The 57,671-nt window shown below is 45.7% G+C and carries 40 protein-coding genes (2 of these 40 only partly in view); 17 read left to right on the top strand and 23 right to left on the bottom strand.

Annotated features, from left to right (window positions below):
* Nucleotides 1–271, bottom strand: partial view of a T9SS type A sorting domain-containing protein gene (locus tag LZZ85_RS28685; RefSeq protein ID WP_237875057.1) — the 5' end (the start) only. Its footprint begins 380 nt before the window's first position; only the first 271 of its 651 coding nucleotides appear in the window; its start codon is at nucleotides 269–271; its stop codon lies beyond the left edge, outside the window.
* Nucleotides 272–804: 533 nt separating this feature from the next.
* Nucleotides 805–3,657 carry an excinuclease ABC subunit UvrA gene (uvrA, locus tag LZZ85_RS19625; RefSeq protein ID WP_237875056.1) on the bottom strand — a complete coding sequence of 951 codons (2,853 nt, stop codon included), beginning with the start codon at nucleotides 3,655–3,657 and terminating at the stop codon, nucleotides 805–807.
* A 292-nt stretch (nucleotides 3,658–3,949) separates the two neighbouring features.
* On the opposite strand from uvrA, the gene LZZ85_RS19620 reads away from it, so the two are divergent.
* The gene (locus LZZ85_RS19620) at nucleotides 3,950–4,531 is read left to right on the top strand and encodes an RNA polymerase sigma factor (protein ID WP_237875055.1); all 582 of its coding nucleotides are present in this window, start codon (nucleotides 3,950–3,952) and stop codon (nucleotides 4,529–4,531) included.
* A gap of 747 nt (nucleotides 4,532–5,278) precedes the next feature.
* On the opposite strand, the gene LZZ85_RS19615 is transcribed toward LZZ85_RS19620, so the two are convergent.
* The 5 genes from LZZ85_RS19615 to LZZ85_RS19595 all read right to left on the bottom strand — a co-directional run bounded on the left by LZZ85_RS19615 (nucleotide 5,279) and on the right by LZZ85_RS19595 (nucleotide 11,584).
* A complete protein-coding gene (locus tag LZZ85_RS19615; RefSeq protein ID WP_237875054.1) occupies nucleotides 5,279–7,222 on the bottom strand; it encodes a protein-disulfide reductase DsbD family protein in 1,944 nt (647 codons plus the stop codon).
* A 67-nt stretch (nucleotides 7,223–7,289) separates the two neighbouring features.
* A complete protein-coding gene (locus LZZ85_RS19610; protein ID WP_237875053.1) occupies nucleotides 7,290–7,742 on the bottom strand; it encodes a protein-disulfide reductase DsbD domain-containing protein in 453 nt (150 codons plus the stop codon).
* Nucleotides 7,743–7,844: 102 nt separating this feature from the next.
* Nucleotides 7,845–8,519 (bottom strand): phosphoribosylformylglycinamidine synthase subunit PurQ, encoded by a 675-nt coding sequence (gene purQ, locus LZZ85_RS19605; protein WP_237875052.1) that lies wholly within the window; start codon nucleotides 8,517–8,519, stop codon nucleotides 7,845–7,847.
* Between the two features lie 352 nt (nucleotides 8,520–8,871).
* Entirely contained in the window at nucleotides 8,872–9,864 is a 993-nt protein-coding gene (locus tag LZZ85_RS19600) for a hypothetical protein (RefSeq protein ID WP_237875051.1), read from the bottom strand.
* A 199-nt stretch (nucleotides 9,865–10,063) separates the two neighbouring features.
* Nucleotides 10,064–11,584, bottom strand: coding sequence for a hypothetical protein (locus LZZ85_RS19595; RefSeq protein ID WP_237875050.1), 1,521 nt, complete (start codon nucleotides 11,582–11,584; stop codon nucleotides 10,064–10,066).
* Between the two features lie 366 nt (nucleotides 11,585–11,950).
* Between LZZ85_RS19595 and LZZ85_RS19590 the strand changes: the two genes are divergently transcribed.
* From LZZ85_RS19590 to LZZ85_RS19570, 5 genes are all read left to right on the top strand, one after another.
* Nucleotides 11,951–13,924 carry a KUP/HAK/KT family potassium transporter gene (locus tag LZZ85_RS19590; protein WP_237875049.1) on the top strand — a complete coding sequence of 658 codons (1,974 nt, stop codon included), beginning with the start codon at nucleotides 11,951–11,953 and terminating at the stop codon, nucleotides 13,922–13,924.
* A 113-nt stretch (nucleotides 13,925–14,037) separates the two neighbouring features.
* Nucleotides 14,038–14,826, top strand: a complete 789-nt coding sequence (locus tag LZZ85_RS19585) for an alpha/beta hydrolase (RefSeq protein ID WP_237875048.1) — start codon at nucleotides 14,038–14,040, stop codon at nucleotides 14,824–14,826.
* A 183-nt stretch (nucleotides 14,827–15,009) separates the two neighbouring features.
* Nucleotides 15,010–16,149, top strand: coding sequence for a hypothetical protein (locus LZZ85_RS19580; protein ID WP_237875047.1), 1,140 nt, complete (start codon nucleotides 15,010–15,012; stop codon nucleotides 16,147–16,149).
* Nucleotides 16,150–17,041: 892 nt separating this feature from the next.
* A complete protein-coding gene (locus LZZ85_RS19575; RefSeq protein WP_237875046.1) occupies nucleotides 17,042–17,446 on the top strand; it encodes a Dabb family protein in 405 nt (134 codons plus the stop codon).
* Nucleotides 17,447–17,453: 7 nt separating this feature from the next.
* Nucleotides 17,454–18,269, top strand: a complete 816-nt coding sequence (locus tag LZZ85_RS19570) for an alpha/beta hydrolase (RefSeq protein WP_237875045.1) — start codon at nucleotides 17,454–17,456, stop codon at nucleotides 18,267–18,269.
* A gap of 107 nt (nucleotides 18,270–18,376) precedes the next feature.
* On the opposite strand, the gene LZZ85_RS19565 is transcribed toward LZZ85_RS19570, so the two are convergent.
* The 3 genes from LZZ85_RS19565 to LZZ85_RS19555 form a co-directional block, all read right to left on the bottom strand.
* Nucleotides 18,377–19,315, bottom strand: coding sequence for a hydrogen peroxide-inducible genes activator (locus LZZ85_RS19565; RefSeq protein WP_237875044.1), 939 nt, complete (start codon nucleotides 19,313–19,315; stop codon nucleotides 18,377–18,379).
* A gap of 146 nt (nucleotides 19,316–19,461) precedes the next feature.
* A complete protein-coding gene (locus LZZ85_RS19560; RefSeq protein WP_237875043.1) occupies nucleotides 19,462–20,373 on the bottom strand; it encodes a S66 peptidase family protein in 912 nt (303 codons plus the stop codon).
* Nucleotides 20,370–21,389: a S66 peptidase family protein gene (locus tag LZZ85_RS19555; RefSeq protein ID WP_237875042.1), complete on the bottom strand. Its 1,020-nt coding sequence runs from the start codon at nucleotides 21,387–21,389 to the stop codon at nucleotides 20,370–20,372. The genes LZZ85_RS19560 and LZZ85_RS19555 overlap by 4 nt, the downstream gene beginning before the upstream one ends.
* 301 nt (nucleotides 21,390–21,690) lie before the next feature.
* On the opposite strand from LZZ85_RS19555, the gene metG reads away from it, so the two are divergent.
* From metG to LZZ85_RS19520, 7 genes are all read left to right on the top strand, one after another.
* Nucleotides 21,691–23,796, top strand: a complete 2,106-nt coding sequence (gene metG, locus LZZ85_RS19550) for a methionine--tRNA ligase (protein WP_237875041.1) — start codon at nucleotides 21,691–21,693, stop codon at nucleotides 23,794–23,796.
* A gap of 152 nt (nucleotides 23,797–23,948) precedes the next feature.
* Nucleotides 23,949–24,392 (top strand): YbjN domain-containing protein, encoded by a 444-nt coding sequence (locus LZZ85_RS19545; RefSeq protein WP_237875040.1) that lies wholly within the window; start codon nucleotides 23,949–23,951, stop codon nucleotides 24,390–24,392.
* Between the two features lie 195 nt (nucleotides 24,393–24,587).
* The gene (locus LZZ85_RS19540) at nucleotides 24,588–28,364 is read left to right on the top strand and encodes a hypothetical protein (RefSeq protein WP_237875039.1); all 3,777 of its coding nucleotides are present in this window, start codon (nucleotides 24,588–24,590) and stop codon (nucleotides 28,362–28,364) included.
* Between the two features lie 112 nt (nucleotides 28,365–28,476).
* A complete protein-coding gene (locus LZZ85_RS19535) occupies nucleotides 28,477–30,855 on the top strand; it encodes a 3-hydroxyacyl-CoA dehydrogenase/enoyl-CoA hydratase family protein (RefSeq protein WP_237875038.1) in 2,379 nt (792 codons plus the stop codon).
* A 133-nt stretch (nucleotides 30,856–30,988) separates the two neighbouring features.
* A complete protein-coding gene (locus LZZ85_RS19530; protein ID WP_237875037.1) occupies nucleotides 30,989–31,645 on the top strand; it encodes a peptidase M10 in 657 nt (218 codons plus the stop codon).
* A 142-nt stretch (nucleotides 31,646–31,787) separates the two neighbouring features.
* Nucleotides 31,788–33,149, top strand: a complete 1,362-nt coding sequence (locus LZZ85_RS19525) for a M16 family metallopeptidase (protein ID WP_237875036.1) — start codon at nucleotides 31,788–31,790, stop codon at nucleotides 33,147–33,149.
* A gap of 33 nt (nucleotides 33,150–33,182) precedes the next feature.
* Entirely contained in the window at nucleotides 33,183–34,523 is a 1,341-nt protein-coding gene (locus LZZ85_RS19520) for a M16 family metallopeptidase (RefSeq protein WP_237875035.1), read from the top strand.
* A gap of 135 nt (nucleotides 34,524–34,658) precedes the next feature.
* On the opposite strand, the gene LZZ85_RS19515 is transcribed toward LZZ85_RS19520, so the two are convergent.
* Nucleotides 34,659–35,582, bottom strand: coding sequence for a TIGR01777 family oxidoreductase (locus LZZ85_RS19515; RefSeq protein ID WP_237875034.1), 924 nt, complete (start codon nucleotides 35,580–35,582; stop codon nucleotides 34,659–34,661).
* Nucleotides 35,583–35,738: 156 nt separating this feature from the next.
* On the opposite strand from LZZ85_RS19515, the gene LZZ85_RS19510 reads away from it, so the two are divergent.
* The 4 genes from LZZ85_RS19510 to LZZ85_RS19495 all read left to right on the top strand — a co-directional run bounded on the left by LZZ85_RS19510 (nucleotide 35,739) and on the right by LZZ85_RS19495 (nucleotide 39,650).
* On the top strand, nucleotides 35,739–36,743 hold the full coding sequence (locus LZZ85_RS19510; RefSeq protein WP_237875033.1) for a glycoside hydrolase family 43 protein: 1,005 nt from the start codon (nucleotides 35,739–35,741) through the stop codon (nucleotides 36,741–36,743).
* A gap of 199 nt (nucleotides 36,744–36,942) precedes the next feature.
* A complete protein-coding gene (locus LZZ85_RS19505; protein WP_237875032.1) occupies nucleotides 36,943–37,773 on the top strand; it encodes a DUF6159 family protein in 831 nt (276 codons plus the stop codon).
* 151 nt (nucleotides 37,774–37,924) lie between these two features.
* A complete protein-coding gene (locus tag LZZ85_RS19500) occupies nucleotides 37,925–38,842 on the top strand; it encodes an ABC transporter ATP-binding protein (protein ID WP_237875031.1) in 918 nt (305 codons plus the stop codon).
* A gap of 22 nt (nucleotides 38,843–38,864) precedes the next feature.
* On the top strand, nucleotides 38,865–39,650 hold the full coding sequence (locus LZZ85_RS19495; protein ID WP_237875030.1) for an ABC transporter permease: 786 nt from the start codon (nucleotides 38,865–38,867) through the stop codon (nucleotides 39,648–39,650).
* Between the two features lie 1,074 nt (nucleotides 39,651–40,724).
* Here the strand turns inward: LZZ85_RS19495 and ftsZ are convergent.
* From ftsZ to rsmH, 12 genes are all read right to left on the bottom strand, one after another.
* Entirely contained in the window at nucleotides 40,725–42,662 is a 1,938-nt protein-coding gene (gene ftsZ, locus LZZ85_RS19490) for a cell division protein FtsZ (RefSeq protein ID WP_237875029.1), read from the bottom strand.
* A gap of 114 nt (nucleotides 42,663–42,776) precedes the next feature.
* The gene (ftsA, locus tag LZZ85_RS19485) at nucleotides 42,777–44,162 is read right to left on the bottom strand and encodes a cell division protein FtsA (RefSeq protein ID WP_237875028.1); all 1,386 of its coding nucleotides are present in this window, start codon (nucleotides 44,160–44,162) and stop codon (nucleotides 42,777–42,779) included.
* Between the two features lie 92 nt (nucleotides 44,163–44,254).
* Nucleotides 44,255–45,334, bottom strand: coding sequence for a cell division protein FtsQ/DivIB (locus LZZ85_RS19480; protein WP_237875027.1), 1,080 nt, complete (start codon nucleotides 45,332–45,334; stop codon nucleotides 44,255–44,257).
* Between the two features lie 31 nt (nucleotides 45,335–45,365).
* Entirely contained in the window at nucleotides 45,366–46,772 is a 1,407-nt protein-coding gene (gene murC, locus LZZ85_RS19475; protein WP_237875026.1) for a UDP-N-acetylmuramate--L-alanine ligase, read from the bottom strand.
* A 23-nt stretch (nucleotides 46,773–46,795) separates the two neighbouring features.
* Complete coding sequence (gene murG / locus LZZ85_RS19470; protein ID WP_237875025.1) at nucleotides 46,796–47,893, bottom strand: undecaprenyldiphospho-muramoylpentapeptide beta-N-acetylglucosaminyltransferase; 1,098 nt, start codon at nucleotides 47,891–47,893, stop codon at nucleotides 46,796–46,798.
* 162 nt (nucleotides 47,894–48,055) lie between these two features.
* Nucleotides 48,056–49,342 carry an FtsW/RodA/SpoVE family cell cycle protein gene (locus tag LZZ85_RS19465; RefSeq protein WP_237875024.1) on the bottom strand — a complete coding sequence of 429 codons (1,287 nt, stop codon included), beginning with the start codon at nucleotides 49,340–49,342 and terminating at the stop codon, nucleotides 48,056–48,058.
* A gap of 141 nt (nucleotides 49,343–49,483) precedes the next feature.
* On the bottom strand, nucleotides 49,484–50,824 hold the full coding sequence (gene murD / locus LZZ85_RS19460; RefSeq protein ID WP_237875023.1) for a UDP-N-acetylmuramoyl-L-alanine--D-glutamate ligase: 1,341 nt from the start codon (nucleotides 50,822–50,824) through the stop codon (nucleotides 49,484–49,486).
* 316 nt (nucleotides 50,825–51,140) lie between these two features.
* Nucleotides 51,141–52,412, bottom strand: a complete 1,272-nt coding sequence (gene mraY / locus LZZ85_RS19455; protein ID WP_237875022.1) for a phospho-N-acetylmuramoyl-pentapeptide-transferase — start codon at nucleotides 52,410–52,412, stop codon at nucleotides 51,141–51,143.
* 232 nt (nucleotides 52,413–52,644) lie between these two features.
* The gene (locus LZZ85_RS19450; RefSeq protein ID WP_237875021.1) at nucleotides 52,645–54,105 is read right to left on the bottom strand and encodes a UDP-N-acetylmuramoyl-L-alanyl-D-glutamate--2,6-diaminopimelate ligase; all 1,461 of its coding nucleotides are present in this window, start codon (nucleotides 54,103–54,105) and stop codon (nucleotides 52,645–52,647) included.
* Nucleotides 54,106–54,190: 85 nt separating this feature from the next.
* Nucleotides 54,191–56,320, bottom strand: coding sequence for a penicillin-binding protein (locus LZZ85_RS19445; protein ID WP_237875020.1), 2,130 nt, complete (start codon nucleotides 56,318–56,320; stop codon nucleotides 54,191–54,193).
* 24 nt (nucleotides 56,321–56,344) lie between these two features.
* Nucleotides 56,345–56,752 (bottom strand): FtsL-like putative cell division protein, encoded by a 408-nt coding sequence (locus LZZ85_RS19440; protein ID WP_237875019.1) that lies wholly within the window; start codon nucleotides 56,750–56,752, stop codon nucleotides 56,345–56,347.
* 108 nt (nucleotides 56,753–56,860) lie between these two features.
* Nucleotides 56,861–57,671, bottom strand: partial view of a 16S rRNA (cytosine(1402)-N(4))-methyltransferase RsmH gene (gene rsmH, locus LZZ85_RS19435; protein WP_237875018.1) — the 3' portion only. 107 nt of this gene lie beyond the right edge of the window; only the last 811 of its 918 coding nucleotides appear in the window; its start codon lies beyond the right edge, outside the window; it ends in the stop codon at nucleotides 56,861–56,863.

Below are 57,671 nucleotides of genomic sequence, written 5' to 3'. Positions count from 1 at the left end.
CTTTAGCATTCAGATTATGTGCCGGCTCAAACCTGTATACAGGTTTGAAATCCTTTCCATCCGGTGACCGCTCTACCTGGTAATAACTTACATCCCGTTCTGTAAGATTGCACCAGGCGATCTGCACCTGGTCATTCTTCACCACCGCCCTCACGCTGTCAAACATCACAGGAAGGGTTCCGAGATCAGACGTCGCATTCGTTTGATTCTGCGCGGTCGCAGACAATAGAAATACACAGGAAAACAAATACAGGAAAATTATTCTTGCCACAGGCTTTATCTCATTTACGTGAAAAATGAAAACTTCTTGATCTTTTAATGACACCGGAATTGCCTGCGATCATCGTATTACTCCCTGCTTCAGGAATAGATCACTAAGGGGATATTACGGTACGGATTTCAGAAGAACTGGACAGGACTCGACTTAAGAAAACAACGGAAACAAACATATACAGCAAAGGGAAAAATTGCAAGCATTCCCCGAAAATGTTTTCAGGAATAGGGCTTTTACGATGCAGGGGAGATCCGCAAAAGGTTAAATAACGAATGGGTTAAGAGTTTCTTTGTAGTGCTAAGAAGAGAGGGAAGAGAAAGGGGAAACAAGGCTCCGGACTACCCGGGCGTCAACCACGATCGGATTCAATGAGAACCAGGGCCGGGCCTGATCCCATAGTCGTGAAGCTAATTCAGTATCGGCCAGTAGTATCGCAATGAGCGCAAAGTAGCCGCAAAGAACGCAGGTAAATACTTAGCGGGCTTTGCGGCTACTTTGCGCTCATTGCAATACTACTACGCCAGACCTGTTTACAGGAAAGTTCCTGTATGACTTGCTTTTACTTTCTTCGCTCCTTCTGGTTTTCCTGCATATACTAATGACCCGCCTTCATCACCGGCTTCAGGACCAAGATCGATGAGCCAGTCGGCGCTTTTGATCACGTCTGTATTATGTTCAATTACCAGAATAGAATGCCCCTGCTCGATCAATGCATTGAATGAAGCAAGAAGCTTTTGTATATCGTGAAAGTGAAGACCCGTTGTCGGTTCATCAAAGATGAAAAGGATCTTTGAGCTGGCTCTCCCTTTTCCCAGGAACGAAGCCAGTTTCACACGTTGTGCTTCACCGCCCGACAGCGTATCGGATGATTGTCCCAGCTTCACATAACCGAGTCCGACATCACTCAATGGTTGCAATGCTTTTGCCAGGTTCTTTTCATCACTGAAAAACTGGATCGCATCATCCACGCCCATTTCGAGTATATCATAAATGCTGCAGTCATGATATTTCACTTCCAGCACTTCTTCTTTGAATCGCTTACCACCGCAGGCTTCGCAGGTAAGATGTACGTCTGCGAGGAACTGCATCTCTACCACCTGTTCGCCTTCTCCCTTGCAGGTATCACAACGGCCGCCGTCAACGTTAAAGGAAAAATGCTTTGGCTGGAAGCCACGCATCTTGCTTAACGGCTGACGGGCAAACAGATCCCTGATCTCATCATATGCTTTGATATAAGTGACAGGATTGCTGCGCGATGATTTACCAATGGGATTCTGATCCACCATTTCGATCTGCCCGATACTGTCGATATCACCGGTGATCGCCTTATGAAAACCAACCTTATCGCCAAACTCTCCTTTGATCTTTCTCAGGCCGGGATAAAGGATCTGTTTGACCAGTGTTGTTTTGCCGCTCCCGCTTACCCCGCTTACCACACAAAGAACATTCAACGGAAATTCGACGGTAATGTCTTTCAGGTTATTTTGCCTTGCACCTTCAACTGTAATAGAACGATTCCACTTGCGTAGATTCTTTGGCACTTCGATCTTCAGTTTACCACTGAGGTATTTGCCGGTAAGACTATTGGGATTTGTTATGATCGAATCATAGTTTCCTTCAGCGATCACCTGGCCTCCGAGATGTGACGCCAGCGGTCCCATGTCAATGATATGATCCGCTTCCCGCATCATCAGTTCATCGTGCTCAACTACAACAACCGTATTACCCAGGTCACGCAGCTCTTTCAAGACACGGATCAGGTTGGTTGTGTCCCGTGAATGCAAACCGATAGATGGTTCATCAAGTATGTATAAAGAGTCGGTGAGGTTACTCCCCAAACTTCTTGTCAGTTGTATACGCTGGCTTTCTCCACCGCTTAACGAATTCGCAAGTCTGTTTACCGTCAGGTAACCAAGCCCGACATCCAGTAATGTTTTCAGCCGGTGGTGGATCTCCAGCAGAACACGCTTTGCAACCTGTTTATCATGATCGCTCATTTTCTTTTCCAGCTGGTCAAACCACACTTTGAGATCCCTGACAGGAAGTTCACTCAGCTCGCCAATATGCTTATCGCCCACTTTCACATACAATGCCTCCTGTCTCAACCTGTATCCTTTACAATCGGGACAGGTCGTACGGCCACGATAGCGGCTCAGGAGCACCCTGTATTGAACTTTATAGAGGTTTTGCTCCACCTCCTTGAAGAAAGCGTTGATGCCCAGGGCATGTTCGTTACCAGCCCAAAGGGTTTCGTACTGGCTGGCAGTGAGATCCGCGATCGGTTTATGTACAGGGAAATTGAACTTCTTGGCGCCTTTAATGAACTGTTCTCTCCACCAGCCCAGCTTTTCGCCTTTCCAGGGGGCAACAGCACCATCGTATACGCTCAGGCGCTTATCGGGGATCACCAGCTCGTTATCGATCCCGAGGACCTGGCTGAATCCTTCACAGGTCGGGCAGGCTCCAAAAGGATTATTGAAGGAGAACAGGTTGGGCACAGGTTCTTCGAACACAATGCCATCCAGCTCGAAACGGTTATTATAATGCAGGAACTGGTTCTTATCACCCTGTACTTCTATATATACGTCGCCCTCACCCTCATAAAAGGCGGTTCCAACGGAGTCGGAGATCCGGTGGAGATCGTCTTCTTCGAAATCTTTTACCACGATCCGGTCGATCAGGATATACAATTCTTTGCTTTTTCCCGTTAGGGTCGATTTCAGCTCTTTATCGGATACCTCAATCAGGTCATCTATACGAAGTGTTTCTCCGCTTTTGGAGGTAGTATCTTTAAGGTAGACCCGTGAAAATCCTTTTTGAACGAGGATGTTCAGCTCTTCTTTCAGGTCCCGGTTCTTATGCTGTTTGAACAGGGACAGTATAAAAACGCGATCGCCTTCCTTCAGGGAGGAGATGGAGCGGACCACATCTGTCACATCATCCTTTTTCACCTGTTTCCCGGATATGGGAGAGAGGGTCTTGCCGGTCCTTGCATATAAAAGTCGCAGATAATCATATAGTTCTGTCATACTCCCCACGGTACTGCGCGGTGTGCGGGTAATAACTTTCTGTTCGATGGCGATAGCCGGGCAGAGCCCTTTTATATAATCGACATCGGGTTTATTCATTCTGTTCAGGAACTGGCGGGCATAGGCGCTCAGGCTTTCGGCGTAGCGTCGCTGGCCCTCCGCGTAAAGCGTATCAATGGTCAGCGAAGATTTACCCGATCCGGATACCCCGGTTACGACAACCAGCGAATTCCGGGGAATTTCTACCGTAATGTTCCGGAGGTTATGAACTCTTGCCCCTTTTATCAGGATGTTTTCTGCGGAATTTACGGTCTTCTTTGTAACGGGATTTTTCCCTTTTATTGTCTTTTCCATTATTGTCCCGTTGATTGTAAAGTGTTCACTGTCGCAAACTTCGTGCAATATCCTTAACATTTTTTTTGTAGTCGAAATTATTGTTTGCGGGATCTTTTGTTGGCTGAATTATAAAAAAGCTCTATTTTTAGTTTACCAATATCTTAAAACAATGATCAACCTAAAAAACCACCCCGCCTATCGTATAATACTTCTACACATTTAGCTTAACAGCTGTTTTTACCGTTTGTTCCCATTAGTCCAATCATTATTTAACCAATATCCATTAACTACCACCTAAACCTGTAGGAGTATGAAAGCTTTAGTCAAAAAAACCGACCATGAACTCATCCAACTCTTTACGGATGGGAATCTGGAAGCCCTGGAGGCCCTTGTTGTCCGTCACAAAGACAAATTGTACACATCTATTTTGTTCCTGGTAAAGGACAAGTACCTGGCTGAAGATATTTTCCAGGATGTGTTTATCCGCATTATAGACACTATGCGTAGTGGCCGTTACACGGAAGAAGGTAAATTCCTTCCATGGGCTATGCGTATCGCGCACAACCTCTGTGTGGATCATTTCCGCAAAGTCAAAAGAACTCCTACTATCCGCAATAGCGAAGACAAAGATATTTTCGAGGTGCTGAATTTTACAGATGACAGCGCTGAGACTGCCATGATGAAAAGACAGAGTCATAGCCGCGTACGGGAAATGCTGGAAAGGCTTCCTGAAGACCAGCGCGAGGTGATCATTCTGCGCCACTATGCTGACATGAGCTTTAAAGAGATCGCTGCCGCAACAGACTGCAGCATCAATACCGCTCTTGGCCGCATGCGCTACGGATTAATTAATCTGAGAAAATTGATGGTACAAAAACAAATTGCACTCTAAGTTGTTGTATCAGTATATTTGCGCGCAATAACGCAGGAACTTATTGTCATTCTGTTTCTCCCGTTGCACCCGAAACGTTCTTTCCGAACCTTTCTTCTTGCTTGCCTGGCAACAGGTTGTTACAGAATGACACCAAATTGACCCCGTTTTAGCTTCGGTTGGAACGGGGTTTTTCTTTGTCCGCTGCAGCTTGAGCGAAAAGGCGGCTTTTCGTTGACCGTTCACCGGACAACAGCCAACGAAAATCTCCTGATCCACCAACTGATGAACATGGTTGACAGATCGCGGATCATGTTGAAAAGTTGGGGATGGTCTGCAAAATGGCTTGGGTTGAAATGTTCCGGATGAGCATCGCTCGCATAAACTTCTGCCGGCCCTTCCATCGTAGCGAAGCGGAGGAGGGAACCTGGGCCAGTCGCTCAAAAGATTTATCGCCCTCAGTGTGTCAGCTTGTCACCATTTTTCACTGCCTAAAATCCCGTCAAACTTTGGACGACCTAAGGACGACCAAGAGACGGACTAACGACGACTAAGAAGCATTTTAAAAACATGCGAAGTTTGACCCTAAATGATTATCATCAGTCAACACATCAGCTGGCTTCGCATGCCAGAATGTCGTATCTAAGGAGCATATATCACTTCAAGGCCTGCTCACGTTTTTTGTGCCCGATCAGACAGCTATCGCTTAAAAACTTGTAAATGAAAAAGCCGCTCTGAATGAGCGGCCTGAAAAAATATGAAATGTGATTATGGTTGTTTCTTTTTGAATGCTTCCAACCCGCACTCTAGCCACTTCGCAAACTCTTCGGCGTTGGGCGTATAGAATTTCGTTTTGGTAAGCGCCACCTGATCCGGTGTGATGATGGCATATTGCGGCTGAGAGGTGGCATTGAAGTTCTCCGTCTGAAAGGTGGCCCATTTATCTCCTACGGTCACGATCGACTTCTCTGTTCCATTTGCCAGCGTCACTACGGTTTGTTCTGGTAACGGAAGCTTGTTCTTCTCATCCACATATAATGATACGACTACAAACTCCTTACGCATCAGGCTATCTACCAGGGGATCGGGCCACACATTCTCTTCCATACGCCGGCAGTTAACACAGGCCCATCCGGTAAAATCAATCAGTACCGGCTTGTTCTCTTTTTTCGCGATCGCCAGTGCTTCCGCATAATTATTATGCATCGGCTCGAACATCGCATTGTCCCGCGGATACAATGAATACGTTCGCGGAGGAGGAAATCCACTGATCAGGCTCATTCGCGCATTTTTCGGATTACCCAGTCCCGGTATTATATAGATCGTAAATGAAGCAAACAACACGATAAATGCAATCCTGACGAAAGAGAATTTTTTCACCGGTGAGCTATGCCCTATTCTTAGTTTACCCAACAGGTAAAGCGTTACCAGCACACCGATGATGATCCACAATCCTATAAACACTTCACGTTTCAGTAATCCCCATTGTTTTACCAGGTCTGCATTGGAAAGGAATTTAACGGCCAGCGCCAATTCGACAAATCCAAGTACCACTTTCACGTCAGTCATCCAGCCGCCGGATTTCGGCAGTGATTGCAGCCAGTTAGGGAACATGGCAAACAGCGCAAACGGAAGACCGAGCGCCAGACCAAATCCCGCAGCACCTGCCGTCAACGGCCAGGCGCCCTGGTCAACTACTCCCACCAGCAATGTTCCCAGGATGGGACCAGTACAGGAGAAGGACACGATGGCCAGTGTTCCGGCCATGAAGAAGATCCCCCCTATATTACCCAGGCTTGATTTTGAATCGGCTTTATTAGCCAAACCCGCAGGTAAAGTGATCTCGAACAATCCGAAAAAGGATAAAGCGAAGAACACAAACACCGCGAAGAACAAGAGGTTCAGCCAAACATTGGTGGAGATATTATTCAGGATCTCCGGATTGATATTCGCAACATGGAAAGGAACGGTAACCAGGATATAGATCAGGAAGATAAAAAAGCCATAGGTGATGGCATTACGGACACCGGTTTTACGATCCTGCGCTTTTTTTGTAAAGAACGTCACAGTAACCGGGATCATGGGGAACACGCAGGGCGTCAATAACGCTACCAATCCGCCGGCGAACCCAAGCAGGAAAATACTCAGCATGCTTTTATTGACAGTGCCGTCATCACCACAATCACTTATCGGTTTATTAATATCGATCGACGCGACCTTGATCTTTGCCGATGCATCCACTCCCCCTTCCAGCTCCACTGTAAACGGCAGCGGCGTCGATGGATAGAATTCATTCTCTTTTCCGTAAGTATACAGTAAAGTGCCCTGCAGTTTGGAAGGGACTGTTCCGTTGATCTTTATCACAGCGGTCCACGAAGCTTTTCCTTCATACACCTTGATCTTCGTGTCTTCGAAGATCGGGCTGGTCACCTGCAGCGGTGCTTCCGGAAGAACAAATTCCCCCTGCTGCTGTATGCTTGAATCAGGGAACTGCAGCTCCGTCGTTTTGATCTCCAGCAACACCTGGTTGGGTGCATAGATCTGCCATTTGGCAACTGAAGGAAGATTAAAGCGGAGTTCATATACCCCTTCGCCCGTTTTTTTACTTTCTACTTTCCAGCCGGAGATGGCGCCGGTGGAATCCTGTGCAGATACCGTAGAGGCAATGAGAAAAAAGACGAATGCAGTTAAGATTGCGGTGAGCCTTGACATGAAACTGGATTTAAACAACAAACGAGTTCCCTAAGAGAACCCGTTTGTTAACAGACAAAATATCTTTTTAGTTGAGATCGATTGTGAAGTTTACCTTTTTGGGTGGAAGACATTTCTGATCATTACAGGTCTGGAATTCCAATACGCCTGTAACATTTGTTTTCGCATTTGCTTTCAGCTTCACCACCTGCACGAAATCCACTTTATTGGAAAACTGGTTGGCAGAAAGTTCCAGCTTTGCATCGTGAAACTTCTCCAGCTTACCATCTTCCTTGATCGCACCTTCCAGTGTAACCAATGGATTGTTGTTGATCTTGAAAGTAGTGGGCATCGCTACGGCATCTTCCGGCTGAACCTGGGAATACAGGTGCCATCCTTTCTGAATGGTGGCCGTCATATGCACTTCATATTGTTTATCTGCTACTTTTTTCGCAGAAAAAGCCCAGGATACAGGATTTTGCTGAGCCTGGCCTATCGTTGCCATCAAAAATACCGATGCGAGTAAAACTAGTTGCTTCATAATCCCTTTTTTCTATCTAAGTACGCAAAAATCAAACTTTTGCGTGATTTCAGATTGTTAAAATAACCTATTGGAAGGATAACAATAAAACAGACGAACGGTTTAGTGAACCAGTTGTTTCGCCATCAATAAAGTTTCGATGATCTGGCGGCCATCTGTGTTACCCAGGATATCTGAGCAGGCTCTTTCCGGGTGAGGCATCATGCCGAACACATTGCGCTGGGCATTAGTGATCCCCGCAATATTCCTGGTTGCGCCATTTGGGTTTGAATCTTTAGTGAACTGACCATTCTCATCGCAATAGCGGAAGATCACCTGGCCATTTGCTTCGAGTTCATTCAGTGTTTGTTCATCGGCATAGTAACGTCCTTCGCCGTGAGCGACCGGTATTTTAAACACTTCCTCAGATGAGTTCTTGATAAACACGTTCTTACAAACAAATTGCTGGTTGGCATTGCGGAGCAGCGCACCCGGGAGCAGGCCTGACTCACACAGGATCTGGAACCCGTTACAAACGCCGAACACCTTACCACCTTTGTTCGCAAACTCGATCACACTCTGCATCATCGGGCTGAAACGGGCGATCGCACCGCAGCGGAGATAGTCACCATAGGAGAAGCCGCCCGGCAGAACGATACAATCTTCTGTAGTGAACTTGCTGAGATCCCTGTCTTTATGCCAAAGCATAGTCACATCCTGGCCCAGGTCATGCTTCAATGCATCAAACATATCCCTGTCACAATTGGAGCCTGGAAAAACAACAACGCCGAATTTCATGTATTAAATTGATGGTAAGTGGCAAAGATACAAATTGAGGGTTCATCAGGAAAGGGAAACGGCGTGAAAAGTAAAAAGTAAAAACTGAAAACTGAAAAAAGAGCCGTGGTACGGAGAAACCCGCCAGGGACAGGTGGTTCAGGATAGCCGGGGCGTAGGAGTATCGCAAAGGGCGCAAAGATCCCGCAAAGGCCGCAAAGGCTGGCCGCTAAGTTCTTCTTTGCGCTCTTGGCGGTCCCTTTGCGCCCTTTGCGTAGCTCCTACGCCAGCCAGGCATAAAAACCCCGCAAAACCGGATATTGCCTTCCCGCGAATCGCTTTTTTACTTTTTAATTTTGAATCTTTAGTTTCTTCATCCCCATCCTGGTCCCCAATACTGATACGCGATAATAAACCCGGCAGTGATCCAGAAAACGATCACCGGGAATGGACGCCAGGTGGCATATAGATAAGTGCAGGCGTGGAATGCAGCCATCGGCAGCATGGCCATGACCCAGTTCTCAAAAGTTCCTGTGGTGTTTACAAATGGCATCAGCAGCGATGCGAGGAGCAGCAATAGCAGGAGGCTCCATCCTTTTCGGACGTTGATGAGCACGCGTCTCAAATTCTCCTGGATAAAGTATCCTCCTGTCAGGAATGGGATCATTACGAGGAACACACTGCCGGCGAGCCAGGCCGATTGTTTCAGAGAGGGCACGCCGAGGGTGATATGGGGTACAAATTCCTGCCAGCTCCAGGTACCATCAATGACGGTATAGATCGCATAGAAATAGAATGGTGTTGTAACACCCAGCAAACAGATCATCCATTCATTCAGTCTGAATGGTCTCATCACCGCAAGTGCGAGAAGGATCCATAGAACGAAGATCAGGGAGGAAATGAATATATAACCGGCGATGCCAAGGGCCAGTCCGATATTGAAGATCGCGGCCTTTGCATTTTGCTTGTTGTATACATTGAACAGACCGGAAAGAATAAAAAGCAGGATCGTATTCACCAGCAATGGCGCGGAAAAATAATTCCATTCCGGCATCAGCGATGTCACCAGCATATAAGACATACCAGGGAGGTAGGTGGCCTTATTCATCATCCGCTGATTGTTGATAAAGCCGTTGAGCACTACGGCCTGAACAAAAAGCAGCAGGAATGCCAGCAGGGGAAATAACAGATCGAATGATTTTCCGGCGGGGCCGAAAAAATCAAGGATCATATCGAATAAGATACCATCCGCCGGTCTTGATACCGGCTGGTGCGGGTGGGCGAACATCGGCCATTTGATCACGATACCCATGATCAAAAGCAGCAGGAGGTTGGCGGGACTTTTCTGTTTAAATAAACCGGTCAAGGGAGAGTTAAAAATTAAAGGTCAAAAGTAAAAATTAAAACGGGAAAGCTGCAAGGTCTTTCAATAAAGACTTTTAAATCAAGGGTAATTACCCATTCACTTCTGACGGGCATGTTCTTTCAAAAAAGGATCCCGGGAATGTAAGCAGGCTTACTGTCCCGGGATCCTTTTAAATTTTTACTGTTGAGTTTTGACTTCCTCAATATTCGAGTTTCGCGAAGCAGATATAATTCCTGTAGACGCAGGGTATGATCATCTGTCGGGCCGAAACCTGTTTTCCATACTTTGGCATGAACTCATAACCCCGGTCAAGATCTTTCAGGGTTGGGTTGCGGGTCAGTGTTCCGTCGGGTTTTACGGAAAAATCCGTCAGCAGCTGCACGCGTCTTTCGAGGTTATTGAACAGGAAGTGCACCTGGCCACCGGTGTTCATTATCTGGTAAGAGATCAGGTCGTCGGACTGGTCATCAAACTGTTCTTTGGTGATCACACTGCTCCATTCGCGTTTACCATTTTTGTCGAATGACTGAATGGTGATATTATCGGCCTGGTACCGGGTATTCTGGAAATCATTGAAGCGGTTGCCCCAAAAGCTATTGTTGTAGTAAGGGGAATAGTAATAGTAATCGTAGGACCGGAAATACGGGGAATACATGTAATTGTACCTGTTCCACATGGATGATCCGCGTGATGAGGTGTAGAATGCTTCGGACGCGATGATGAACCCGCCATCCCGTCTCACCACGATCTGCCGGATGAAGTATTCATTGAAGGCCGCTTTGATACTTGAATTGCCACGTGCCTCACGGCGAAGTGCATCAGAGAATGCAAAAGTGTCTTCGATGACCGGCTGCTGTGTTGCTTTATCCCAGATGTAGAAATAATAGCCGTCAGTATTGCCACGCTTTTGTTTTACGTAAAATGAAGTAAGGAAGAATCGCTTATTTACGTTATCCGGTTTAATGCGGATCTCGTCAAGAAAGATCTTGTCCAGTTTCAGCGTACGCACCAGCAGCGTATCAGACTGGGCATATTTCACGAGGAAGGCGGCTTCGCCGATGTTTTCATTGTTCACCCTGTTGAACTTGGAGAAGATCAGGTCTCCCTCATTATCGAGTTGGAATTCGCTGAGATAATCATCATCACGATCCTGCATGGGGATAGCAAGGCGGCTTTTTTTAATGAGCTGCAGTTTTTCGTCCAGCAGGATGGTGGTGGTCATGAAATTCCTTCTATCCTTTTTATTGATCTTAAAGATCATGATCTTGCTCTTATCCTCGCTGGAGATGACGGAGTAGATCTTGTTGTCACCGGAACCGATCTGTGTGGTGTCCAGGGAGATCAGCTCTCCTATTTTTTTGCCCTCCGGATCTATCTTGGCTGCGGCGCAGTAAACAATACTTTTTTTACGGTACTGGTATATCATATAGGCAAAATCGCCATATGGGAAAAAGTCAACATTGATCACCCGGTCATTGTCCGGAAGGTAGTCCTGATCCACTTTTGCCACTTCCTTCATATCATTATCCAGTATCGAGATCCAGTTTTTGTTCCTGATACTTTTATAGATAAGGAAGTTGCCGTTCATTTTTCCGATGACTTCAAAATTGAGGCGCCTGGAATCTTCACGGTCCGGTTGTGAGTATACGATCCGCTGAGATTTGGCTGACAGTCCGGCAAGTAGCGTGATAAGACATAAAATCCATCTTCCACCCTTCATAATATTCTGATTTTTTGCTCGTTAAAATTACTGGTTTGCCCGCTAAAAGGTAACCTTTATTTCCCAAAGATGCAGGAAACCCAAGGATTACATGAACGGATGTTAGCGGGAAATAGTTGCGCGGTCTGGTAGCTTTAACATTAGTTTCGTTGACCGCTGTCCATAGACAATTGATCGAATTAAAACCGGATTAAATTTCCGTTGTCCGGTGAACAGTGAGCGGACAACGGGTAATGGGCAACAGGTAACGAAATATTTTGATCGACCCAAAAAATTAAGACTTTGCCGATATGCAGATTTTGCATATACCTTTGCAATCGATATAGCCCGGAAAGCAGGTCTGTACCAGCTTAATAAAAAAAGATAGTGAAAATACCCACTAACAGAGTCACAGCCGCAGGACTCATTATTGCTCTCGGAATTATTTACGGCGACATAGGAACTTCTCCCCTGTACGTATTCAATGCTATCATTGGGGGAAGGGAAGTAAGCGATGGCCTCGTGATCGGGGCATTGTCATGTATCATATGGACGCTGACGCTTCAGACAACGATCAAGTATGTGGTCCTGATCCTGAGAGCGGACAACCGTGGTGAGGGTGGCACCTTTGCCCTGTATGCACTGGTCCGGCGACGAAAGAAGTGGCTGGTCATACCTGCCATGATCGGAGGCGCAGCCCTCCTGGCGGACGGTATCATCACCCCTCCTATCTCCATCACCTCCGCGATCGAAGGTTTGGAAGAACTGCCCGCACTACGTGGCATGCCAACCGACACCATCGTCGTGATCGTCCTGATCATCCTCTGCGTTTTCTTCTTCCTTCAGCAATTCGGAACAGCTTCCATCGGAAAGATATTCGGACCGGTGATGTTCATCTGGTTCACCATGCTGGCTGTTCTGGGAGCGATACACGTATCAGATGACCTCGCCATTTTCAAAGCGCTCAGCCCTTATTACGCGATCGAATTCCTGCGGACATATCCCGGCGGATTCTGGCTGCTTGGTGCGGTATTTCTTTGTACCACGGGAGCCGAAGCATTGTATAGTGACCTGGGGCACTGCGGCCGGGGGAATATCCGGGCGACCTGGATATACGTAAAAGCCTGCCTGCTGATCAACTATTTCGGACAGGGCGCTTACCTGCTGAAAGAACGCAGCGGCATGGTGATCACCGATGCGGTAAAGAGTTCACAAGGGATCAATGCCTTTTATGACCTGATGCCGCAATGGTTCATCATTCCCGGCGTGATCATCGCCACAACAGCGGCGATCGTTGCCAGCCAGGCCATGATCTCCGGCGCATTCACCCTCATCAGCGAGGCGATGCGTCTTAACCTGTGGCCAAAAGTGAAGATCCGCTACCCATCGGAAGAAAAAGGCCAGTTGTTCATCCCGGCTGTAAATCTGCTGCTGTTCGTCGGCTGCGTTGGGGTTGTTCTTTACTTCAAGAAGTCTTCAAACATGGAGGCGGCCTATGGCCTGGCCATCATTATGACGATGCTGACCACCACGATCCTGTTTGCCAATTACCTGGTATTGCACCGGATCAAGGCACTCTGGATCTATATTTTCCTGATCGGCTATTTCATCGTTGAGCTCTGTTACGGCATCGCACTGATGGATAAGTTCGTTCATGGAGGTTATATCACGCTGATCGTGGGTGGCCTGATGTTCCTGGTGATGTATGTCTGGTACCGGGCAAGAAAGATCAAGAACCGGTACGTGGAATTTGTGCGGATGGAACATTATATCCCCAAGATCCAGGAGCTGAGCAATGACCGGGCTGTTCCCAAATACGCCACTCACCTGATCTACCTGACGAGTGCCAATAATCCGAAAGAGATCGAACATAAGATCATCTATTCGATCCTCAACAGGAAACCCAAGCGCGCCGACATCTACTGGTTCGTGCACGTGGATACACTTGATGACCCGTATACCTGCGAGTATAAGGTAGACCATATTATTCCGAACGATATCATCCGGATCGATTTCCGCCTTGGATTCAGAATGGAACCCCGAATCAACCTGATGTTCCGTAAAGTAGTGGAAGATCTTGTCGCCAATAAAGAAGTGAACATCATCAGCCGCTACGAAAGCCTGGCAAGCAGTAATACGGTGGGCGACTTCCAGTTCATGGTAATGGAAAAGTACCTGAGCCAGGATAATGAGCTGCCGTTCATTGAGCGGGTGATCATGAAACTGCATTTCTGGCTGAAAGAACACAGCCTATCCGAAGAAAGAGGTTTTGGACTCGACGTCGCGAATGTGACGGTGGAGAAATTCCCGCTCATAGTGGCACCCGTAACGAATTTAAGATTGAGGCGGGTGGAGGATTAATTAAAAATTCAAAAGTAAAATTAAAAAATAGTGCCTGATAACCTGAAGAAATCCCTTTTCTTCAGGTTATTTTTTTTAATTTTTACTTTTGAATTTTTAATTAACTCCCCCTTTTGCCAACATTCGTCTGGTACATACTAACCGGCATCACCGTCCTCTCAGGCCTCGCCTATTTCCTGCAGGAGAAATTTATCTTCAAACCGGAAAAGCTGGCGCAGGATTTCCAGTTCAAATACGATATCCCGTTCCGGGAATATTTCTTTGATGTAGAACCCGGCGTACGGATCAATGGACTGCATTTTCACCGGGAAAACCCTTCGGGACTGATCCTTTATTTTCATGGCAACAGCAGAAGTATAAAAGGCTGGTCAAAATATGCCCGGGACTTCTACCGTTACAATTATGATGTGGTGCTGGTGGATTATCGTGGTTTTGGAAAAAGTACCGGCAAGCGCAGTGAAAGAGATATGATGAAGGACATGCAGTTCGTGTACGATTCATTGCTGAAGGAATATGCCGAACATCATATCATTGTTTATGGCCGCAGTATCGGAAGCGGTTTTGCCAGCAAGATCGCCTCAGACAATAAGCCGCGCTACCTGATCCTTGATGCCCCCTACTATAATTTCAGGAAAGTGGTTGAACGTTTCTTACCGATCCTCCCGGTCAGGTACGTATTGCGTTATCACCTGAGAACAGACAAATGGATCCGGAAAGTGAATTGCCATACGTATATAATCCATGGAACACGTGATCTGCTGATCCCGATAAAGCATAGCGAACGTTTACAAAAACTGAACCCGCATAAGATCACGCTGATCAGGATCCATGGTGGCGGTCATAATAACCTGCCTAAGTTTGATGAATACCACAACTTTGTACGGGACATATTGAAATATTAAACCATTTTCTCCGTTAATCTCCTCTCTGCCCTTCCTTTCCGCCGGAAAGATGACACGGGAAGCAGGAAGAACAACCAGAAGAACTGAGCCCTTGAGCGGGCTTTTACTTGTTAAGTTTTCTCTAATTAGTGGCAACTGAATTAACTATCTTTCGCGTGCCCCGTCCAATATAAAACGGATCTTATGCAACTGAAACTCTACACTTATTTCCTTTTACTGGCGTTTGCCTTTTCTTCCTGCAAGAACCTTGGCAAGATCTATCAGCAGGGTCGTTATGACGAAGCAGTAACACTGGCTGCTCAAAAGCTGAGCAAGAAACCGGATGACGCCGCTACGCTGGACATTCTTCAGAATGCTTATCGCTATGCAATAGAGGATCACGAAAGGAATATCAGGAACTTCGCGGGTACTACTTCCGACCTGCGTTTTGAAAATATTTACCGGGAGTATGCCAGCCTGCAAAGTCTTTATGAATCGATCCGGCGCTCACCTTCTGTTTACAAAGTAGTGCAGCCTACGGATTATTCCTCCTTTATGAATACTTACCAGGAAGAAGCCAGCAACGCACGTGTTGACAGGGGTATGGAGCTGATGGATCAGAATACCAAAAAAGGATTCAGGGATGCTTACAGTGAATTCCAGCGGGCGCTGGCGCTGAAGCCCGGCGATCTTTCCATCAAACAAAAAATGGATGAAGCGTATGCCAATGCGGTTACAAATGTGGTGATACAGCCATTGACCAGATTTGGTTACCAGTACACCTCCTATTCTTATGATTTCAACAATTTCAATTACGATATCCTCCGTTACCTGAATAATAACAGCCGCGCGTCTTTCCTTCGTTTCTATTCTGCCAATGAAGCGGCGCAGGTTCGTCCGGACAATACAGTGGAATTGCGTTTCAGCGATGTGAACATCGGGCGATACCGGGATGAAAGAAATGTGCGGGAAGTAAGTAAGCAGATCGTGACCAAAGAGATCGTCTTCAAAGCGGATTCAGTAAAACGGGAGTATACAACTGTAAAAGCAAAGATCACCACCATCACACGCACACTACAGGCCGATGGATTACTGCAGGCACTGATCAATGATATTGACCGCCGCCATTTATGGAGTGATACGTACCGTGCTGATTATCGCTGGGTATATACATTTTCCACGTACACCGGGGATGAAAGGGCGCTGAGCGAAGAGGATAAAAGGCTGCTGAACCAGCGGGAACAATTCCCTCCTAATAATGACGAGATCATAAGAGTGATCATGGCGGATGTACAGAATAAGGCGCAGTGCGGGATAAGCGATTATTATAACAGAGTTTTCTGACAGAAAGGGAGGTTCGCCTCCCTTTTTTATTTGAACGGCGTAGGTTCCCGCGATCTACTGGTAAGAGACAGTCATCTGCGTTACCAATACTGATGTATTCATTGCAAAGGTGAATCCCTGACCCCTCTAAATCTTCCGAAGGGCTGATCGTTACCCAAATTTTTCGACGGGCTTCTGCTTCCTTCAGATAGTTTATTTCCCTACGATGTCAATCCAATGTCGTTTAGTTAAGGATTTTCCCGAAAGTTCATTCGATGGCCGATGATCGATGGCCGTTGGCCGAAAATACATATACCTACTGGTGTCAATACCCTGTACCTGGATATTCGATCATAATGACTGCCAGCAACCTCCAATTTGTCCCGGCCTACCTCACGGCACGTCAACTTAAGGTTTGCCTGGCGTAGAAGTAGCGCGGCGGACGCGGCGATACGCTGCGGACGCAGCGAAAACAGCCATGGATAATCTTGTATTTTCGTTGCGCTCTCCGCGTATCGCCGCGTCCGCCGCGCTACTTCGGGGGCTGCTAACTAAACGACATTGGATTGAAATCGTGAGCTACAGTATGAGACAGTAAATTCTTCAACTCCTCCGAAAGTTTGGATAACGATTAGCCCGAAGGGGAGACCTGGAACCGTCTGATAATAAAAAGTACGCGGATATGTCGAACATGTTATCCGATATATTTGATGCCGCTTTCATAATGACTGTGCGAAGTCTCCCCCTTCGGAGGAGATTTAGAGGGGGCCTCACGCAAGACTGTCAGCCCATCCTGTTCCGCCTTGACCCTGTCTTAAAATCCGCGGGAGCTACCCCGTTCAACTAAAAAGACGCACCCTTTCGACCGAACTTTTATTTTTCCTTTTTCCATTTCATCCTACCTTCATCTTCTATGAAAAAGCTCAACAGACGCGATTTTATAACATCCGCCGCCGTACTGGCCGCGGCTCCAACTATTATCACTTCATCCGCTATGACACAAACACCCACGCAGGTAGTGCATCATGTATTCTTCTGGTTAAAAAATCCGGGAAATGCAGCAGACAGAAAAGAGCTCATGGAAGGGCTTAAGACATTAACCGGGATCAAAGAAATAAAAAAACTCCTTATCGGCATACCGGCCTCTACTGAAAAGAGAGACGTGGTCGATAACAGTTATGATGTGTCCGAACTGATGTATTTCGACTCCGCCAAAGAGCAGGATGTTTACCAGGTTCATCCTATCCATAAAGCATTTGTAGAAAAATACAGTCATCTTTGGGCCAGGGTAGTGGTTTATGATATGTTAGTTCAATAGGACTTTTATGGAACAACAGGCAAAGAAAAAATGGGCTAAATGGCTGAAGGTCTTTATAGCTGTTTATATCTCCTGCGGGCTGGCTCTCTATTTCTTCCAGGAGAAATTCTTATTTCATCCCGAACCACTGGATGCGGAATACGAGTTCCAATTCAGGCAGCCGTTCACGGAAGTGTATCTTCCTGTTGACAATGGCCGCAATCTCAGCATCATTCAGTTCACCGTGCCTGACTCTCTGCGTAAGGGCATCGTACTTTACTTTCATGGCAACAAAGCCAATATCGAACGGTATGCAGATAATGCAAAGTTCTTTACGGATCACAACCAGGAAGTATGGATGATCGATTATCCGGGCTTTGGCAAAACAACCGGTGAGCGCACAGAACGTGTGTTATACAGTGATGCGCTGACGATGTATACTATGGCAAAAGCGCGGATAAGCAGCGACAGTATCATTATTTATGGGAAATCGATGGGAACAGGCATTGCGGCGCAGCTTGCTTCCGTACGGGAAAGCAAACGGCTGATCCTTGAAACGCCGTATTATAGCATTGATGCGCTGGCTGCCCGATTCGCGTTTATGTACCCCGTTACCTGGATGATGAACTTCCATCTGCCCACCTTTCAATACATAGAAAAGGTAAAAGAACCGATAACACTCTTCCACGGAACAGATGATAATACCATTCCTTACCGCCACGCTAAAAGACTGATGAAGATCGCTCCGGCAGGAACAGAACTTATCACCATTGAAAATGGAGGACACAATGACCTGCCGGCCAGTAAGCTGTTCCGGCAAAAGCTCGACTCACTGCTTCGGTGAGGGATGGGAAAAGTTTAGAAGTTTAAAAGTCATGACACACTAAAACACTGGGATCAACTATTAAACTATTAAACCCTTAAACTTTTAAACTTAAACTTCCCCCTGCCCTACTGTATCGGCACAACCTTCGCCGTCTTATTTTTTCTGATCTTCTCTGGTATCGTGCGAAGGATCTCCTCTTTTAACGCATCGATCAAAGCTTTCTTTACGAAGTTGCGGTGAACTACGAGGCTCACTTCCCGCATGGGTGCAGGCTTTTTGAATGGACGGATCAGTTGTGTTTGCTTCGGCGGCATGTCCAGTGTGGCCAGTTCGGGAATGATGGTGATACCATCATTCAGTTCCACCATACGGCGTAAGGTTTCGATGCTTCCCGCTTCATAGTCAAACGAACTGCCTTCCTTGCTCATCTTACGCAGCTCACAGAGATTGACGATCTGAGAGCGAAAGCAATGGCCTTCTTCCAGCAACCAAAGTTTATTGGGATCAATATCCTGCGGAAGAATATATGTTTTATCATAGATCGCGTTCTTCTTCGATGCGTACGCCATCAGCTCTTCGTAGAACAGTATAAACTCTTTGATGCCTGCCTCCTGCAGTGGGGTCACAAGGATCCCCGCATCAATTTTACCTTCGCGAAGCCGGGCAACGATCAGTTCCGTCATCATCTCATGCACTACCAGCTTAACGGAAGGAAACTTTTTGGTGAAGGGTTGAACGAAGAGCGGCAACAGGTAGGGAGCAAGCGTGGGAATGATCCCTATCCTCAATTCACCGGTGAGCACGCCTTTCTTGTTTTGCAGTTTTTCCAGTAAGAGGTTTCGTTCAGACATGATCACGCGCGCCTGTTCGATGATCTCCGCACCGGTTTCTGTTGGTACAACCGGCTGCTTGCTGCGATCGAAGATCTTTACATCCAGCTCCTCCTCCAGTTTCTGGATCTGCATGCTTAAGGTTGGCTGGGTTACAAAGCAATGTTCCGCGGCAGTGGCAAAGTGACGCCAGGTATCTACGGCTATGATATACTCAAGCTGAACAAAGGTCATGATATAGATTCCGGTTATTGAACCGCGAAATTAATCAATTCTGTTTATTTGGCTGATTAGTAGTAAAGCAGACGTACAAAGGAGGTAAGAGTGCGGTCCTTAGCCCAGCATTGCTGATACGCCAATAGATTCCAGACCATTACTTTCTACTCCTCCAGTATTGCCTTGTTCTTCGTCACCTTCAACTTATACCCCGCACCGATCTTCAGCGCATAGTTCTCTTTTCCGTGACTGACCGGAAATCCAAAACAAACCGGGTAATTGTATTCCTTTACTATATCCTGTATGAGCTCATAAACCGTTTTCCCGAATGGGCGTTCCGTATCTTTCATATCGGTAAATCCACCAATGACCAGTCCTGCCAGGTTTTTAAGTTTTCCGCTGCGCTTCAGCTGGTACATCATCCGGTCAATATTGTAGGCATACTCTCCTACGTCTTCGAGAAACAGGATGCGACCTTTTGTTTTAATATCCGATTCAGATCCAACCATGTGTGCGATCAGTGAAAGATTACCGCCAACCAGCTCTCCGATCGCCTCTCCCGTTCTATTGAACGGATGCGCATCGCAGGTATACTTTGCCCAAACGCCGCGCAATGCGGAATGAAGCGACTGCACGTACCGGTTGATATATCCTGCTTCGTTGAAGGCCCCGGCCATCGGTGCATGCAAGGAAGAAATATAATAGTTCGAATAAAGATGCGAATGCAGAACCGTCACGTCACTAAACCCTATGATCCATTTAGGATTCTTCCTGAACTTCCGGAAGCTGATCTGATCGATGATACGACCGGTCCCATAACCACCTCTTCCGCAGAGAATGGCTTTTACCTCATCGTCATCAAGCATTGTCTGAAAATCGATCAATCGTTCTTCATCTGTGCCAGAGAAATAGGTGTCAGAATTGCCGCCAAGCGTTTTTCCTGTTTTCACTTTATAACCCCATTCTTCTTTCAATACACGGATACATTCGGCTGCTTTTTCGGCAGCCATATAACCAGCGGGGCAAACGATCCCGATCGTGTCTCCGGGTTGCAGGTAAGGAGGCGTTTTGATCATATCTTATCAGTTAAGGTGCATGCACCTGTTTGTACAATTAATTTATGCGGGATCCCGCATTTCAGGGCAAAGTTATCACGCTGATGGCCTACAGGAAAATCAAAACACACCGGGTATCTGTAATTCTTTACTTTCTCCATCACGATCTGCTGAAGATCTTTTCCAAACTCCTCACCCGGATCATCCTGTTTGATCTTAAAGCCTCCGATGATCAGGCCCGCAAGATTACGAAGTTTGCCGGTACGTTGCAGATTCCAGAACATGCGATCGATACTGTAAAGATATTCGCCCGTATCTTCTACAAAGAGGATCTTATTCTCAGTGCGAAGGTCTGAATCTGAGCCTGCCAGTGTTTCGAGGGTTTTCAGATTACCACCGGTAAGAATGCCAGTGGCGGTCCCTTCCCTGTTATGCGCATTCGGTACAACTGAATAGTCCATCCCTTCCCCGGATAATGCTTTGCGGATAGATCCGATCGTTTCTTTCTGGACGCTGTCTGCTTTCTCCCATATGTCCGGAAAACTGTTACACATTTTTGAGTGGATAGATGCGATGCCAAGATTTCGTTGTATATGTGAATGCAGCACGGTAATATCGCTGAAACCGATCATCCATTTTGGATGTGCACGGAACTGCTCCCATTTGAGGTGATCGACGATCCTGACGGAGCCGTAGCCACCTCGGGCGCACATGATCGCTTTTATTTCGCGGTCATTTAACATTTGCTGCATATCGGACAGTCTTTCCATATCGGTGCCGCCAAACGTTGCATCACGCCGGCCGATTGTTTTCCCGAGGCGGATCCGGTAACCCCAGCTTTCCATCAGCCGCACAGCCGGAAGCACTTCGGCGTGAGTGATGTAACCGGCCGGGGACGTTATGCCGATCAGGTCTCCTTTTTTCAGGTAGGGAGGAATGACGGATGCAGGTTGATCTGCCGGTTTCATAGCCGAAGCTGGCAGTACGGATGCGGCGAAAAGACTGGCGGAAGATGAGAGGAAATGTTTTCGATCCATTATTTAAAGTTAAGACGATTCCGTACTACCTGAATATCTGGTTAGCTTAAAAGGAACGCGGCGGAGCAATGATACGCGGAAGCGCGGCAAATACTCAGCGTCTCTGTAGCGATTTTCGCCGCGTCCGTTGCGTACCCTTGCGCCCGCCGCGTTCCTCCCAATGTCGTTAAGTTAAAGATTCTTCTTGTAGCAGATCGATGGCCGATGACCGATGGCCGATGCCGGATACTTGTGAATCGGGGCGATTTCGGTATTTTTGCAGGCTAAATGCACGGGATTGAAGCCCGTATTAAATTGTAATATGACGAATCCGAAAAGATACCTGATCACTTCCGCCCTTCCTTATGCCAATGGTTTGAAACATGTTGGCCACCTGGCGGGCGCTTATATACCTGCAGACATCTATGTTCGCTACCTGCGCGCTCAGCAAAGGGATGTGGTTTTTGTATGCGGTAGTGACGAACATGGAACAGCCATTCCCATCCAGGCGATGAAAGAAGGCACTACTCCGCAAGCGATCATCGACAAATACCATGAAGCAATGAAACAGGATTTTGAAGACCTGTCCATTTCCTTCGATATCTATCACCGCACGAGTTCGCCGCTTCATCACGAAACTGCCCGGGAATTCTTTACTAACCTGAACGACCGTGGCGAGCTGGAAAAGAAAGAGAGCGAACAATATTTTGATGAGCAGGCAAAGACTTTCCTTGCCGATCGTTATATCAAAGGCACCTGCCCAAACTGCGGTAATGAGAACGCATATGGCGATCAATGCGAGCGCTGCGGAAAATCATTAAGCCCAGACGAGCTGATCAACCCGGTCAGCACACTCAGCGGAAGCGCCCCTATCAAGAAAAAGACGACGCACTGGTACCTGCCTCTTGGTCAGCATGAAGATTTTCTGAAGAAGTGGATCCTGGAAGAACATAAAGAAGATTGGAGACCTACTGTAGTGGGTCAGTGTAAAAGCTGGATCGAAGGCGGCCTGCAGCCACGTGCTGTAACGCGCGATCTCGATTGGGGAGTGAAAGTCCCGCTTGCTGATGCAGAAGGAAAAGTACTGTATGTTTGGTTTGATGCACCGATCGGTTATATTAGCGCCACCAAGCAGTGGGCGATCGATAATAACAAGGACTGGAAACCTTATTGGCAGGATAAAGACACCAAACTGGTTCACTTTATCGGTAAAGACAATATCGTCTTCCATTGCATCATCTTCCCGGTGATGCTGAAATTGCACGGCGATATTCTGCCTGACAATGTACCGGCAAATGAATTCCTGAACCTTGAAGGAGATAAAATGAGCACCAGCCGCAACTGGAAGCTGGAAATGCGTGACTATATCAACGATTTTGTGAAGAAGGAAAATGGCGGTGGGGCAATGGTTGATGCACTACGGTTCTATCTCACACATATTGCGCCTGAAACCAAAGACAGTGAGTTTACCTGGAAAGGATTCCAGACGGCTTACAAAAGTGAATTGATGGACAAATTCGGCAACTTCGAAAACCGGACACTTGTGCTCATGCACAAGCTTTGCGGCGGAAAGGTTCCCGTATTCCATAATGAACTGATCGACGATGACGATAAGCAGCTGATCACCGATATCACCACCTGCAAAGACACCATTACTAAATTGCTGGAAGAATACAAATTCCGCGATGCTCTCGCAGAAGTGATCGACCTTGCAAAAAAAGGTAATCAGTACATGCAGAAAAAAGAACCGTGGATCGTTGCAAAACAATTGGAGACAAACCCGGAAGTACAGAAGCAGATTGACAACTGCCTGCATCTTTGTTTGCAGTTAACAGGCAACCTTGCAATCCTGATCAATCCATTTCTTCCTAACATCGCAAAAGCGATCATCCATAAACTCAAATTAGTTGACAGAGTTCTTGAGTGGAAAAATGCAGGCAGTATGAAGTTGCTCAGTGTGGGTTACAGTTTACGCGAACCCCAACTGCTTTTCCGTAAGCTGGAAGACGCAGAGATCAACGAACAAATTGAAAAACTAAAAGCAGGACTTATAAAAGCAGTGGAACCAGTTAAAGAACAACCGAAAGAAGAAGCGGCACCGAAAGCAGAGATCCAATATGATGACTTCGCAAAGATCGACCTGAAAGTGGGAACGATCACCGCCGCAGAAAAAGTACCAAAGGCAGATAAGCTGCTGAAACTTGAGGTCGATCTTGGTTTTGAAAAAAGAACGATCGTATCAGGGATCGCGCTGCACTTCGAACCATCTGCGATCGTCGGCAAACAGGTAGTGGTGGTAGCCAACCTTGCTCCTCGAAAAATGAGAGGAATCGAAAGCAATGGAATGATCCTGATGGCAGAAGAGAATGGCAAGCTCAAGTTTGTTAACCCGGATGAAACCACAGCTAACGGATCAGGGGTGAGCTGAGGATAAAATAAACAGTAAAAATTCAAAAGTAAAAACATGCGGCTGGCACTCTTCAGCAGTAGCCTTTTGCTTTTGAATTTTTGCTTTTTATAACAGTCCGGCAGCAATAATCTGTTCCGCTATCTGTTATTGACAAACTCAACCTCCCCGACATGTCAACAGTAGATCTTGTAAAAGCCTACATACACCGTCTTTGTGCAGAGATTGGCGTGGAGGCAGATAGTATCTTTAATCAAAGTACGGGAGCCTGGTATTTCTCGCAGAGAAGCTCTACGATCGAGGTGTTTCTCACCACTCAAAAAAATCCGCTGCAGGAACCGTCTGTTTACATCAGATGCATGTCACCTCTTTGTAATATTCCCACTGATATCACAAAGCAATTCTCATTGTACAAGACAGCCCTCGCCATAAATGCCAGTTATCTGGGTTACAAGATCACTGCCGATGAATCACGGGGGATCGTTTGCATTGTAACCGAACGAAATATTGTCGGATTGGACTATGCCGAAATGCTCGATCTTATCAATGATCTTGGCTTATGGGCAGAAAAACTTCAGCTTTTCTTCAACAGAGAGATCCTGGGGTATGCTAACTGAACGTTAAAATACTGATGCTGAAAAGAGTACTTCCCTCGCTTACAGCTTTTCTAATTTTTACTTTTGACTTTTTACTTGCTTCTGCCTTGCTCAAGGCGCTGAATTTCATTATATTCATTGCAAAATGTCCGCCCATTGACGGCAATTACCATATCCAGGAAACTTCTAAAGATCAGTGCAATCATTGTCGCCGTCATGGCGGGGATCTTGGTGAGCTTTCACTTCTGGTTTATTAGTCATGCCGAAGACCTTCTTGCAGATCTTGTAAAAAAACAATCCCACGGTAAGCTGGAACTGGAAGTTGAAAAGTTCCGGTTCAACTGGTTAAAGAAAAAGCTGGAACTGCGAAGGGCCGTTTTCTATACAACAAATGATTCGTCAGCGTCCCAGGGATACCGTATTGAAGTGGACCTGCTGCAACTTCGCCTGAAAAGTTTATACTCCGTTATAGCAGATAAGAAATTTCTGATCGATTCTCTGAAGCTGATCAATCCTACCATTACCGTAACAAATCTCAGGGTGCCAGACAGTACTGCGTCAGCCAACCGGGAACATGTTTCACTGGCGCAGGAAATGGGTAAAGTGTACAATTCGATCAGGGACGCCATGAAAGTGCTGGAAGTAGATCGCTTCGTGATCGGAAATGGACGGTTCGTACTTGTGAACAAAGTAAATCCATTACCAGATGCGAAACCGGTAGTGGTATCCAATATCCACCTGAGAGTAGATAATTTCAGGGTCGATAGCGCAGCAGGCTCCAGCCAACAGAAGATCCTTTTCAGCGATAACGTCGCATTGCAGACAACCAGCCAGGATATACACTTCCCGGATGGACGGCATCGCCTTAGCTTCCGGAACTTCCGCATCAACCTGCAGAATCGCCTTGCGGAATTCGACAGCTGCACCATTACGGCAAAAAAAGGGGACAGTGACAGCAGCTCATTTACCGTATTCTTCGATAAACTGAAAATGACCAATATCGATTTTGACACACTTTACCGTGCAGAAGTGATCAAAGCCGATTCTGTTTATTGCGTGAATCCACAGTTCCGGCTTAACATAAACCTGAAGGAAAAAGCATTGAATGCAGCTCCTAAACTTGATGAGATCTTATTGCAACTGGCGGGAAGCCTTCACCTGAAATATGCTGTGGTAGAAAATGGCTCTTTTGATATCAACATAAAAAGAAGGGGGCATCCAAGCTCATTTATATCTGATCATAACAATTTTGAAGTAGAAGGATTACGCGTCCATAGATCATCTCCAAAACCAGTCACTGTAGAGCGGTTTGCTATGGCGATCCGCAACTATGAAAATTTCCTGCGCGATAGCTCGCTGTCGATCCAGTTTGACAGTATTCTTCTATACAGTAACCGGGTAAGCCTTGCAAACTTTGTATTCCGGGAGTATAAAAGTGGAAATGCAAACAACCGTGTCGGAATGCCGCAGTTTGAATTGTACGGATTATCATGGGACGATCTTGTATTCAGCCGCAACGTAAAAGCGGAGCAGCTTGTTCTATATAAACCTGTGATCAATTACACCATTAAACCCAAAAATGGAAAAACAACGGATGTGTTTGGCGCATTTGAGGAAGTAAACCGGTTACTGCAACTCAATAATCTGAATATTATTGACGGGCAGGTCAATCTTGATTTTGCCAACAATGCTCATTTAAAACTCGAAAATGTCACAAGCTTTATATCAGCAAAACAACTGGTAAAGTCCAAAAATATCAGCAGCATTCGCTCTTCCGTCAATACACTTATGTTCACTGACGGACAATTTACAATGAATGACCTTAAGATTGATATCAGGAATGCTGTCCTGTCCAACAAAAGCAACGAGGTCCATGCCGGGTCAATTGTAATCAATCAAAAAAACAAACTGGACCTGCAGGCGAATAATATCCTTATTAGTTCAGTCGTGATGGATGAAGCTAAACGCCTTGTTACCATCAACGACGTAAAATGGAGTAGTGCAAATGTCAAAGTAAAAATGGGGAAGGCAAATTCTTCGAAGGAGTCACTGCCATTTGTGATCAATCGTATTAAAGGACAGAATACAAAAGTTGCTCTTCAATCCGGGCAGCAGGATGTTTCATTTTTCATTGAGGAAATTGAGGCGGACCAACTATCCAGCGAGGGAAACCGGTGGACAACGCAAAAGCTGAGTCTCACTGGCAATAAGCTCACCGCCAGGCAACACAATAATGTATTAAGCATCGAGCGGTTCAAACTGGCGGATGGCCTCCCTTCGAAATTGCAGTATGTTCAATACAGATTTCATTCGAACATGGATTCGATACTGGTTAAAATTCCTCAGATCAGTACCGTTGCGGATATCAGCGGTATAATTCAGGGACGACTTGATCTCCGATCGCTCGATATTACCGAGCCGGAAATACATGCACATTTTGCCAGCCGCGGAGAAGACGTTGATGAACCAGCACTAACTGCATGGCCGAAGATCCATGTTGAACAAATGAAAATGCAACATCCGCTGATCAATATAACCATGCACTCCCCAAAAGGCAACAGCAGGTTTGAATGGAAGGGCAAAGAGAATAACTACATTGAAGTGCTAAAGCTTGTTACGGACAGTAATGAAGTGCAGGGAATGAATGCCGGGAAAATTGCCTTTGTTCTGGATGGGCTGATCTTTACGAATCCGAAAGGAAAAACATTCAATACCGGGAGAGGCGCTGTTAATGCTTGGCTGGAAAATGTAAATATCCGTCGAAATGATGCCGGTACATGGGACTGGAAAGGAAAACTCGGCAACCTGGCCGCTAATCATTTTACATTCGATAGCCTTGATAAACTGGGTGGACGTCTTGAAATAGAATCTGCCAGGCTTAGTAATCTTTATATCAGCTCGTCATTACTATTGAACATGTATGAACTGGTAAAAAGAAACACATCTTTCACATTGAAAGAAACGACAGGTAGTTATCAGAACAAACAGAACAGGTTTACCTGGAACAATATGCGGTTTGATAAGACAACGCACCAGTTGGAGCTGGATTCATTCGCCTATATTCCGATGCTGACGCAGGAGGAGTTTATGCGAAGCCATACTTATCAGAAAGATTACGCCAAACTGAAAACAGGGCCTGTTTCCATTGGACGCGTGAATCTTGAGCGTTATCTGAAAGATACCATTGTGGATCTTGGCACCATCACCATTAATGATGTAGTGATGGAAGATTTCCGCGACAAGAGAATGCCTCCTCAGCCGGGCGTGATCAAGCCTTTGCCGGTAAAGCACCTTGCAAAATTACCTGTGCGCCTGAACGTTGATTCAGTTCAACTGAATAACGCCAATATCAGGTACGGAGAGTACAACGACAAAACACAGGCGGCTGGCTGGATCCATGTGAATAGACTGAATGCGCTTCTTACCAATGTGCGGAACCATGGAACAACCATCACCGACAGCATGGCCATCAACGCAACGGCATTTCTTGAAGATTCCCTTTTTACGGCATTACAGGTAAAAGGATCGTATACCGATAAATTACAGGGATTCGAGATGAAAGTCCAAATGGGGAAAGCAGATCTTCGTGTATTGAATGATGCAGTTGGCCCATTGGCTGGCGCCAGCCTTAAATCAGGAATGCTAGACACGATGACGATGCTGGTGAAAGGAAATGACAACGTTGCCTATGGAGAAATGCTGATGGTCTACCATGATCTTAAAGTTAGCATTGCCGGTAAACCGCAACAGGAAAAGAGATCGTTCTTTAAAGGTGTGATCAATTCCATTGTGAATACGGTTCTTAAAAATAAAAATACTGATCGGAAGGGGATTGTTTTCTTTGTCCGTTTCCAGGACAGATCAGCGCTGAACTACCTTGTAAAAATCACATTGAGTGGCGTCGGCAGCAGCGCGGGGCTCGGTAAAAACAAGCGGCAACTGAAACGGTACCTCCGACGCGAAGCAAAAGCTGGCCGCATCACGCAAAAATAACTTCCAGAACAGCTTCCAATTATAATTAAATACCGCTGGTATCGGAACAAAAAAAGATTTATCTTCGAACTATAAAATAGTTGTTTAGCTAACTAATTTTAATCTACGCTATATGAACAGGATTATCAAGAAAGTGGCTGTATTGGGTAGTGGAGTAATGGGTTCAAGAATCGCCTGCCATTTTGCAGGTGTAGGCATTCAGGTCATATTACTTGACATGATTCCGAAAGAAGCGGCAGAAAGCACAAAGCCTGCTGAAAGAAATAAGCTTGTCAATGATGCATTGACGGCTGCGATCAAAAGCAATCCTTCTCCTGTTTACCATAAAGATGTGGTAAAGAAAATAACCACCGGAAACTTCGACGATAACATGAAGGATATTGCTTCATGCGACTGGATCATTGAGGTGGTGGTTGAACGGCTGGACATTAAGAAACTGATCTATGATAAAGTAGAACAGTTCCGTAAGCAGGGAACATTGGTCACCTCCAACACTTCCGGCATACCGATCCACCTGATGGCCGAAGGACGCAGCGATGATTTTAAAAAACATTTCTGTGGTACACACTTCTTTAATCCACCGCGTTATCTGCGTTTGCTGGAGATCATCCCCACGCCACATACAGACCAGGATGTGATCGATTTCCTGATGCATTATGGTGATCTGATCCTGGGTAAAACCACCGTGCTTTGTAAGGACACACCTGCATTCATTGCAAACAGGATCGGGGTCTATGGCATCATGGCCATTTTTGGATTGGTAGATAAACTGGGCCTGACGATCGATGAAGTGGATTCACTGACCGGGCCGGTTATTGGACGCCCCAAATCCGCTACATTCCGGACGGCTGATGTTGTGGGTATAGACACATTGGTGAAAGTGGCAAAAGGCGTACATGATAATTGTCCTGATGATGAAGCAAAAGAGTCATTTGTGATCCCTGCATGGTTAAATAAAATGGTGGAGAACAATTGGCTTGGAGATAAAACAGGTCAGGGATTTTTCTCCAAACGCAAAGGAGAGAAAGGAGAAAAGGAGATCTACACGCTGGATCTGAAAACATTTGAATATAAGCCAAGAGCGAAATCGAAGTTTGCTTCACTGGAAGCTGCGAAACCAGTGGATGATCTTCAGCAACGGTTGAAGATGCTGGTTGGCAGTCCGGATAAAGCGGGCGAGTTCTACCGCCATTTCCATTACGGACTTTTTGCTTATATCTCTCACCGCATTCCTGAGATCAGTGACGAGCTTTACCGCGTGGATGATGCGATGATGGCGGGCTTTGGCTGGGAGATCGGCGCATTTGAAAGCTGGGATGTACTGGGTGTTGAGAAGACAGTGAAAGGGATGAAAGATGCGGGCTATCAACCAGCAAAATGGGTGGAGGAGATGCTCGCTGCCGGAAATAAATCTTTCTTTAAAATAGAGAATGGAAGGAAGCTAAGTTACGATCCCGCATCGAAAACATACAAGGCTATTCCGGGCGGAGAGTCGTTCATTATCATGAGCAACTTCCAGGATAAGATCGTTTGGAAGAATGCAAGCTGTAAGTTGTATGATCTTGGCGATGATGTGCTCGGTTTACAATGGGCCACCAAGATGGGAAGCATTGGAGGAGATGTGCTTTCCGGTATCCAGACGGCGATCGAAAAAGCAGAGAAGTCTGCAAAAGGGCTTGTGATCGGGAATGAAGGCCCGAACTTTTCTGCTGGTGCAAACGTGGGTATGATCTTTATGCTGGCAATAGAACAGGAATATGACGAGTTGGATATGGCCATCCGTCTTTTCCAGAACACGATGATGCGCGCACGTTATTCAGCAATACCCGTTGTGGTTGCACCACATGGCCTGGCATTGGGTGGGGCATGCGAGCTGAGCCTTCATGCAGACAAGGTTTGTCCGGCTGCGGAAACTTATACAGGTCTTGTTGAGCTTGGCGTTGGACTGATCCCAGGCGGTGGCGGAACGAAAGAATTTGTATTGCGCGCTTCCGATGAAATGCATGAAGACGAGCCCGAAACGATCACATTGAAGAATCGCTTCCTGACGATTGCGACGGCGAAAGTAGCAACGTCTGCTGCTGAAGGATTCAACATTGGCGTATACCGTAAAGGGCTTGATGAAGTGGTGGTAAACCAGGGAAGACGGATCTTTGAAGCGAAAAAATCGGTGATAGAAATATACGATAGCGGCTATACAGCTCCTGTTCAGCGTAAGGATGTAAAAGTGCTGGGACGCTCCGCTCTTGGCGCATTGTATGCCGGTATCAACGGAATGTGGCGTGCCAACTATGCTACAGATCATGACTCGCTTGTTGCGAAGAAGCTTGCTTATGTGATGTGCGGAGGAGATCTGAGTGAGCCAACATTGGTTACAGAACAATATCTGCTCGACCTGGAAAGAGAAGCATTCCTTTCTCTATGTGGTGAGAAGAAAACGCTGGAGAGAATACAGAGTGTACTAAAGAGTGGCAAGCCTGTGAGAAATTAATACGATCAGTATAGAATTATTCTAACCGTCCTTACCATTTAACGGGTAAGGACGGTTAGCATCGGAAGAGTTCGAAGTTTCCGCTTATCAGTAATTGCATCAATAAGGTCACATATCCCGTTAAAGCAAGATCATGGGGCAGGCAGAGTTGGTACATACGGAGCTGATCATCCATTCAAACATCATCACGTATGGTAATGCGGCAGATGAGGCGATTACGGCCTCGATCCGCAAAGAGATCGAAGACATGTGGAATGCACCCAACGCTACGGTGCGTGTAAAGAACACGAACTATCGTGTCATCTTCCGGATCTCGGCATCTTACCACCCGGATCTAATTCCTGAAGAAATTTTTGAAAATACCGATCCTCTTAACAACTACTTCCGGATTGAAGAGTTTGCCATAGGCAATATTTCTTTCGTCGATGGATTGAACTGCAACACGGGTTATTTCAAAAGAGACAATCTGCAGGATGGCTCAACCACGGCCGCGCATGAATATGGCCATACGATCGGACTGGATCACCCTACTCTTCTTGATATACGGGGCCAGGGAAAACCCGGAATAATGTATCCCCGGGGATCTATTGTTGATGCCGCTTACCAATACAATCCGGCTGCCAGAGCGGGAGATAATACCAATGGAGGCACCATGAACCCGCGTAACCGGGAGGTGACCGAAAATGATATCCGGCTGATAAAGCTGCACCGCCTCAACTGGAAAAACAACCAGGCCAGGGTTGGAGAATTCTCCAGTATCTGGCATCCCGACCATGCTACGCTGCGATAAAGTATCCCGTAAAAAAGCCGGGTATCATCCATTAAAGCCGTTATTATATTTTCATCATTTTCTAAGGGTGGGCTGTATTCAACTTCAGTACCTTCCCGATTATCCCATAACTAAACCTGAAGAGCAGGTTCAAATTTTTTCTATGAATAAGCAATTATTTGTGGCAGCTATGCTGGCTACCAGCGTAACTGCATTCGCCCAGCCAAGACTGCCTGATAACTATCACTGGCAGAAGCTTGAGAATGGACTGGAAGTAGTAGTGATCGAGAACCACAAAGTACCACTTGCGACGATCGAGATCGCAGTGAAGAACGGCGCCTATACAGAAGGCCCTGAATACAGCGGGCTTTCCCACCTCTTCGAACACATGTTCTTTAAAGCTAATAAAGACTATCCCGACCAGGAGAAATTCATCAAACGGACCGAAGAACTGGGAATGATCTGGAATGGTACCACCAGTGATGAGCGCGTAAACTACTTTTTTACGTTTGACAAGGACAGCCTTACCGCGGGTTTGAAATTCATGAACGCTGCGATCCGTTTTCCGATCTATCGTACGGAAGACATGCAAAAGGAAAGACCGGTGGTGGATGGTGAATTCCAACGGGCCGAAAGCGATCCCGGATTCCAGCTTGGATACAGTGTAGGCAAGAAAGTCTGGGGGGATCTTTTCACCAGAAAAAATCCGATCGGCGATCATGATGTGATCAACACGGCTACACCTGAGAAAATGATGATCATTAAGGATAAATACTATCACCCAAACAATTCCCTCCTTGTAATTGCCGGTGACGTAAATCCCAAAGATGTATTTGCGAAAGCAAAAGCCATCTTTGGCGATTGGAAAAACAGTGGTTTCAATCCGCATGAGAAATATCCTATCCCTGAATTCAAACCGATCGAAAAAACAGAATACGTGATCAAGGAATCTCCTATTGCGCAAACTCCTTACGTTATGTACATGTGGCAGGGACCTGATACCAGAAATGATTCAATCGGTACACTTGCCGCGGATGTATTCTCGACGATCATGGGATTGAACTCATCAAAATGGCAACAGGCGCTTGTTGATAAAGGCATCGCCAGCTATGCCGGCATTTCGTATCAGACAGCATCGCATGTAGGCCCTATCTCTATTTTTGCAGTGCCAAACCCCGGCAACCTGAAAGAATTCAGTGCTGAAGTAAATAGCCAGATAACTCATTTTGCAGACGATAATTACTTCAGCGATGAGCAACTGCAAACAGCGAAAGATATTCTTCGCCGTAATTTTATCCGGGGTAAAGAAAAGCCATCAGCGCTTGCAAGTTCTCTTACATTCTGGTGGTGCAGTGCATCGTTTGACTATTATACCGATTATATCAAGGCATTGAACAATATTTCCCGTGCAGACATTCAGACCTATCTGAAAAAATATATGATCGGCAAACCATTTGTAGCAGGAATGATCATCAATGAAGACATGAACAAGCAACTGAAGCCGGCAGAATTCTTCAAAAACTAACTTTCAATTCCAGCTTAAATTAAAATTATTCGGATGAAAAAGATACTTCAATATACATACGTCCTGCTGGCGATGGTTGCACCATTTGCAGCTTCAGCACAGCAGGCTAAGCCTTATGACATGATGGTCAATGGCGTAAAAGTGATCGTACAGCCAAGCGGCAATGACATCGTGGTAATTCAGACCGTGGTCAAAGGCGGTGTACAAAACTATCCTGCAGACAAGGCGGGTATAGAAAATCTGGCACTTACCGCTCTTACAGAGTGCGGCACGTTGAAAGACGATAAGAACAGCTTTAAAGATAAACTCGATAAAGTAAGTGCTTATGTAAGTGGTGGCTCAAGCATGGATTATGGTTCCTTCAATCTTAATTGCATCAAGAGTGATCTCGACGCGGTATGGCCGCTCTATGTAGATGCATTAACTGTTCCAAAGTTTGATGCAAAAGAGTTTGAGCGTATAAAGCAGGATGCGATCAACAATATCCGTTCAACCGAATCGAGCCCGGATAATGCGATCAATAAACTTGCAAAGCAAACAGCTTTTGCCGGTACCAGCTATGCAAAAGAGCCAAGAGGAACAGTTGCAACGATCACTGCACTTACACAGGCTGAAACAAAGAAATACTGGGAATCCACCTTTACGAAATCACGTATCGTGATCATTGTTGTTGCCGATCTGGATAAAGCTTCTATCGAAGCCAAAGTAAAAGAATTGCTGGCAAAAGTTCCTGCTGGTGCGGCATTTGCAGGTCAGAAGAAAAACTATACCCCGGCAGCAAATACTTTCAAAGCAGAAGAAAGAGCGAATGCAACAAACTATGTAAGAGGTATTGCCAGCGGTCCGCTGCCGGGCACTCCGGACTATACCGCCTTTTCACTTGCGATGAGTATCTTTGCAAGCAAGCACTTCCTTGAAGTGCGCAGCAAGCATGGGTTGTCTTATGCACCGCAGGCCTGGTTCAATGGCGGTAACACATCGTATGCCTCTCTTTCTGTTACGACCACGGAGCCCGACAAATATATTGCTGTCGCACGCGGCCTGATCGACAAGATCAAAAAAGATGGCTTTACTGCCGATGAATTAAAAAATGAAAAAACAGGCTTCCTCACCGGCATTTACTACCGTAATGAGACCAACGAAGCGCAAGCTTCATCGATGGCGGCAAACGAAGTTTTACATGGCGACTGGAAAAGATCTATCACGATCAAAGAAGCTGTTGACAAAGTAACCTTGCAACAGCTGAACGCAGCATTCAATAAGTACATGAACAATATCACGTGGGTATACCAGGGTGATCCTAAAAAAGTGACTGCGACGATGTATACGCAGAAAGAAACACCGGCGATGCCTGCGGAGAAGAAAGCTTTCTAAATTATAAACAGGTGTAGGTCTACCGATGATCTACCCGGTTGTTCAGCAAAAACGCAGATATTACTCAATTATCAGAGTATTATCTGCGTTTCTGCTTTTTGTATGAGTTCAGGTCAGCGGGGCCTCTAAGCCGGCTTATTTCAAAGAAGGCAATGCGGCGTCTATTGTCGGATACTGATAGGTGAAATCAGTTAGATGAACTTTTACGCAGCTCACTGTCGCACTTTTTAATACTTCAATACTCATTTCTCCCAATGCCATCTTGAGTACAAATGCAGGTACATGCATCGGCACATAAAAGCTCCCTTTAAGCTCTTTAGCGAGCTTTGTAACAAGCTCACTATTTGATACAGGTTTCGGAGCCACTGCATTGTAGATCCCCTCAAGACTTGCATGCTCAATAAATCGTATGTAGAGCCGGACAAGATCTTCAATATGTATCCAGCTGATCATTTGTTTTCCGCTGCCGAGTATTGCGGCTACGCCAAACTTTACCGGCTTTCTGAATTCTTTGAGCGCACCTCCTTCCTTGCTCAATACGATCCCGGTGCGAAGTATCACCAGTCGTTTGCCAAGTTGCTTCAACGGTGTCACGCTTTCTTCCCATTTTAAACAGGTTTCGCCAAGAAAGCCAGTGTCTGGTTTATCTTCTTCGATGAATGGGCGGGGGTTGGGTATTAAAGGATCCGGGCCATACCATCCGATCGCTGAGGAGCTGATCACCGATTGCACATTGTTTTTATTTTCCTTCAATACCTTAACGAGCAGTTGCCCGCTTTTCACCCGGCTATCGACAATCTCTTTTTTCCTGCTTTCGGTCCATCTTTTATCGGCAACTCCAGCGCCGGCAAGATGAACGATGTGATCCGCGGCAGCCAGCGCTGCCTGGTCAATTTGTTGTTTATCCAGGTTCCAATGAGCGTAACGGATCTTTTCTTCGGGCTTGTGAGCCGATGGATCTCTTGTTAAAATGATCACATCGTAGCCGTTTTTCACCAATGATGCAGAGAGTGCTTTGCCGATCAGCCCGGTCCCTCCCGTGATAAGAATCGTTGCCATAACCCGTCTTTAAGTTTTTGATGGAGTTGATAATGATTTCAACACAAATGCCGTGCTACAACGAGGCCTATCCCGGTGGTCAATTCTAAGATACAGGGATCAGTTGACATCCGGAGAAATGCGTATTTTAGTCAGCACGTACAAACCGTTCTTCACATGAAAAAGAATATGATTCTCAAAGCTAAGCAAGCCAGCCTTATTATACTGGTGGTTTTTTGTAATATTTATGCATCTGGTCAAAAGACCCCGGCCACACGGTCCGGCAACCCCTTATTTCCTGGCTGGTATGCGGATCCCGAAGGTGTGATCTTTGACAAAACCTACTGGATCTATCCTACGTATTCGGCGCCTTATAACAAGCAGGTGTTCCTGGATGCTTTTTCTTCTACAGACCTTGTTACATGGAAAAAGCATCCCCGCATTGTTGACACCGCTTCTATCAAGTGGGCCTGGCGGGCGATGTGGGCTCCATCCATTGTAAAAAAAGATAAAAAGTATTTCCTGTTCTTTGGTGCAAACGATATCCAGCATGATTCAGCAAAAGGCGGTATCGGCGTGGCAGTTGCGGATAAACCCGAAGGCCCCTTTAAAGATCATCTGGGAAAACCGTTGATCGATAAGTTTCACAATGGAGCCCAACCGATCGATCAATTTGCATTCAAAGATAAAGACGGACAATACTATCTCTTCTATGGAGGATGGAGACATTGTAATGTGGCGAAACTAAACAACGATTTCACCGGCTTTGTTCCTTTTGAAGACGGAACAATATTCAAAGAGATCACTCCCAAAGGATATGTTGAAGGACCATTTATGTTTATCCGTAATGGCAAATATTATTTCATGTGGTCGGAAGGTGGCTGGACCGGCCCCGATTACAGTGTGGCTTATGCCATTGCAGATTCTCCATTTGGGCCCTTTGAGCGCGTTGGCACCATACTGCAGCAGGATTTCTCGATCGCTAATGGTGCAGGGCATAATTCCGTGATCCATGATGAAAAGAAAGATAAATGGTACATCATCTACCATCGCCGGCCATTGACAGAAAAAGACGGCAACTCAAGGGAAACTTGTATAGAAATAATGGACTTTGATGAAAAAGGATTGATCAAACCTGTGATCATCACCAGGGAGGGCGTCTCTTCAAATAAATTGAGATGATAGACTGTCAACAACGGATGAGAACGATAAGAGATTCTGGTTTCTTACATAAGGGTATTGAATATTGGGATGGCGTTTGAAGATCATGGTGCTCCATCGTATAGAGTCTTTCTTAGGCAGATAGCTTAAACCCCAGGTAATTTAACGATAGAAATCCCGCTTTCAATTTGTATATTCATCTTCAAAATCAATTAGTCTTATGAATTTCTTTGATCGCCTGTCAAATGGCTGGACGATGGCCATGAACAGTTTTAAAGTTTTGAAAGAAAATAAACAACTGATCATCTTTCCTATCCTTTCGGGCATCTCACTGATATTGGTGATCGGCTCATTCTTCACCGGGATCCTTGCTGCAAATGGCTGGGATATAGACAACATGGAAACGGAAAATCCTTTTGTGATCTACGGGACCATTTTCCTGTTTTATATCGTGAACTATTTCGTGATCGTGTTTTTCAATATGGCATTGGTTCATTGCACAAGATTGTATTTCCGGGGAGAAGAAGTTACGGTCCGGGCAGGGTTGCAATTCAGCTTTAGTCGTATCGGCGCGATCTTTTCCTGGGCGATATTTGCGGCAGTCGTTGGAACGATCCTCAAAGCTATCCAGGAAAATTCCGGGGTTGTTGGAAAAGTGATCACAGGGATTATCGGTATTGTTTGGGGAATTGCAACGTTCTTTGTTGTACCGATCATCGCATATGAAAATGTCGGCCCACTGGAAGCCTTCAAGCGTTCATCTAAAATGATGAAAGAGAAATGGGGGCAGAGCCTTGGCGCAACATTCAGTTTCGGATTGATACAAATTATCGGCATACTCATCGTAGCAATACCTCTTTACCTGGTCGGATCGCTGATCCATCCTGCTGTGGGTATTGTATTTGCATCACTGGGTGCGTTTGCAGTGGTGGCGATTATCAGTGCCGCTGAAGTGATCTTCATCAGTGCAGTTTACCACAATATCAACGGAGATCCGGTAGCGCATTTCAATCAGCAGGCCATCGACAACCTGTTTGTTCACAAAGACTAAGATCAATTTACTTTACTGGAACGGCAACCTGAGATCAGGTTGCCGTTCTCTATTTGAATAATCGCCGCTTATCCTCTGTTTACCAGAACGCTTACTATTTTATTTTGAAAAGCGCCATAAACCACTATCTTCAGATCACAATCTCAGACTTATGAGTTCCATTCTCAGTATTGACAAAATATCCAAATTTTACGGGCCGATCAAGGCGCTGGATAATGTTTCATTTGAGGTACCGCAGGGAAGTGTGTTCGGCATCCTGGGCCCAAACGGCAGTGGCAAAACCACGTTGCTGGGTATAGTGATGGACATTTTAAAAGCCAGCTCGGGTACCTTTCTATGGAATGGGCAACCCGGATCGGAGGTGATCCGTCAGCGGATCGGCACCCTGCTTGAAACCCCAAACTTCTATCATTATCTCAGCGGCGAAAAGAACCTTGCTATTGCGGCTGAGATCAAACAGAGAGGGAAGGAAGATATTGCACGCGTTCTTGAAATCGTGAACCTCACACAAAGAAAGCATTCGAAATTCAGCACCTATTCTCTCGGTATGAAGCAACGTCTCGCGATTGCTTCCGCGCTTCTGGGGAATCCGGATATACTGGTATTTGATGAGCCGACAAATGGCCTTGATCCGGCTGGTATAGCCGAGATCAGAACGCTGATCAAAGAGCTGAGCGGGCAGGGCAAGACCATCATTATGGCAAGCCATATCCTTGATGAAGTGGAGAAAGTATGTACGCATGTCGCGATCATCCAGAAAGGGCATATGAAAGCGGTCGGAAGCGTACGCGAGATCCTGGATTCAAGAGGCGGTCAGCAAATAACTGTACTTGAAGTAGGCTCGGACGATCTTGCGACTCTCGATAATATTGCAAGGCTGATGCCCGGAATCACAGCGGTACAATCGATCGAAGGCTATCTGCAGGTAACCTGTGAAGAACAGGTTACAGCTTCCCAATTCAATAAATACTGTTTCGAAAAAGGAGTAGTGCTAAACCGATTGAATACGAAACGTAAATCACTCGAAGCAACCTTCCTCGAAATTACCGGTACAAAAAGCGAACGTTAACTGATATCAATAAACTTATTTTATGTTACACCTTTTAAAGATCGAATGGCTGAAAGTAAAAAACTATCGTGCCTTCTGGGTGTTCTCCATATTGTATTTAGCCAGCATCTTCCTTGTGAATTATATCGCCTGGAGTGTGGTTGAAAGAACTCAATCTCAAGCGCCTGCCGCGTCAATGGTACTTGGCAGCCCATTTGCTTTCCCCAAAGTATGGCAGACGGTTGGATGGTTCAGTAGCTGGTTGCTTTATTTCCCCGGTATGATCATCATTATGCTGATGGTAAATGAATTCAATTTCAAAACGCACAGGCAGAATGTTATTGATGGCTGGAGCAGGAAGCAATTTATCGGTGTCAAAATTGCAATTGTTGTATTGTTCTCTGTATTGATAACTGTACTCAATGCCATCACTTCCATATTTTTTGGCAGCTTATCCGGAGGCGGTTTCAGTTTTGAGGGGATGGAATACCTGATATACATATTCTTTCAATCACTCGCCTACCTGTTCCTTGCATTGATGCTTGCAGTATTGTTCCGTCGCAGCGGATTAGCCATAATTATTTTCTTTCTCTATGGCCTGATATTCGAATGGCTGATCTGCGGATTACTGACCTTCCAGGCAAAGGCAACTCCTTTCAGTTATTTCCTTCCATTGCAAACAACAGACGTTCTTATACCGATCCCATTTGGAGAGAAGGTCTTCTACCCCGATGCACCTTCAGCAATCGCCCTGATCATTGGCGTACTGGCATATATTACGCTCTACGTGTTCTTTGCCAGGAAGAAGTTTCTTGTGGATGATCTCTAGAATATAGTTTAAGATCTTGATCCCTTAAGGGTTTAAAGGTTCATCGACTGGACTTTTAAACCCTTAAGTATTATATACAGGTATCATTAAATTTCTACCAGTCAGCAGGTGTTCCCGATATGCTCAGCCAAGTAATTTAACAGTCTACCATTAAAAGCTTATTCGCTTTTACCACTTTTTCGTTTCGCTATTTCCCCTTGATCTTTAGATCAGGTGCATTTTTTTGGGGGGGGGATGAGTTCTTCAGCATTTGTTACTGGTCGTCTATTCACCCTCATACTTCCGTTATTTTCCCGGGAGATCCTGTGTTTTTCCCATGGATTCCCTTTTGCATAAAGCGATATTTACAACAGAGAAATTTCTTAGTCACCGTCATTTTCAGGACTGGTGGAGGAGGGCAGTCCTGAAAAGGGCGGTGCGTTTTTTTTATTGCATCTATGATCAAAAAAAGGAAGAATGAGATAGGAAATGTGGAATGATACAATTGAAAAGTGGGCGACGACAGTCAAACGCAGCAATGCGGTTGCTGTGGTATGCCCATTTCTGGCCGGCGCGCGCGGCGGTGAATGGATCAGCGCGCGCATGCGGCTGGATCAGCGCGCGACGGGAATAGTAACCCGCACCCGGGCAAGGCATAGACACCCGGATTCTACTATATCTCCGAAGCCTCTCGAACCTGGGAAACCTCGGAAACCTTTGGAACCTATGAAACCTCTAGAACCTCCAGAAAGCTAATAACAATTACAAAGAGAAGGAATATGAATAGATAAAGAGGGAAAGATAAGATACCGATATTAGTCTGTTGCAAGACAGACAAGAATTGCAACAGCGCATGAACGCAATGCAATCCCTCGCTAACCTTAGTAACGACTCTAAAACCCTTCGGCTACGCATGGGGCAAGGAAGAACTCCCGCGGCTCCTAGCCAGGGATTAGGGGCATGCTATCTAAATAAAAACAAAACCCCTGGCGAAAACGCCAGGGGAACAACTAAAAACACGTTCCTTACGTTGGCTTCATTGGGAACGAAAGAGGAACACGGTCATGCCTTTTCCCTCTTTCTTCCCCTTAGCCTTTAGTCGGGTTTTTTCCCTTCTAAAAACGTATTGATCGTGCTGATCTGAGTCTGGTTATTATGATCTTTCTTTACTTCGTAACTGCTATAGAAATTCTCGATCTGCGAAGTACTGTTGTATAATTCCATGTTGCGGCGGATATAAGCCGGCACCGTTTCAAATTCATTGTTTGGATCAGCAGCATTTACGTTGAAAGATAAGTTGCGTAATTTATGCAGTCTCTCTGCCGCTTTGCGCTTCTGATCTTCCGCTTCATCAAACATAGCGGCCTCTTCCGCCTGGGAAGAATTCGGCTGCTGATTATGATGGGTGACTGAAATATCACCAGTTGGAGTATCACTTCTTTCAACCAGCTGCATCTGAATTTCATCGTCATCCTTCGCAGTAATAGCTGGAGGAGGAACTGGTTTTTCAGGTGCAGGAATGGAAGGCGGCATCTCTTTCTTTGCCTCTGCATAAATATTGGAAGGCCGGGACAAATATCCACCTGAAGTGCCGGATGTCGATCCAGCTTTATTTGCAGGCACCTCTGTTTTCTTAAACGGAGACCCGGAAGACTCCTCATGGTTTATCGCTGATGCTTGCGGCTTCGGCTGGTTTACAGAAAACAAAACCTCCTGCTGCACAGGCTGTGTTTTTTTCTCTGTCGAATTCTTACCGGTATTATTACTTGATACTTCTGCAGCTTTTGAACTCTTCTCAGCCGGAAGCTTCCCGCCAAACAGGTCAAAATGGACTGCGGGTTCATCTTCCCGCGCGAATTCAGGCTCTACCATATCATTCAGGGCAGGCATTGGAACTTCCTGAAGAGTTTGATCACCTACCAGTTTAGGAGCAAGCGGATCCATCATTTCCTCTTCCGCTTTCACCTCCGGTTCTTTTTTCAGTACTGGTTTTGCGCCAAGTTCCAATACGATCTTATCTTCCTTCTTCGGCTCAGCTTTTTTTGAAACTGGCATTGTGAAAGGATCTTTATATTCAAAGCCAGTTGCAATCAAGGTGATACCAAGTTTATCCCCAAGAGATGCATCATAGCCAAGCCCCATGATCACATCAGTACCTTCACCTGCCTGGCTAACCAGGTGTGTTTGAATGATATCAACTTCATCCATCGTGAATTCATGATCTCCTTCAGCGGAGTTGATATTGATCAGTATCCATTTTGCACCTTTGATATCGTTATCGTTCAGCAATGGAGAGTTCAATGCCTCTTCAATCGCTCTGTGTGCACGGCCTTCGCCCGAAACCGCCGCGCTCCCAAGGATCGCTACTCCACCGTTACGCATTACTGTACATACATCGGCAAAGTCAACGTTGATCTGGCCGGTACTGTTGATCACATCCGTAATACACTTGGCTGCAGTAGCCAGTACATTATCTGCACGCTCAAAAGCTTCGCGCATTTTGAGGTTACCAAACTGGTGACGAAGTTTGTCATTGCTGATCACCAACAGGGTATCAACATACTGCTTCATTGTTTTAATTCCTTCTTCGGCCTGTAGCTGGCGCTTCTTTCCCTCATAAGAGAACGGCGTAGTCACAATACCCACGGTAAGGATCCCAAGGTCTTTACAGATCTTGGAAATGATTGGCGCGCCACCGGTGCCGGTTCCACCACCCATACCCGCAGTGATGAAAGCCATTTTGGTGTTCACTTCCAGGATGCCCTTCAATTCTTCCAGTGACTCCTCTGTCGCCTGACGGCCAATATCCGGATTTGCACCTGCACCCAATCCCTGTGTCAGGTGTGGCCCTAACTGAACACGGTTTGGAATTCCGCTATTGGACAATGCCTGCGCATCAGTATTACATATTATAAAATTGACGCCATCTATCTGCTGTTTAAACATGTGGTTAACTGCGTTACCACCACCTCCACCCACACCAATTACCTTGATGATGGATGATTTTTCTTTTGGCAAATCAAAATGTATCATTCGCTTCGTTTTAAATGGGTTAGTTTCTCGAAGTAAAAAGTCAAAATTAAAAAGTAACCCCGCCCTCATATTGAAAGGATTTTCTATTTGTAAGCGGGGTGGATTTTTACTTTTTTAAAGGTGTTTGTCTTCTTCCTCTTTGAAAAGATCTATAATACCGTCTTTGAATTTGCCCCAGAAATTGCTGAGCCCGCGACGCTGACGTCCGCTGGTCTGCATTTCGTTCTCTTCCTCTTCTTCAAATACTTCTGGCACTTCAACCGGTTCTTCATTCTTCTTGAGATTTTCGGGTACTTCTACACGGCGATACTCGCGCTCAAACTGTTTACGGTTCTGTTCGTAATCATCATACCCTTTCAGAATAAGTCCGATACAGGTTGAATATGTCGGCTTTGCAAGCTCTTCAATATGACCTGCAGCCAGGTGTTCATTAGGGAACCCGATCCTTGCTGGCAAACCTGTTACATATTCTGTGAGCTGGATCAAATGACGCAATTGAGATCCACCACCAGTCAGTACCACACCGCCATTCAATGCTTTGTTATCAAGGCCTACCTGTTTCAGATGATAAGTCACAAAATCCATGATCTCACTCATTCTCGCCTGGATGATATTAGCCAGGTTCTTCACACTGATCTCTTTCGCCGGCATACCACGTAAACCCGGGATAGTGATATATGCGTTTGCTTTTGCTTCATTCGCCAATGCGCTACCAAACTGAACTTTCATCTGTTCTGCCTGCGTTTTCAATACACCAAGACCGGTTTTGATATCATTGGTAATATTTTCACCCGCGAATGGGATCACAGCAGTATGTTTCAGGATACCTTCATAGAACACAGCAAGGTCTGTTGTACCACCGCCGATATCAACGATCGCCACACCCGCTTCAAGATCTTCCTGGCACATTACCGCAGAGGATGAAGCCAATGGTTGCAACACGAGATCTTTGGTGAATAAGCCGGATTTCTCTACGCTGCGGTTGATATTACGGATCGCATTCTTATCTCCCGTGATGATGTGAAAGTTTGCTCCAATTTTCACGCCACCATAGCCAATCGGGTTAGGAATGTTCTGGAAATTATCAACAGTAAACTCCTGAGGGATCACGTCGATGATCTGGTCACCTGCAGGGATATATGTTTTATACTGATCGCCGATCAGTTGTTCTATCTCACGTTGAGATATTTCTTCGTCAGTTGACTGACGAACGATATCTCCGCGTGTCTGTAAGCTTTTTATATGATGGCCTGCAATACCCACGTATACCTCTTTGATATCAAGGTTAGGGTTTGACGCAAAGCAATTGTCCAGCGCAGTACGGATCGCTTTGATCGTTTCATCGATGTTTAAAACCTGTCCATGCTTCACGCCATTGGAGTTGGCTTTGCCAAAGCCAAGGATCTCCAGCTTGCCAAACTCGTTCTTGCGTCCGGCTATCACCGCAATCTTGGTTGTCCCAATGTCGAGGCCAACGATTATGGGTTGTTCGTTATTCATTTTTTATGTTGTTTTTAGTTGTTCCGTCCTGAAAAAACCGAATAGTTACCTGTTCAAGTGTCTAAAAGTTAAAGCAGCTTCCAAACTATTGCTCACTGGTTGCGCTTCGACATTACAGCCCTTGGCCGCTTTTTTACCGGCTCAGGGCTTTTCTTATCACGGTCTTTGTTATTCTTGGTCTTATTCCCTTCTCTCTTTTCTGGTTGGCGTGGTTCTACTACTGCCCTTTCCGGCTGTTCTTCATCAGACTCAAGATTTTCTTTTGAGCTGTCAACCGATGGCATTACCGGAGTCATTGGAGTTGGAGTTGGCAGTAATGCCTGTTTTTCATTCAATTCTTCCATCTCTTTGATCTGCTTCAGTAATTTCTCCACGTTCTTTCTTAGTTGCACCGAATCCACTTTCGGATTCTCGCTTTTCGCTGCCACCACCTGGCCATCAAACCGGACATCGATGGATTTGTATTTATCGAAGCCCGACTTGCTCAACACTTGCTTGTAAAAAACAAACAGGCGATTGAATTTGGATTCAATGCTCTCCCCGTCTCCTACTTTCACAACATGATTTCCGATCATCGGGATCATTTCCATTTCGCGGCAACCCGCGCCACAGCTGAGATCTATGTTGATCTGCGCAACCTGTGAGGACCAGAATGGGTTGCTGCTGATAAACAATGCTGTCTTCACTATATCTTTCATCAGCAAGCTATCGAAAGAGCCTACCATTTTTTTGTCCGGAAAGCCGGTAAATACAGGCAATCTCGTGCTTAACTTTTCTGACAATCCCATCATCTGGGCCTGGTCATCGAAATAAAATGAACGGCCATTTACAGTGAACACCCTCGCTACCGGCTCCCGCTCAGTCACCGTAACGTGCAACACATTCCTGCTATCAAAATAGATCTGCGCATCCTTCACCCACTGGTTGCTTTCCAGTAATTCCTCCATTCGCTGGAGATCAAATGCTTCTTTCGGCTGTCCTTTGATCTTTCCTTTTGTTGCAACTTTCAGCAACTTCAGTATATCCGCTTCATCGAGAAAGAAATCATCGCTTCTCACACCTTTGATCACAATAGCAAGATCCTTGCAGGTATCCTTCTTCTGCGTACCCATTGCAGCGATGAGCAGGGTTAGCATACCTGCACCGATCACCAGCCACATAGTGAAAAACATTACTTTCCGTATGGATATCCTTCTACTCAATTTATATGCCTGACAGCAATTGTTTGATAGGTGTTAACAAAGTATCTATATCTCCTGCACCTGCCGTGATCAACAGGTTGCCAAATTCATCACTGATATTGCTCTTATAATCTGTCCCGATCCACTTCAATAGATCGTCTTTCTCCATCACACGTTTATTATCGTTCTTCATCTTTTCCAGTATCATTTCACTGGTAACGCCTTCGATCGGCAACTCACGCGCCGGATAAATGGGCAGCAGGATCACTTCATCAGCCAGATCCAGCACTTCTGCAAAGCCATCTGCAAAATCGCGTGTACGGCTGAAGAGATGTGGCTGAAAAATGATCGTACATTTTTTTTGCCTGAATAAAGATCTTGCACCTTTGATCAACGCTCTCAATTCCTCCGGATGGTGTGCATAATCATCCACAAAAACCAATTTCTGGTTGCGGATGAGGTATTCAAACCTTCTTTTCACTCCACGAAAGGAATCTACCGCTGCGCGGATCTTTTCCTTTTCTATTCCCAAAGAACTTGCGACAGCGATAGCTGCGATCGCATTCTCCACATTATGCATCCCTCCCATATTCAACCGCACATTGTCGATCCTGTCTCCTGGCAGTACCACATCAAAATCATAGCCGCCATTATCCAGTCTTATATTCTCTCCATACACATCTGCCTGATCATTCTGAACACTGTATGCATATCGCGTATCCGGCAGGTGCTTCGCAAGATCTTTTCCTCTTTTCAATCCGAAATTCCTGAACAGGATGCCGCCTGGCCTGAGCCTGTTACTGAAATCGATAAACCCCTGCTCCACGGCTTCTGCTGTACCATATATATCAAGATGATCGGCATCCATTGCCGTGATCACAGCTATGTCCGGGCTCAGTTTCAAAAAGCTCCTGTCATATTCATCGGCTTCAATCACACACACATTCTTGGGATCACTCCAGAAGTTTGTGTCATAATTCACAGCTATGCCACCCAGGAACGCGTTACAACCAAATCCCGTATCCCGAAGCAAATGCGCCACCATCGTTGTGATAGTCGTTTTGCCATGCGTACCTGCAATACATATATTAAAAGAACCTTCCGATATCAGTTGCAACACATCACTCCGCTTCACGATCTTAGTCCCTTTCTCCCTGTAATACAACAACTCTTTATGAGTTGCGGGGATAGCGGGGGTATAAACGACGATATCCGCATTTTCATTCACTTTTGAAATGTCTTCATCATAGTGAATGGCAATGCCGCTGGCCTCAAGATCCCGGGTTAGGGGTGTCGGTGTTTTATCATATCCACTAACTTTCACGCCTTTCGCATGAAAGAACCTGGCGATCGCACTCATTCCGATCCCACCAATGCCGATAAAATACACTTCACGGATTGAAGCCGGCCCCTGGAAAGGGGATTTCATAAGGACAGTATTGGCTATGGTTTTCATTGCGCATTCAGCTTTTTCAAAATAGCCTCTGCTATAATTTTATCAGCATTGGTTACAGCCAGTGCTGCAATATTCTTTTTCATTTCTTCCTGCCGTGCTTCATCAGCAGCCAGCTCGATTGCCATCGGTACGATCTGATCCAGTGCCTCACTATCCTTCACCATCAATGCGGCTCCTTTATTGACCAGTTGCCTTGCATTGACCGTTTGGTGATCTTCCGCAGCATATGGAAAAGGCACGAACAATACCGGCTTTTTAACGACACATAGTTCAGCAACGGTCATGGCTCCTGCACGGGCAACAACAATATCAGCTGCGGCATAAGCGTATTCCATCTGTGTGATAAAATCATTGACCCAGACATCAGCTTTTCCGGCTACACGCGCTTCCGCTTTTGCGGCATAAGGCTTACCGGTCTGCCAAATCAACTGAAGACCTGCCCCAAGCAATTCATCAAGATGTTTATCGATCGCTTCATTGATCGTCTTAGCGCCCAAACTGCCGCCGACGACGAGCAATGTCTTTTTTTGGTCTCCTAAAGAAAAATGCTCAACTCCCTGTTCACGTGTCACAGACGTCTGGGCGATACCGGATCGCACGGGATTTCCTGTCACCATGATCTTCTCTCGGGGAAAAAACTTTTCCATTCCGTCAGTTCCCGTAAATACGATCGTTGCCTTTTTCCCCAGAAGGATATTCGATTTACCCGCAAACGAGTTTGATTCATGGATAAAACTTGGGATCCCCTTCGATTGTGCAAACCGTAATACCGGAAAGCTTGAATATCCACCTACACCGATCACCGCATCCGGTTGGAACGATCTGAAGATCGATCTGACCTGAAAGAAACTTTTGATCAGTTTGAATGGTAAGCTGGTATTCTTCAACAAAGAACTTCTGTTAAACCCCGCAATATCCAATCCCTCGATCTTATACCCTGCTTGCGGCACTTTCTCCATTTCCATCTTTCCCCTCGCACCCACAAATAAGATCTCAATACTGCTATCTGCTTTTTTTAAAGCATTCGCAATAGCCACCGCAGGAAAGATATGCCCTCCTGTACCACCTCCTGCTATAATGATCTTTTTGCTCAATTGTTTGAAAGGTTTATAGTTTAAATGTTTAACAGTTTAAAAGTTGGTACCCATTTTAGTGCTACTCATTAAAGAACTTATCTCCCTTATTTAGTATAGTTGCCAATGTTTATTGTTTATGAACCTCAAATAAAACTTTGAAATTATTAAACAAATAAACTTTTAAACTTCTTCGCCTCCACTCTGGCTTGCAGCCAACGCAGCCTGTCCTTCCGACTGCTCCACGTTTCTTGCTACACTAAGTATAATACCAATAGCAAGGCAGGTAAAAATGAAGCTGGAACCTCCCATGCTGACCAATGGAAGAGTTACGCCTGTTACCGGGAAAAGATTTACTGTAACAGCCATATTGGCGACAGCCTGTATGGCGAGAGTAAAGCTCAATCCCAATGCGAGGAAAGCGCCGAATGCATACGGACATCGTTTGAAGATCCGGATACACCGGTATAAGAAAACGAGATACACGAATACAATAAAGATTCCCCCCAGAAAACCATATTCTTCGATGATGATCGCGAAAATAAAATCGTTATAGGCCTGTGGCAGATAATCCCGCGTTGTACTGTTACCGGGCCCTACACCAAGGATGCCGCCCTTTGCGATAGCCATCTTCGCCTGATTGACCTGGTACATTTCATCGTTGTCAGGTTCATTGCTGCTGTATATGAAATTCTCCACCCGGCCGATCCAGGTGTTTACACGGGCAAACAAAGAAGAGGATGCTTTCTTCTGTACAGTCGCGTCCTCATCACCCGCACTTTTATGACGCATTACTGCTGCCATGATCAGGAATACGATGGGAATGGCAGCAATCCCAATTGTCAGCAATAAGTGCTTTGAACTGGCACGACCAATAAACAGGAGCAACATACAACTGGCGCCCAGCAATAATGCGGTCGACAGGTTTGCCGGTGCGATCAAAGCGCAAACAATAAAAACCGGCGTCATTACCGGCAAAAAACCCTGTTTGAAAGACTTGATCACTTCCTGTTTCCGGCTAAGCATCCGTGCGATGTACATGAACAGCGCAAGTTTTGCCAGGTCAGAAGTCTGCATCGTCATATTAATAAGGGGCAGCCTGATCCAACGGCTGCCCTCGTTCATCCTTACACCAAAGAAAAGGGTGTAGACGAGGAGGGGTATGACCAACAGGAATAGAATTGTTGCAATCTTCGAATAAAGTGTATAATTAACCAGGTGAGCAAAGTAAATGACCAGTATCCCGATCAGAATAAATGCCACCTGTTTAAAAAGATAGATCTCCGTATTCCCTTTATAGTTCTTATACGCCAAAGAACCTGTTGCGCTATACACAGCCAACAGGGAAACCAGGGCCAGTAATACAACCAGTGCCCAGATCACCTTGTCGCCTTTTGTTTTGCTCAACAGGTTACGAGTGTTGAAACTGTTTCCAATTTCGTTAAACCGTATGTCCTTTGTTACGTCCATTAACTTGTTTAGAAGTTTAAGCGTTTAATTGTTTAAAAGTTTAAAAGTTCAAGGAGCGGGTACGAGGTGATTTGGCGGCTATAGTTTTCGGATTCCTCAAACTTTTAAACATCTAAACCATTAAACTTTTAAACTTTCGTTCTACAGATCTTTTACCGCCTGCTTGAATTGATTTCCACGATCTTCATAATTCTTAAAGAGGTCGAAGCTGGCGCAGGCAGGGCTCAGCAATACGACATCCCCTTTTACAGCAAAATGAAAAGCAGCATGTACGGATTCCACGGCGCTGCCGGTGTTTACTATAGGGTTAACAATATCTCCAAAAGCTTCATGGATCTTGCGATTGTCGGCGCCTAGACAAATGATCGCTTTAACTTTTTCCTTAACCAGCTCTTTGATCAGCGAATAGTCATTCCCTTTGTCCACACCACCAAGTACGAGGATGGTTGGTTTGGTCATGCTTTCCAACGCGTACCAGGTAGAATTCACATTGGTCGCTTTGCTGTCGTTGATGAATTCCACTCCGCGGATAGTTGCCACAGGCTCCATCCGGTGTTCCAGGCTTTGGAAATCCTGCACGGCCTCACGGATCTTTTCCTTACGGATATCCATTGTGGCTCCCGCTACACATGCTGCCATGGTATTATATTGATTATGTTTTCCCTTAAGGGCAAAGTCGTATACACTCATGCTCGTGAACTCTTCTCCTGTCCGAACATACATATCTCCGTCCTTGATAAATGCGCCTTTGTTAACTTCTGTTTTCATACTGATTGGCAGTTGGTTTGAGTGAATATCGAACTGGTTAATATATCTCATTGTGATCTCATCATCCGCGCAGTAAATGAACTGGTCAGATTCCTGCTGGTTCATTGCTATGCGGAACTTGCTACGGATATAATTTTCAAATTTATAATCGTAGCGGTCCAGGTGGTCTTCAGTGATATTGGTAAGAATGGCGATATCCGGCCTGAACTCATGGATATCGTCCAATTGAAAACTGCTGATCTCTGCAACATAAAGCGGCTTTGGATCCTCGGCCACCTGTCTTGCAAAAGAGTAGCCGATATTACCAACAAGGGCCGCTTCAAGTCCTGCTTTGACACAGATATGATAAGTCAGCGCAGTCGTAGTTGTTTTTCCGTTGCTCCCTGTGATCGCGATGATCCTGCTGTTCCCTTTGAACCGGTAGGCAAGTTCTATTTCACTGATCACCGGTATTCCTTTCTTCCGGATCTTCCTGACGATCTCATTCTTCTCAGGAATACCCGGGCTCTTCATTACTTCATCGGCGGAAAGGATCTTCTCTTCTGTATTCATTCCTTCTTCAAATGCAATTCCCGCCTGCTCCAGATCATTACGATAATTGTTCTTCAAAGAACCTCCGTCTGAAACGAATACGTCATATCCTTTCTGCTTTGCCAGGAGTGCGGCACCTACGCCGCTTTCCCCACCACCTAGTATGACTAAACGTTTCGTCATTGTTTTATCCTGCTCTGCCCGTCTTCACCAGGGTTCTGGCGGGCGTTGTCCACTGTGATTTCAGCGCAGATGTACCTAATCCCTCAGCATAATGAAATGTTTAGGAATTAATTCCTCTGGCACATCTGTACGGAAATTGGTTCTTCACGGGCATTAGGTCGGAATGCACCACAATACCTTCAAATCAGAGTCTGTTCTCAAAAGATCAGCAGTTTGGTTTTTCATTAAATCCTTGCTGTCTGTCATCTTTCCTTCAGGAAAGATCCAGGCTTATTATCTTGAATCGTCTTACCGTATTCCTGCTCAGACCCGCCCTTTATCTCAACTTCAACGTCACGATACTTAATACAACGCAAAGGATCGTTACAATCCAGAACCTCGTTACGATCTTCGCCTCATGATATCCTTTCTTCTGAAAGTGATGGTGAAGCGGGCTCATCAGAAAGATCCGTTTACCCACTCCAAATTTTTTCTTCGTATACTTAAAGTAGCTTACCTGCATCATCACACTTACCAGTTCCACCAGGAATACACCACAAAAGATCGGGATCAGCAATTCCTTGTGCACAATGATCGCCAGTGAGGCGATGATCCCTCCCAATGTCAAACTCCCTGTATCACCCATGAATACCTGCGCCGGGTAAGAGTTGTACCACAAGAAGCCGATACAAGCCCCGATCATGGACGCAATAAATATCGACAACTCATCCAACCCCGGTATATACATTATATTAAGGTAGTCGGCGAAAAAGAAGTTACCACTGGCATAAGCGAATATGCCCAAACAGACTCCTATCAATGCCGAGGTTCCCGTAGCCAGCCCATCCAATCCGTCCGTGATGTTTGCACCGTTGGAAACCGCCGTGATGATAAAGATTACCACACCGATATACAACAGCCATGAATAGTCACGCAAGGATTCAGGCAACAACTTTGTATAGTTGAACTCGTGGCTTTTTACAAAAGGGATCGTTGTGATCGGATCTTTTGTTTCTACAAAATATTTTGTCTTGCCATTGACCACCCGTTCGATCACATCTCCGCCCTTTGGATTCCCCTGGTATTCCCTCCAGATCTTCACGTTGCTATTAAAATAAAGAACTGCTCCTATCGTGATACCCAAACCCACCTGGCCCAGGATCTTGAACCATCCGGCCAAACCGTCCTTATCACCTTTTACATATTTCACACCCTGCTGTTGCGCGATCTTCTTTGCACGCAGCTTCAGGTAATCATCAATGAATCCGATAATGCCCAACCAGATCGTTGCCACCAGCATCAGGATAATGTATACCGATGTCAGCCTTGCAAACAGGATCGTTGGTATGATGATCGCGAGAATGATCACGATCCCACCCATTGTCGGTGTTCCTTTCTTCACCTGCTCACCCGCGAGTCCAAGATCTCTGACCGTTTCACCCAGTTGCTTTTTCTGTAAGAACCTGATCAGTTTCTTACCGTAAAAAGCAGTGATAAATAAAGACAACAAAACAGCCAGCATCACTCTGAAAGAGATGAATCGGAAAAGTTCGCTTCCGGCAAACTTGTACCCCTGATCTTTTAACCATTCAAATAAGTGATACAGCATTGTTGGCTTTGTTTATAGTTGGATGTTGGATCTGTCTGCGATCTGAGACAGGATATTGGTATGTTGTTACAGGATGCCCGGGACCAGATGTTGATACCGTCCATGGAATTCAGTATCCGGCACCGGGTATCCTGTAAGAATTAAAAATTCAAAATAAAAAGTAAAAATTGTCTCTTCAGAATGCGTTATGCTTTAGTGACTTTGCCAGTAAAAGTTTTTTGCCTTTTAATTTTTACTTATCCAGTAATTCAAACATCTCCCTCACTACTTCTTTATCGTCAAAATGATTTCTTACTCCTTTTATTTCCTGGTATTTCTCGTGTCCTTTACCAGCTATTAATATGATATCTTCTTTTCCTGCCAGGCTGATCGCTGTTTTGATCGCTTCTTTTCTGTCAGCGATCGACAGGTACTTTCTTCTTGCGGCCGGTGGAAGTCCGTCTTCCATATCTTTTATGATCTGCGCCGGATCTTCACTTCTCGGATTGTCGCTGGTAAATACTACCTTATCACTGTGCTCTATCGCTACTTCGGCCATGATCGGCCTTTTCGTTTTATCCCTGTCTCCCCCGCATCCTACTACTGTGATCACCTGCTCGAATCCCCGCTTCAGCTTCTTGATCGTTGCCAGCACATTCAGTAATGCATCTGGTGTATGTGCGTAGTCAACGATCGCGATCACTCTTTCTTTGGCAGACAGCATATAGTCAAATCTTCCTTCTGCACCGGTCAGTACGCTCAGGCACCTCAATACCTCGTGCTTGTCCTCACCCATACAGATCGCTGCTCCATACACAGCCAGCAGGTTATACGCATTGAATTCACCGATCAGGCGGAAATGCACTTCCTGGTCATTCACATTCATCACCAGACCAGCCAGTCCGTTTTCAATGATCTTCCCTTTAAAGTCGGCCAGCGTTTTCAGGCTGTAGAAATACTTCTTTGCGTTTGTATTCTGCAGCATCACTTCTCCTCTTTTATCATCTGCGTTGCTGATCGCAAAAGCGCTGGATGACAAGCCGTCGAAAAAAGCTTTTTTCACCCTGATATATTCGTCAAAGGTCTTGTGGTAGTCCAGGTGATCATGTGTGATATTGCTGAACAAACCACCGTCAAACTCCAAACCATTCGTTCGATGTTGCGCCACCGCATGCGAGCTCACTTCCATGAACACATGGGTGCATCCTTCATGCAGCATCTCCCTCAACAAGCCGTTCAAACTGATCGGATCCGGAGTGGTATGCGTTGCTGGCACCACTTTGTCTCCAATATGATTATCCACCGTGCTCAGCAGACCACACTTATAACCAAGCGCTGTAAACAGTTTGTAAAGCAGCGTAGCAATGGTCGTTTTGCCATTTGTGCCGGTAACTCCGACCAGCTTCATTTTCGAAGAGGGCTGGCCAAAGAAATTGCTGGCAGTATAACCCGCTGCGGCGGAGCTGTTCTCCACCTGAAGCATCGTCACACCCTCGCGCGCTGTGATCTGCGCTTCACTGATAACTGCTACGGCGCCGCTTTCAATTGCTTTTTCAATGAACTGATGTCCGTCCGCTGCCACACCTTTGATAGCGATGAACAACGTACCGGGCTGAACCTTGCGCGAATCGATCTGAATATCCTTCACTTCAACATCTGTGCTTCCACTGACAGACCTGATACTGACTTTATATAGTATATCGCGTAATAGCACTGTTCTTCAATTAAAAAATAAAAAGTAAAAATTCAACAACAGCCCTCGTTATTTGTGTTTTACTATTTATCAATGACATTACCATTTATATCAAATCGATCGTTACAGTCATTCCTTTCGTCACATTGGTTCCGGGGCTTACTGACTGACCTGATACTTTTCCTTTTCCCTGGACGGATACTTTCATTCCCATATTCTCCAGCAGAAACAAAGCGTCCTTCAAACCCATCCCCCTCACATTCGGCATTACCTGCTGCTTAATTCCGGCACTCTTTACTACCGGTCTGTAATTAGCAGCATATACGCTACTCCAGTTTCCCTGTGCCGCTGAATCGGTATAACTCATATTGAGCGTCTTATACACAGTTCTGATGTCTTCAGTGTTTCCTGCGTAAAAGAAAGCTGCGCTGTCTTTTTTCGGGTTCCACTGTACAGGATCTTTCTTGTTCACATAACTGGAGTAAAGCTTTGTGGCAATTTCTTTGAATACCGGTCCGCTTAGTGAACCTCCATAATGTATTGCCGCATGAGGCTTACTTCTTATCACTACGATGCAGGTGTATTGCGGATCATTAGCCGGAAAATATCCTACAAAACTTGCCTGATATACGCCATGCTGATACTTGATATTACCATCAGCCACGTGCGCGGTTCCGGTTTTTCCTGCCACTGCAAAAGGAAAATCTTTAAAAACCGGACGGCCCGTTCCTTCTTTCACCACCGCTTCCATACTTCTCTTTGCTGCCTCAATTACTTCAGGCTTTGAAATATTTTCCTCGATCACGGTCGGTTCAAACTGCCTGGTCACGATCCCATCCTGCCGGATACTGCTTACCAGGTAAGGTTTCATCATGCGCCCGTTATTAGCGATCGCATTATACAACGCCAGCGTGTGCAATGGACTCACCTGAACGGCATAGCCAAAGCTCATGGTAATCATGTTCATCACTCCGCCGCTGCTCTTCTCAAGCGGAGCCACTCTTGGTTTGGGGATATTGGATAGATCTATCGGAGAAGGAACATCCATGTGATACTTATGCAGGTAGTCACGGAACTCCTTTGGATTTTGTGCAAATGCTTTCATGGCCAGTTTGCTCATGCCTACATTCGAGCTATGCGCGAAACATTCTTCAACTGTCAGCACAGGTTTAGGTGATCTTTCCGCATCATTTACATTTCTCGGTCCCACGATCATCCTTCCGGCGCTTCCTACTTCTACGAGGTCATTCAGTTTTGAAGTACCTTTTTCCAGGATTGCCATCAGCGTTACCAGCTTGATAGTCGAACCGGGTTCAGTCACACGCAATGCGTAGTTATCGTCTTCCCAGTAGCTTCCATCAGGGCGGCGGCCCAGATTGGCGATCGACTTGATCTTTCCTGTTTTTGTTTCCATTACGATCGCAGTGCCATACAATGCTTCACTGGTTTCCATCATTCTCAGCAATGCGTTCTCAGTAATGTCCTGTATGTTTACATCTAAAGTGGTGAAAACGTCTTTGCCGTTCTCAGGTTCCACTTCGAAGCCTTCTACCGGTATAGCGCCTCCGGCTGCAAACCTGATCAGGCGCTGTCCTTTCTGTCCAGTCAATAAGCTGTCATAACTCATCTCCAGTCCCACATTCTGCTTTTTCACTTTACCGTTGCTGGCGACATGCTCGCGTGAAAGGCCGATCGTTCTGTTGGCCAGCAGACCAAACGGTGACAACCGTTTACTGCTCTCTTCCACGATCACTCCACTTTTATTCCGTCCGAGCTTTACCAGCGGAAATTGCCGGAAAGCCTTATACTCATCAAAAGACATTTTCTTCTTCAGCGAATAATACCTGCTTTTTTTGCGGTATCCTTCTTTCAGTTCTGCTTTGTATTGTGCCGAACTTTTATCACCAAAGAACTTCGCCATTGCGATGGAAAAGGAATCGATATTATCCCTGAACACTTTTCCATTTTTATCTCTCAGACCATCTGCTTTGAAATCGAGATAGATATCAAATTGCGGAAGAGAAGTGCTCAACATGTGTCCATCTTCGCTATAGATCGTTCCGCGATCCGCATCCAGCTCTACAATACGCTGATGTAAGCTATCACTCAGGTTTCTCCACCGCTCTCCTTCAAACCTTTGGATATAAAACGCTTTACCAAGTATCAGCATGCTCAGCACCACGATGCCGAGAAAGCTCACATATACTCTCCACAATATGTCGCGCCGTGTTTCCAATGGTTAGCCTGCTTTATTTCTCCTCTATTCTTTTTTTTCTTCCAGTATCACCGGAGGTTGCAATAGTTCTTTCAATCCTAATGGCTCTACTGCTTTCACCATTTCGCTTTGCTTGCTGCGGAACATCACTTCACTCTTCACCGTTTTATATTCATACTGCAGCTCTTTTACTTCTCTCGACGTTCTTCCGATCTGTCTCACCGTTTTGTCTGCCAGGTGTCCGTTGTATATGTACACTACGGCAAGGAAGGTGAGAAAGAGAAAGAACGGTATCTGTCTTACAACAGCCTGGTAGTTCAACCAGCGTTTCCAACCCCGTCCGGTAGCGGCGGCTTTCCGCTTTCGCGGCTTCCGCTCTTTTTTCTCCGTCTCAGCAGTTTCTTCCGTTTCCGGTTCAACTGCGTCGACTATATCCTCTTCTTTCTCTTTCACGGGTTAAAAGTTTTAAAGTTTAATTGTTTAAAAGTTTAACTGTTTAAGGTTTTGTCTATGTTCGGTCAACTATTAAACTTTAAACATTTAAACTTTTAAACTATTCTTCTACACCATCATTACCTTCTCTGCAACACGAAGCTTTGAACTTCGCGAGCGGGAATTCCTCTTTTGTTCTGTATCTGATGGTATGACCGGTTTTTTTGTGATCACCTTCAGTTCATTCACCTGTTCGTCGTTGATAAAAGGATTCGTTGTCTCCGGCTCTTCAAAAGTGCCGCGACGGAAAAAGTTCTTAACCAATCTGTCTTCTAAGGAATGAAAAGTGATGATTGCTATGCGACCGCCTGGCTTCAGTAGTTTTGGAAGCTGTTGCAACATTTCTTTCAGCGCGCCTAATTCATCATTCACTTCAATGCGCAAAGCCTGGAAAACCTGGGCAAAATACTTATTGGGATTTCCTTTTACCACCTCACGGAGTGCATTCTTAAAAGCGTCTATGGTTTTGAGCGATACCTGTCCACGAACCGCAACGATCTTTCTTGCCAGTGTTTTTGAATTAGTGACCTCGCCATACTGTTCAAACAGTTTATGCAACTGCGCTTCTGTATAGGTATCCACCACGGTGAACGCTGTTACCGCCTGACGCTGATCCATGCGCATGTCAAGATCGCCATCAAAGCGGGTGGAAAATCCACGGGCCGCTTCATCAAACTGGTGGCTGCTTACGCCGAGATCAGCCATAATGCCATCAACGGCATTAAGCTGATGCAGACGAAGAAAACGCTGAATATGGCGGAAGTTGTGCGGAACAAAGATCACCCGGTCATCATCGGGCAGATTTCGTTTTGCATCTTCATCCTGGTCAAATGCAACCAGCTTCCCGTTTGGACCAAGCTGCTGCAGGATCGCGCGCGAA

The organism is Terrimonas ginsenosidimutans (assembly GCF_022012415.1).
Taxonomy (GTDB): domain Bacteria; phylum Bacteroidota; class Bacteroidia; order Chitinophagales; family Chitinophagaceae; genus Terrimonas_A; species Terrimonas_A ginsenosidimutans.
This window is presented reverse-complemented; position numbering and strand designations above follow the sequence as displayed.

Coding starts and splice junctions, on each gene's coding strand:
- uvrA (WP_237875056.1), bottom strand. CDS start 3,657: ATGGAAAAGACAATAAAAGGGAAAAATCCCGTTACAAAGAAGACCGTA.
- LZZ85_RS19620 (WP_237875055.1), top strand. CDS start 3,950: ATGAAAGCTTTAGTCAAAAAAACCGACCATGAACTCATCCAACTCTTT.
- LZZ85_RS19615 (WP_237875054.1), bottom strand. CDS start 7,222: ATGTCAAGGCTCACCGCAATCTTAACTGCATTCGTCTTTTTTCTCATT.
- LZZ85_RS19610 (WP_237875053.1), bottom strand. CDS start 7,742: ATGAAGCAACTAGTTTTACTCGCATCGGTATTTTTGATGGCAACGATA.
- purQ (WP_237875052.1), bottom strand. CDS start 8,519: ATGAAATTCGGCGTTGTTGTTTTTCCAGGCTCCAATTGTGACAGGGAT.
- LZZ85_RS19595 (WP_237875050.1), bottom strand. CDS start 11,584: ATGAAGGGTGGAAGATGGATTTTATGTCTTATCACGCTACTTGCCGGA.
- LZZ85_RS19580 (WP_237875047.1), top strand. CDS start 15,010: ATGCAACTGAAACTCTACACTTATTTCCTTTTACTGGCGTTTGCCTTT.
- LZZ85_RS19575 (WP_237875046.1), top strand. CDS start 17,042: ATGAAAAAGCTCAACAGACGCGATTTTATAACATCCGCCGCCGTACTG.
- LZZ85_RS19570 (WP_237875045.1), top strand. CDS start 17,454: ATGGAACAACAGGCAAAGAAAAAATGGGCTAAATGGCTGAAGGTCTTT.
- LZZ85_RS19565 (WP_237875044.1), bottom strand. CDS start 19,315: ATGACCTTTGTTCAGCTTGAGTATATCATAGCCGTAGATACCTGGCGT.
- LZZ85_RS19560 (WP_237875043.1), bottom strand. CDS start 20,373: ATGATCAAAACGCCTCCTTACCTGCAACCCGGAGACACGATCGGGATC.
- LZZ85_RS19555 (WP_237875042.1), bottom strand. CDS start 21,389: ATGGATCGAAAACATTTCCTCTCATCTTCCGCCAGTCTTTTCGCCGCA.
- metG (WP_237875041.1), top strand. CDS start 21,691: ATGACGAATCCGAAAAGATACCTGATCACTTCCGCCCTTCCTTATGCC.
- LZZ85_RS19545 (WP_237875040.1), top strand. CDS start 23,949: ATGTCAACAGTAGATCTTGTAAAAGCCTACATACACCGTCTTTGTGCA.
- LZZ85_RS19540 (WP_237875039.1), top strand. CDS start 24,588: ATGGCGGGGATCTTGGTGAGCTTTCACTTCTGGTTTATTAGTCATGCC.
- LZZ85_RS19535 (WP_237875038.1), top strand. CDS start 28,477: ATGAACAGGATTATCAAGAAAGTGGCTGTATTGGGTAGTGGAGTAATG.
- LZZ85_RS19530 (WP_237875037.1), top strand. CDS start 30,989: ATGGGGCAGGCAGAGTTGGTACATACGGAGCTGATCATCCATTCAAAC.
- LZZ85_RS19525 (WP_237875036.1), top strand. CDS start 31,788: ATGAATAAGCAATTATTTGTGGCAGCTATGCTGGCTACCAGCGTAACT.
- LZZ85_RS19520 (WP_237875035.1), top strand. CDS start 33,183: ATGAAAAAGATACTTCAATATACATACGTCCTGCTGGCGATGGTTGCA.
- LZZ85_RS19515 (WP_237875034.1), bottom strand. CDS start 35,582: ATGGCAACGATTCTTATCACGGGAGGGACCGGGCTGATCGGCAAAGCA.
- LZZ85_RS19510 (WP_237875033.1), top strand. CDS start 35,739: ATGAAAAAGAATATGATTCTCAAAGCTAAGCAAGCCAGCCTTATTATA.
- LZZ85_RS19505 (WP_237875032.1), top strand. CDS start 36,943: ATGAATTTCTTTGATCGCCTGTCAAATGGCTGGACGATGGCCATGAAC.
- LZZ85_RS19500 (WP_237875031.1), top strand. CDS start 37,925: ATGAGTTCCATTCTCAGTATTGACAAAATATCCAAATTTTACGGGCCG.
- LZZ85_RS19495 (WP_237875030.1), top strand. CDS start 38,865: ATGTTACACCTTTTAAAGATCGAATGGCTGAAAGTAAAAAACTATCGT.
- ftsZ (WP_237875029.1), bottom strand. CDS start 42,662: ATGATACATTTTGATTTGCCAAAAGAAAAATCATCCATCATCAAGGTA.
- ftsA (WP_237875028.1), bottom strand. CDS start 44,162: ATGAATAACGAACAACCCATAATCGTTGGCCTCGACATTGGGACAACC.
- LZZ85_RS19480 (WP_237875027.1), bottom strand. CDS start 45,334: ATGTTTTTCACTATGTGGCTGGTGATCGGTGCAGGTATGCTAACCCTG.
- murC (WP_237875026.1), bottom strand. CDS start 46,772: ATGAAATCCCCTTTCCAGGGGCCGGCTTCAATCCGTGAAGTGTATTTT.
- LZZ85_RS19465 (WP_237875024.1), bottom strand. CDS start 49,342: ATGGACGTAACAAAGGACATACGGTTTAACGAAATTGGAAACAGTTTC.
- murD (WP_237875023.1), bottom strand. CDS start 50,824: ATGACGAAACGTTTAGTCATACTAGGTGGTGGGGAAAGCGGCGTAGGT.
- mraY (WP_237875022.1), bottom strand. CDS start 52,412: ATGCTGTATCACTTATTTGAATGGTTAAAAGATCAGGGGTACAAGTTT.